Raw genomic sequence first — 57,671 nt, 5'->3', positions numbered from 1 at the left:
CTGCAGCTTGAACATGCCGTTGCTGAACTGGTGGCGAGTTTCGACGGCTATGATCATGCAAATGATACGCATGATCGGCTTTTGCAGCTGCATTGCGTTACCCTGTCTGGTCAGCGGGAGCTGAACCCTGTGATCAATCTGATTTTCAATGCGTCGACACGGTTCCTGGGAAGAATAAGCAAGGGCATCCTTGTGGATGTAGAGGAAAAATATGTATCCACTGACTGGCTGGCTTGGTCGTGCGACTACATGGAAGATGATTTATTCAAAGCTTATGGCTATGAAGCGTTGGCAAAGCGTTATCCTGGCCTGATGAAGAAACGCTGGTGGCAACTGTTCTGACAAGCCATGAATTATGTGAAAACAGGCAGCGTACTATTGCCGTTTATTAAAGAGGCAGGTTAAATGTGGCAATCTGCTGCGACCTGAATCTGCGGGTTTGAAGTAACTTCTAAGCCTTGAGGGTACTTCCAAAAACCCCTTTTCCCATAAAAAACCACTGATATAAATCAATAGGTTACATGCGCACGGCGGTTGAAAATCGAGGTTTTTGGAAGTCCCCTTGAGATTTCACTTCGGGAGCAAGCATGAAAGCGGGCGTATGCGCGTTTGGGGCCATTAAATTCTTTGGATGCGGATGCATTGCCGCACTCCTTTGGCTTGTGTTTTATTGGATCAGCATCAATTGGCATTCATTTCCCATGGGAGGCGGAGTCGTTATATTGGGTCTTCCCGGTGCGTTTGCCCTTATAGGACTTGCCGAACTCGCAACCGGCTTGCCTGCCAAACAACTGGGGGCCAAATTGAATCAACGTCAGCTCGCGCCATGGCAAGAAAACATCATCTGGCTGTTTGTTTTTCTGATCGGGATAGCCCTCTTGCTTGGCGCCATGGTGCTCTTTGCATAAAGCCGGGTGCCCTGCTGGCAAGACTCCTTGAACTTGCCCGCCGACTTCAGCCAATGTTTTCACTAGCCCAAGCCACTTGGCTAACGTTTGTTCAGACTGAAGCAAGCAGCGGCAGCAACACCATTGCTATCAATCCAATCAACACCAGCACCGCAACCTTGTTCACCCATGCCGGGCGGGCATCGTCCAGATCGTCAGCTGATTCCGGCCGCGTGTAATGCACGCCGCAATGCTGGCACCAGCTTGCTTCCTTTGCCAGTGCATGGCCGCAACGCACGCAAGTGCCCGGTGCATGCGTGGTCGTTGGCTGGCGGCGTGTGCGCCAGTTGCGCAGCCACGCCAGAGGGCCACGGCGTTGCTGTCGGGTGCGTCGCTTGCGGTAGGCCGCGAGGTTGATAGGTGGTTCGGTCATGGTAGCGAGGGCTTCTATCGATCTGCCCACAGAGAGCAGGGTGGGCAAGGAAGCTCACTGTAGGCGATTGCCGGGCGACTGCAAAGCGGGTGCGCGCTGCCGGTCAATGCGTTTGATCTGCTTCTTCCCACAATGGCAGGCTGGCGCTGGGCGGTCTTGGCTTGGCGTGGTTTTCCTCGAAGCGCACGCCGATGCCCAGCAAACGGGCGGGGATGCCTTTGCGCTGCCATGCTTCACCCAGCAACTGGGCGAATATCTCGGGCGTGGGGGCGCTGTGCACGCATTCCATGGTGGTTTGCGTGAAGTCGTTGAATTTGATTTTTACAAAGGTTTTATGCGGCACGGTATCGCAACGGGCAAAGCGGCGGCTGAAATCATCCCAGAGCGCAGGCAGCGCCGCATGGCAGGCAGCGAGGTCCGGCAGATCGTTGGAATAGGTGTTTTCCACCGATAACGATTTGCGAACCTGGTTGGGTTCCACCTTGCGGTGGTCGATGCCGCGGCATTGCCGGTATAGCGATAACCCCATCTTGCCGAATTCACGCGCCAGTTTTTCCTCCGGCCACTGCTGCAGGTCGGCACAGGTTTCAGCGCCGGCGGCATTGAGCCGCGCGGCGGTCACCTTGCCTACGCCCCACAGCTTTTTCACCGCTAGCGGCAGGATGAACGCATCGATCTCGTCTGGCAGTACCACGAACTGCCCGTTGGGCTTGTGCCAGTCACTGGCAATCTTGGCGATCAGCTTGTTGCTGGCAATGCCGGCGCTGGCGGTAATGCCCACCTCGGCTTCGATGCGGGCGCGGATTTCCTCGGCAATCAGCGTGGCGCTGCCATGGCAGCGCGTGGCATTGCTGACGTCCAGATAGGCTTCATCCAGCGACAACGGCTCGATCAGATCGGTGTAGTCGCGGAAGATGGCATGCACCGCACGCGATGCGGCGCGATAGCGTTCGAAATCCGGCGGCAGCAGCACCAGATCCGGGCAGCGCTTGAACGCGGTCACCGTGGGCATGGCGGAGTGGATGCCGAAGCGCCGTGCCGGGTAGTTGCAGGTGGCAATCACGCCGCGGTGCTCGGCCTTGCCACCTATGCCCAGCGGCACGTCGCGCAGCTCGGGCCGGTCACGCATTTCGACCGAGGCGTAAAAGCAATCGCAATCGATGTGGATGATCTTGCGCACGGGTGGCAGCTAGGCTGGAAGATGGCTGTATTGTACGATCGTTCTATATGCTTTGCTTGTGAATTGTGTGTCACCGGCAAGCATCGCGGTCAGTGGTAAACTCGCTACGCAATTGCCATGTCAGGCATCTGCAAACCGGGGAGAGAACAATAATGAAAGCACCGATGATTATCGGCATCATCCTGATCGTGCTGGGCGCGGGCATACTGGCGCTGGGTCATTTCAGCTACAAGACGGAAGAGAAAGTATTCGAGATCGGCCCGCTCAAGGCCACCGCGGAGACGGAAAAGCGCGTGCCGCTGCCGGCGCCGCTGGGCTGGGCATTGCTGGTGGGCGGCGTGGCCGTACTGGTGATCGGCTCACGCAAAAAGTAATGCATGCACTGCTTGCCATGCAGGCACCATGCAGCCGGCGCTGGCAGCGCAGGTGCATACCGTTGCGCCGGCTGGCTCGGGCCAGCCGGCCATGTACTGTCTACCAGCCATTGATATCGGGCATTGAATCATGATCATCGGGCACCTGCCCGCCGGCTACGTGCTGGCCAAGCTCAGTTACCGCAAGTTCAGCGGGCAGATCGGCCATTACCGCTGGTATATGTTCTGGGGGCTGTTCGGTGCCGTCGCGCCCGATCTGGACATGTTCTATTTTCACCTGATTGATCACCGCAGCACGCATCACCACCGCTATTTCTCGCATTTCCCGATTTTCTGGCTTGGGCTGCTGTCGGGTGCACTGCTGCTGTATGCCAACACACGCACCCGTTCCCGCTTGGGCATCTACGCAGTGCTGTTTACCGTGTCCGGCTTTATTCACCTGTTGCTCGATAGCATCGTTGGCGATATCTGGTGGCTGGCACCGTTTATAGACCGGCCATTTGCGCTGGCCACCGTGCCGGCGCTCTATCACCCCTGGTGGCTCAACTTCCTGCTGCACTGGTCGTTCGGGCTGGAGCTGCTGCTGGTGGCGTGGGCGGGCTATCTCTGGTTCAAGAAGCCGGCAGCCTCTCCTGTGGCAAACCCGCAGGCCAAGGTTGGTAACGCCTAATTGGCGGGCAAGGTCAGCAAGGGCGCATTACCCTGGTTGCCCGATTCCAGCAGCCGGTAAATCACCGCCATCGCCATCATGATGGTTTTGGAGCGCCGGTCGTCAGCAGCAATCCAGTACCAGTGACTGCGGTAACGCACGCTCACTGCCGCATCGGCGGGCTGGGTTTCACCGCTGTGGATATGCATGCGTTCCGGCACCTCGCCCGGCGCCCGCATGGGCACCAGCTTGCCGGCTACATGCGCAGGCGGCAGATCGATCTGCTCGGATTGGGAGATCAATACCTGCATCAGCGAATAGGTATAGATGGCAACTTCGCCGCGCTGCCCGGCCAGCAGGCCGGCGGTGATGGGCAGTTCCTGCATATCAGAGGGCAGGTCCAGCAACTGATGCAATGTAGCCAGATGGCTGGCCGCTGCTGCGGTGGCCGGTTTGCGCAGCATGATGAATAGCGATTGCGCTTGTTGCCCGCGCTTGTGGATGCGGAATTCGATTGCGCCTTCATCCTGCAACTGGCGCATCAGCGTTTTGAGTTCCGCGTAGCGCGGGTCTGCCGCCAGCGGGTGGTCCAGCCGCGGTAAGCGGTTCTGGATACCGTTGACCGAGCGCACCAGCATTTCCAATACCGCATCGGCCGCCCAGCCGGATTGGATCAGCGACAGCACTGCGTCGATGGGCACCGGGGCCATCACTGCGCGGGCAAAGTGCTCGCCACCCAGCGGCGAATAAGTGACGGTAGGGCGGTCAGCCAGCCTGGCGCTGCTGCCCAGGCTCATGAAGCCGGCGGTATCCTGCGGGTGGATTTCGCCGCCCACGCTCACTTCGCGCGTCAGCTCGTAGCTGCCCACGATCTGGCTGACTTCCACAAAGCTCGGTGCTTCCGCATGGCGTGCCCGCACGATATTGAGCAGCAGCTGTTCTTCCAGTGATTGCGCGGCAGACAGCGTATAGCGCAAGCGATCATCCACCAGCGTGGTGGGGCCGATGCTGGCGCACGCTGCCAGCAGCAGCACGCTGGAAAGCAGCAGGCAACGCTTGATGCGGGGCATGGGGTCGATACGTGGCATGGCATCCGGGAAACGAGCTGCAACAGCCTCGATTGTGCCCAAATCATGACCGGACGGCTGTTCCGGCTTGACGTGGTGTTGTGCACATGACAATTACCGCACCCGCTGAGGAATATCTGCTCCAGCCAGATACTCATGGGGATGTGTAGCGGAAAGTTCAGCTCGGATCTGCATGATTTACAACCGTGAGTGTCGCTAGAGGCTGACCGTTGGGCGAGGTGGTCGCCGATAGGTGGCGTTTATATCCAATAGGACCAGCCATTGTTGGCTATCGGGTCGTATCAGTTTACACGGCATCCTTGTTGCGCCGATCCACTGTGCCGCACGCAGCATCAGCTGTCCATCAGCGAGAGCTGGTTCTGAGGTGAGGCAAACATGCCCGCTAGCATCCATCACGAACGCGTAAAACCGCAATTCAGGACAAGTTTTTCTGGTAATTCTTTGGCATTGTTCATGTTCTGTTCCGGAAAAAATATTCAAATACGCCGGAAAATCTGATTAACCTTGTTGATTGGCTAGACCCACAGATATTGGAGGGATGCAAGTTATCGGTCCGGAGGCGTTATCAATCCGGGCTGATCAAAATGTTACCAAACGTGCTTTGGTAGAGAGATTTTGCGTGGGCTAAACCGGTGCAGATGCTAGATATTTTATCGCAAGATGCCAAAGATAATCTGCCCCAAGGGTTGAGTGGATGGTTTTTTGTACGCATTCATAACCTGGAATTGAAAATGGAAGACAATAACCCTCAAGGTTCCGAAGACGACCTTCCCTGGAGAGTTTTTCTTAGAATCGCGATCAGTCTTTATTTGATCAGCTTGCCCGCATGTACACGGGATGGTCAGCACTTTGGCCCTGGATTCATGGTTGCTATGGTTGCATTGATACTGGTGCCGCTTTTCGCTGTCCTATCAACAGTCGACATGATATTTGCATGGAGAGAAGTGCATAGAGATAGTTACAATACTTCTGCGCGTACAGGTGCGATTTTCAGCAGCATGATTACACTTGTATATTGTGGGGTCATTGCATTTGTTTTGTTTCAATAATGGGCGTGATTGCTATTTGTATCACCTTCTATATGTTGATTAATCTATGAGAATTGTTTGAATTTTTTGTTGCTCCAGTCTTGAAATGGTTTTGCATAAAATCGAATTGCATGCGTATCGCGAGAGCTGAAGTGCGCTTGTGTGACAGCCAGAGTTGCGAGGGGTTCGATTGGAGTTGCATATTGCGTGGCTATTGATCTGTTCGATTGAAGTGTATTCATGATAATTGTGAAATTGTCAGAGGGGGTAATCATCATGTTTGGGATATTCAAACGTAAACAATCGGAAATCGAATCATCTGGCCAAAGAGCATTGGCTTTCTTTCAGGGCAGTGATTATGAGCGTGCGCTCAGGGAAATAGATCGTTGTATTGAAATTGCACCAGAGCTGGGGATGAGTCATCGCTTCCGAGGGGAAGCGTTGTTTGCGCTGGAGCGTTTCGAAGAAAGCATCATGGCTTTCAGGCATGCCGAGCAACTCGGAGGGCAAGGTACTGAGGAGGTTTTTTTCTGGAGAGCACTAGCACATGCTAATTGTGGGCGTTTTGAAAAGGCAGAGGCGATTTTGCGGGAATTTATACGCTCTCCCAATGCTGCGCATCATATGGTGGAGAAATGCAATGATGCGATACAACATTTCAAAAAAACATATTGAATGATGTGTAAGAAATGCACCGCAGAGATTTGTTTGACAGAGGCTGCATATCTTAATGAATGCTTCGGCTCGTACGGACCTCTATGGTGATGAAAAGGATGCGGAAATATTCAAGTTGTCCCAAAATTGATTTGGCGTTTTTCTGATATTTTCCGATGCTGATAAGTGTGGCTTGAATTGAAGGTGAAATGGTGTGAGGTTGGGGATTTATAGCATAAGAATCGATTGAATGTGGGTGGGTTTTTCTGAAAAATATGATTGTTCGAAAATGTAATGTTTTGCCGATTTTATATATCCGGATCGGAGAGCGGCCAGATTTTTAATGGAATGATTTACGGTGCTGGAAAACTGATGGTTTCAAAGCTGATTGTGCTTGATCGAATTAGAAAAAGCCCCGGTTTCTTGCTCATCTAATAGCCACTGGGCTTGACCGGTAAAAGCAATTTTCCGCTATGCAGGTCATTTTTCACTTTGCCGATGGCCAAATAGGGCCTACTGGCGTCAAGTATATAGTTGCGCTGTCGATCCAGCCACAGATCGTGCATCCAGCGCCAATGCGGAATTGAGCCGGCATAAGGCATGCAAGCATACTCACCGCCAACGATGACGCCGGTTTGAAACCCCGGGGGCGGATTTTGGAACTGCTCGGGAACAACGTTAAGTATGCCAAAATCAAACATCAGCAATGCTGCGGGCACCAATCCATTATCCTCACGTACAACAGCGCAATATGAGACTACATCGGATAGTGTGGAAAATTCGGCATCATCGATGATTTCATGAACAAGATCACGTTTCAGTGTGTAACAAACTTCACCAATCCAGCGTTTGTAGATATAGGAAAAAGCGTGCAGTTTTTCAATATGGATCAAGTTAACCGGAGTAGGCTCCAGCGCTTCCGACCAATGTAGCCAAGTCGGTGCGGTTCCGCTCTTAGCCGGACTGGAAGATTGATAGCGGTTTGCGTCCATGAAACTACGCCAGGCACCGTGGCGCCAGTCGCGGGCGCAATAGCCAAACTGCTGACGAAAAGACTTGGCAAAGGATGCGCTATTGGCAAAGCCGCTTTCCAGTGCAATTTGTGTTATCGAACTGGATTCGTGACGCACGCGCATGCCTGCGATGAGCAACTTGCGCCGACGAAGATATTCAAAGGGCGATTGGCCGACTTGTTCGGAAAAAAGGCGTTCAAAGTGATACTTGGAGTAATTGGCACGACGGGCCAAGTCATCAAGATTGTAATCCTGATGCATCTTCCCTTCCAACCAATCCATTGTATTGAAAATGCGCTTGGCACTGAAGAGACTGTCCATCCTGAAAATTCCTGAGGCCCCAAAAAAATGACAGAAACATTTGGCGGTGCTGCACGTTCGGGTACAAGCCATCAACTGTGGACTACGAGCCGCTAAAAAACTATTTGCCACGTTGCCCGGGAGTGCCTGGTTTCAGTTGCCGTTTGTGCTGTACCTTCTGCGTTTCGCATCTCACTGTCATGCTTTATCAGCAGCACTTCGCCGGCCAAACCTCACCGGGTGTTGCTACCGGCTGCCCAATAGCCATCCCTGCCAAGTCTGCTTCAGGCAATGCGTGATGCGGGGAAGGCACCCTCAGGAAACAAGCTGCAACAGCCTCGATTGTGCCCTAATCATGACCGGACGGCTGTTCCGGCTTGACGTGGTGTTGTGCACATGACAATGTCGCACCCGCTCGGGGTGCCGGTAAGGAAGCACCCGTCAGCTTGCATACGCACCGCTTCGTCGGCCGCCTACGCAAAAAGCTGACGGATTTTCCACACCGGCTGAGAGGCGGCCACGCTGCCAACCCGTAGAACCTGATCTGGGTCGCGCCAGCGTAGGGAAGCATCTGTCCATCTTCCTGTCGCACCTGATCAATTTGTTGAACTCATCAGGAAGCGGCCATGTCCGGCAATATCGTCAATACCGCGCTCGAAGCGGTATCCCCCGCCGAGCGCAAGCTCGGGTTTTCCGATCATCTCGCCCTGTGGGGCAGCCTGGGCGTTGGCCTGCTGGTCATCCAGGCAGGCACCTTCCTGGTGCCGGCGCTGAGCGCCGCGCATGCCATGGCCGCCATCGTGCTGGGCTCGCTGATCGGCGTGTCGCTGCTGGCCTGGGTGGGCTGGCTGGGCGCGCAATCGGGGGTATCGAGCGCCGGGCTGATCTGGCCTGCACTGGGGCGCCGCTTTGCCACGCTGCCGGTGGCGGCCAACGTGCTGCAGCTGCTGGGCTGGTCGGTGTTTGAAATCATCGTGCTGCGTGATGGCTTGTCGGCCATTGCCCGGCAGCAACTGGGCATCGATAGCCCGGCAGTGTTCACCATCCTGACCGGCCTGTTGCTGCTGGGCTTGCTGCGCTTGTCCATGGTGGGCATCGTGCGCCAGTTCATCCGCCGTGCCGGCCTGATCCTGATGCTGGTGGCACTGGGCTGGCTCACCGTGCGTTTTGCCGGTGAAGTGGCTACGGCGGGCTGGGCGGCATTCTGGGGCCGCGCCGGCGATGGCAGCATGGGCTTTGGCGCTGCGGTCGATCTGGTGGTGGCCATGCCGATCTCGTGGTTGCCGCTGGTGGCCGATTACACCCGCTACAGCAAGAATAGCCGCAGCGTGGTGGCCGGCATCGGCATCGGCTACACCGTGGCCAATATCTGGTGCTTTGCGCTGGCCATCCTGATCGCTGCAGTACACCCGGGCGGCGACATGATCGCCACCATCATGCTGGCGGGCAGTGGCGCGCTGGCCCTGGGCTTGCTGTTGGTCGACGAAGTCGATAACGCCTATGGCGATTTGTATTCGGCCGCTGTTTCCAGCCATGGTTTGCTGCCTAAGCTGCCGGTAGGCGCCTATGGGCCGCTGCTGGCCATCGTGGCCACGGTAATTGCGCTTACGCTGCCCATCCAGGATTACCAGGGCTTCCTGTACCTGCTGGGCTCGGTCTTCGTGCCGCTGTTCGGCGTGGTGATTGCGCACCACGGCAAGCACCCGCTGGCGCCGTCCGCCACCACACCAGCCATCGTCTGGCCGGGCGCATTGGCGTGGCTTGCCGGTATTGCCGTCTACCAGCTGATCAGCCGCCTGGCGCCGGATTGGGGCGCATCGCTGCCAGCGCTGGCGGTGGCATTCGTGCTGTACCACGTGCTGGCCAGCGCGGGCTTGCGCCGTTTGCAGGCCGCCTGAGCGGCATTGCAATAAGTCGATGACGCTGCAAGGGAAAAGCCGCACGGTAGTGCGGCTTTTTCTTCAGTTGGCGCTTTGCAGTATGCGCATCGGTCGTGGTGCGTAACCGTGATTGAGCGGCCCATGGCCGCCGCCGGTGGTCACCTCCGCACCATGGGCAATCGCACCGCTGATGTATGCGCGGGCTGCGGTAATCGCCTCCAGCAGCGGCAGGCCCAGCGCACTATGCGCGGCAATGGCGGATGATAAGGTGCAGCCGGTGCCATGCAGGTTGTTCGATGCAATGCGTGGCGCCTCCAGCACGCTGCTGTGCCCGTCGGCCGCGACGAGGATATCGCATACCGTTTCACCCGCCAGATGCCCGCCCTTGGCCAGCACCGCCTGGCAGCCCATGCCCAGCAGGCGCAATGCTGCCGTTTGCAACTGTGCACGCTCGGTAATCGCCACAGCATCCACCAGCAGAGCCAGTTCATCCAGATTGGGCGTGACCAGCGTGGCCAGCGGGAACAAGGTATCCACCATGCGGCCTATGGTGGCATTCTCGATCAGCCTGGCACCACTGGTGGCCACCATCACCGGGTCCAGGATCACCGTGGCCGGCCGCCATTGCAGCAGCTTGGCGGCCACCACATCCACCACTTCCGGTGCGTGCAGCATGCCGATCTTCACCGCATCCACGCCGATATCGCTGAATACCGCATCCAGCTGCGCTGCCAGAAAATCCGCTGGTACCGCGTGTATGGCGGTGACGCCCAGCGTGTTCTGCGCGGTCAGCGCCGTAACGGCGGTCATGCCGTAGCAGCCGAGCGCGGCGAAGGTTTTCAGGTCGGCCTGTATACCGGCACCGCCGCCGCTATCCGATCCGGCAATGGTCAGTACGCGCGGGTAATGTTGCTTGGTCATGTTGTCCTGTTCCCGGGGAGGAGGGCTGCCAGCTCCGCGGCGGCTGCACGCGGCGATGGCGCGCTGCAAATGGCGCTGACCACCGCAATGGCATCCGCACCGGCAGCCAGCACGCTGGCGGCATTGCCGGCGTGGATGGCACCAATGCCGACCAGCGGCAGCCTGGTGATTTCACGTACCGCCGCCAGCCCGGCCAGCCCCCATGGCGCACCGGTATCTGGCTTGGTGGGGGTGGCAAAGATCGGGCTGATACCCAGGTAATCCACATCCAGCCGGTTGGCCAGCAGCAATTGCTCCGGCGTTTCCACTGAAAGGCCGACAATGGCATCGGGCATGGCGCGGCGCACTTCCGCCACGCTGATATCGCTCTGCCCGATATGCAAGCCATCTGCCTGCACCGCCAGCGCCACGTCCAGCCTGTCATTGATGATGAGCGGCACGCCCAGTGGCGCCAGCAGGGCCTTCAGCGCGTTGGCTTTTGCGATGAATGCGTCGGCCGGCAGATGTTTCTCGCGCAGCTGCACGCAGCGCACCCCACCCGCCACCGCCTGCATCACCACATCCAGCAGGTTGCGGCCCAGGCAGGCTGCTTCATCGGTCACCAGATAGAGCGCCAGTGCGCTGCGATCGATTCTGGGCGTACGGGTCATTGCGGATAACCTTCCACACGCAGGAACGATGCCAACTGGTCGCGGGTAAGCAGTTGCAATGCATCCAGCCACGCGGCCTGCAGGCTGCCCACACCCTGACCACGTTCGCGTACTTTTTCAGCGGCGATTTCACCGGCGATGGCCACCAGGCTCATTGCAGAAATGGTGGCGCGCCATGCATCGGGCTGTACTGCGCAAAACGCGCCGACCAGCGCACTGGCCGAGCAACCGGTGCCGGTCATCCGCGTCAGCCATTCGTCGCCATTTGCCAGCTCTGCCACACGGCCGGTGGCGTCGATCACGTAATCGATCTCGCCGCTCACGCACACCACGCTGCCGGTGCGCGCGGCCAATTGGCCGGCAGCTTCAATGGCATCGTGCGATGCATTCTGGCTATCCACACCCTTGGTGTTGGCGGCAAAGCCGGCCACCGCCATGATTTCGGATGCATTGCCGCGTATCACTGCCGGCGTGGCGGTTTCCAGCAGCACCGCCAGTGTTTCATTGCGATAGGCAGTGGCACCCGCGCCAACCGGATCGAGCACGATGGGTGTACCCACTGCCTTGGCCGCGCGCATGGCGGCGTGCATGGCATTCACCCAGTGATCGGACAGCGTGCCGATATTGATCACCACGGCACCGGCCATGCGGGCAAAGTCGGCCACTTCTTCGGCCGCGTGCGCCATCACCGGCGAGGCACCGGCAGCCAGCAGTGCGTTGGCACTTACGTTCATCACCACGTAATTGGTGATGTTGTGCACCAGCGGGGCGTTGTTGCGTACGGCTTCGATATCCTGCCAGATCAATTGGGCGGCCTGGCTGGGCGAGGACGAAGCGGAAGAGGGCATGGTGGTTCCTAAGCGGGAACCGGGCATGGGGCGGGGAACAGCTGATACAGCGGCTTCCCTACGCCGGCATGATCCGGGTCAGGTTCAACGGGTTGGTAGCAGCCTACCTCTCAGCCATGACAGGCACCCCGAGCAATGGCTGAAAATCGCATGTGCAACGCATGATGTCAATGCTGGTGCCATCCTGCCTTGATCAAAGGCAAAACCCTGTTGCCCGCGCGGTTGAATCCTGTGCGATCGCCTGCACGTAAACAGGATCGAATCAGGAGTGCGGGCAATGAAAACGCTGGCGGAAACGGCTTTCTCGGTACTGGATCTGGCAAGCATCAAGCGCGGTGGTTCCGCAGCAGAGGCGTTTGCGCGTACTGCAACCCTGGCACGGCATGCCGAGGCACTGGGTTACACACGCTATTGGCTGGCCGAACATCACAACCTGGCCGGGGTGGCCAGCTCCGCTACCAGCGTGCTGATCGGCTTCGTGGCCGCCAATACCCACAGCATAAGGGTCGGTTCGGGCGGAGTGATGCTGCCCAACCATGCGCCGCTGATCATTGCCGAGCATTTCGGTACGCTCGAATCGCTATATCCGGGGCGCATCGACCTGGGCCTGGGCCGTGCACCCGGCACCGACGGCCTGACCGCGCGCGCGTTGCGCCGCCACCTCAGCAGTGACGAAAACGAAATGGCCGAATTGCTGGCAGAACTGCGCGGCTACTTCAAGCCCGAGCGCCCCGGCGAGCATGTGCGGGCCATTCCCGGTGAGGGGCTGGATATTCCCGTATGGCTGCTGGGCTCCGGTGCATACAGTGCGCAGCTGGCCGGCATGCTTGGGCTGCCGTTCGGCTTTGCCAGCCACTTTGCACCGGATAACGTGGTGGCCGCGCTGGATCTGTACCGCCGCAGCTTCCGGCCCTCAGCTACCTTGCAACAACCGTACGTACAGGTGGGCATGAACGTGGTGGCTGCCGATACGCAGGCACATGCAGAGTTCCTGGCCACCTCGCTCAAGCAGCGCTGGCTGCGCATGATCCGCAACGAGCGTGCGCCGCTTGATCCACCGGTGGCAAGCATGCAGGGCATCTGGAACGAGCGCGAGGAAATCCTCGTCAATGCCCGGCTGGCAGCCACCGCCATCGGCGACGCTACAACGGTAGGCCGGCAGATGCAGGATTTCATCGACCAGACGCAAGCGGACGAAATCATCATCTGTACCGATACCTTCGACGAGGCTGATCGGTTGCGCTCGTACGAGATCGTGATGCAGGCGAAAGGGGCCTGATGCGCGGCTGGCAAACCCCAAAAAATGGCGCGGGGCCATGTGGAGGATGGCGCATGGCATGATGGCCACGGTTACAAAAAATACTGCGCTGGTGAACGGCTTACCCGGTTTGCTTTCCGGTAGATTTCGTCTCTCTTGTTTTAGCCTGCATTTTGTAATGCCCGATCAGGCAAATCAGGCGGTACCGCTGTCCATGCTTTGGAAACAAACCGATGAATGCCGATTTTGAAGTCCCGTCCCGTTTCTGCCTTGCCGCACTTCTGCTGCTCGGCCTGGCAAGCTGCGGTGGAGGCGGTAGTGGGTCGGCTACACCCAGCCCGGTGCCGACCGTCGCCCCTACGCCAACGCCACACCCCCTGCCGCTGGCAAGCGCCTGTTTCAATCCCGTCCTGTTCCAGGCTGGCAGTCATTGGGAGCTGAACTACGAAGAGCGCGATGCAACTGGCAAGCTGGTTGGCAGCCCGCCGGAAAATGAAACGGTTTCTGTCGGCAACCTCGACGGCAAGCCGGCGCTGGTCATGACCAGCCGGTCGGGTATCGAGACCGATTCCCGTTACTTTGCGCTGCGCGATGGCAACGTGATCGAAACCTTGGCTGATGAAATCTTCATTTTCGGGCCAATTCCGCTCGGCTCACATGCAACATATACGCCGGCAAAGCTGGATCGGCGCTGGACATTGGCAAGCGGACAGGCGGACAGCTTTGGCTATACGGCGGCTACGGTATCCGATGTTGCCGGCTCGCCAGGTGAACCAACGTCTTTGGCCGTTTCCGGCGTGATCAGCTATCTGGGTGAGGAGAAAATCACCGTGCCTGCAGGCACCTTCAATACCTGCAAATTCCAGACCATAACCGCCAGTACAACAGTGACCGAGTGGTTTACCACAGCCGGTATCGTCGCAAAAACCACGACGGTCGATGCCAGCGGCACCTTGCAGCGGAACCTGGTTTTTGGCGCGGTCAACGGTATCGCCATTCAGTAGCATAAGCGCTTCGATTCGTATCGTGCTGTGCAGATCGGGCTTGTATCCGGTATCTCTGCTTTCTATGTTTGTGGGGTCAGTCAGTACACTGAAGTCAGAATGTGTACGGCGACTCGTCAACCCGAGATACTGGAGCAAGAACAATGATCATTTCACCTGTACGGCTCGCTCATGGCCTGGCGTTGGGCACTCTGGCCTTGTTGGGCCTTGCCGCCTGCAACAGCACCGATGGCGATCCCTTCGCCCCGACGCCCACGCCAACCCCCGCGCCAGCGGCCACCCCGACACCCGCGCCGGGAGCTACCCCGACACCTACGCCAGGGGCTCCCACGCCGACTCCCGCTCCGGGCTCCTTCACACCTACACCCGCACCGGGTGCAGCCAACGACTGCGCCAACCTGGCACTGTTCCAGGTCGGCAGCAAATGGACGCTCAACTACCAGATCACCGGCCTGCAGACCGGCACGTCTGTATCCACAGCCGAAATCACGCAGAGCACCACCTTTGCCGGCCACAGCGCGCTGGAAACCAAGGTGGATACCACCACCACCTATACCGGCCTGCCAGCGGCCACCACATCGGTGAAGAGCTATTCGGCGCTGCAGAGCGGCAATGTGGTGGAAACCTATGGCAATGTCGCCGCGATCACCTCGCCGCTTGCCGGCACGATCACGTCCACCTACACGCCACCGTTCCTGAACCGCATATGGACGCTGGCCGTGGGCGAGAGCTACAGCTACCAGTACAACAGCGTATCCGTTACCCAACTGACCGGCTTGCCGGATACGACTGCCAGCAGCAATGTGGCCGGTACCGTCAAATACCTGGGCAAGGAATCGGTATCGGTGCCTGCCGGCACCTTCAATACCTGCAAGTTCGAGCTGGTATCGGGCACCACCACCACCACCGAGTGGTTTACCACTTCGGGTCTTGCCGCCAGAACCACCACGGTCGATCCGCAAGGCACGCTCACGTTGAGCCTGACCTCCGGCACCGTCAACGGCGCAGCACTGCAATAGCCGCACGCTTCAGCATTGCAACACAGGGCCCGCGCAATGCGGGCCTTGTTTTTGTTGGCCTCATTATTACAATGTGATCTTTAGTGCAACTAAATGGTTGCATTTTTGTGCGGCAAGTCGCATGATGAATTGCGCAACAATATGGTTGCATAAAGGAGCCAAGCCATGAGCCATTTCCAGCAGTCACTCACCATCGACGCCACCCCGGCAGCGGTCTATGCCGCGCTGACCACCCCCGCCGGCCTGCAGGGCTGGTGGACAAAGGATAGCGATGTCGATGCCGCCAACCAGCTCGGCGGCTTGTTGCAGTTCCGCTTTGGCCCGCACTACAAGCAGATGCGGGTGGAGCAACTCGAGCCCGGCCGTGAAGTGCGCTGGCTATGCACGGTGGCGCATCTCGATTTCGATCATCTCAAGCGCCAGGATGAATGGGTGGGCACGCAAGTGCATTTCCACCTTACCCCGCAGGGCGCCAACCACACCCGGCTGGATTTCGAACACATCGGCCTTGTACCGGCATTCGAGTGCTACGATTTGTGCCAGGGCGGCTGGCAGCATTTTCTGGCCAGCCTGCAGCAATACGCGCAGACCGGCCAGGGCACGCCTCATGAAAAAGCGCTGGCCACCGCACAGTGATCCCCCGGCAAGGAGAGACACCATCATGACTACAGTGACAGAAACCGATCGCATCGAACGCAGCATCGTCATCAACGCGCCGCGCACGCGGGTGTGGCAGGCGCTATCGCATGCGGAAACCTTTGGTACCTGGTTTGGTGCCCGGCTGGATGGTCAGGCCTTCGCGCCCGGCCAGCGCACGCGCGGGCAGATCTCCGCTTGCGGCTTTGAAAACGTGTTTTTCGACGTGGTGATCGAGCGCATCGAGCCCGAGCACCTGATGTCCTATCATTGGCACCCGTTCCCGGTAGACCCCACCGTGGATTACGAGCAGGAGCACCCCACGCATGTGGTGTTCACGCTGCGCGATGCCCCGGGTGAGGCCACCTTGCTCAAGGTGGTCGAATCCGGTTTCGACCGGGTGCCGCTGCACCGTCGCCAGGAAGCATTCCGCATGAACAATCATGGCTGGGTAGGCCAATTGGGCAACATCGATCGCTATGTCACCAGCCAGCAATAAGCCGCAACACTTGGGCCAGCGCAGTGCTGCCGCCATCGTGGAGTCGAGCGAGGCGCTGGCCCATGTGTTTGCCGCGCTGGGTGATCCCACCCGGCTTAAACTCGTCGCCGCGCTGTGTGCCGGTGGCGCGTTTTCCATTGCGCAGCTCACCGCCAATACGGATATCAGCCGGCAGGGCGTTACCAAGCACCTGCAGGTACTGGCCGAGGCGGGCGTGGTGCGCGATGTGAAAGTGGGGCGCGAACGCCTGTGGCAGCTCGACCCGGCTCAGGTGGAAGCCGCCCGGCAGACGCTGGAAGCCATCGGCCGCGAGTGGGAAGTGGCGCTCGGCAAGCTCAAGCTGTTTGTGGAAAGCAACTGAACGCTGTTGCCGGTACACGGACCTACGTATTGCCCCGGCTACGCCGGCCGGGGCCGATGCATCAATCCTTGCGGCCAGCCAGGTAATGCGCAACCAGCGCATTGGCATGCCCATGACCGAGCTGGTGTTCCGTTTTCAGCCACGCCACCATTTCCATATGCTTGCGCTCGCCCAGCGTTTCCAGCAAACCCAGCCAATAGGCGATGGGATGGCCGTATTTCTGCTCGATGGAAGGAAAGTAGGAGGCTGGGCCTTTTACCTTTTCGGTTTCGGTCATGTATTGTGATCTCCCGAGTGGGCTGGATGTTTTCTGGAAACACGTAAATTACACCAGCTTTGCGTATTTTTGTCTGCTTGTGCCGGTTCGTTGCAAGTACCGGTGGGCATGACCAGCGATCCGGGTGGTGCCCGGTACGCATGCCTATACCCCACGGCCCTGCTCTGATACGACTCGTGCGTTGTACTCAGGCCGGCCTGACGGCCAGCCCTGGATGGTCTAGCCTGTATCCAGCAACGCGATAATAACAACCTGCAGAACAGGTCGCGTCCAAGAGGAAACCATGCCACGCCCGTTCGGCTTAGCCCACAAGCCCACCATTCTGATTGTCGACGATACGCCGGACAATCTGTTGCTGATGTCCAACCTCCTCAGGGAGAGTGATCAGTACATCATCAAGGCTGCCAACAATGGCGAAAAAGCGCTGCGTATCGCCCAGGCCGATCCGCCGCCCGACCTGATCCTGCTCGACATCATGATGCCCGGCATCTCCGGGCACGAGGTGGCGCGGATACTGAAAGCGGCACCCGCCACGCGGGATATTCCCATCATCTTCCTGACCGCCATGGCCTCGACCGCCGACGAAACGCAGGGGCTGGAAATGGGTGCCGCAGACTACATCACCAAGCCGATCAGCCCGCCAGTGGTGCTGGCCCGCGTGGACACCCAGCTCAAGGTCAAGGCCGCGGCCGACTTCCTGCGGGACAAGAACGATTATCTGGAACAGGAAGTGGCCCGGCGCACGCTGGAAGTGATGGCCATCCAGGATGTCACTATCCACGCCATGGCCTCGCTGGCGGAAACACGCGACAACGAAACCGGCAACCATATCCGCCGCACCCAGCACTACATCAAGGTGCTGGCCGAACACCTGCGCGATCACCCGCGGTTCCGGCATTTTCTTGACGACGAAACCATCAAACTGCTGTTCAAATCCGCGCCGCTGCATGACATCGGCAAGATCGGCATTCCCGATCGCATCCTGCTCAAGCCGGGGCGGTTTACCCCGGAAGAATTCGAGATCATGAAAACCCATACCACGCTGGGCCGCGATGCCATCGCCCATGCCGAGCAACAACTGGGCATGGATGTCGGCTTCCTGCGCCTGGCCAAGGAGATCGCCTATGGCCACCAGGAAAAGTGGGATGGATCGGGCTACCCGGAAGGCAAGGCAGGCGACGACATCCCCATCTCGGCGCGGATGATGGCGGTGGCAGATGTTTACGATGCGCTGATCAGCCGGCGTGTCTACAAGGAAGGCATGTCGCACGATGAGGCATTGCACATCATCCGCGAAGGCCGTGCCACGCATTTCGATCCGGACATCTGCGATGCCTTCCTGGCCTGTGCCGAACAGTTCCAGCATATCGCCGCGCAATTTGCCGATTCCGACCACGATATCGCGCAGAAGGCTGCCGCCCTGCAGCACATCGCCGGTTCCCACTGATCCCTGCCCGCCGGCCGTCTGGAGCCCCCATGCGTTCACCTTTGCAGATGCTGGAGCGGCTGCCGCTTCGCCATAAACTGATCGTCGGTTTCGTTTCCCTGTTGCTGCTGTCGCTTGCGCTGGGCATCCAGAGCCTGAAAACCCAGGCTGACCTGAACCGGGATCTCAACAGACTGCATGAAGAGGGCGTGGTCGGCATTGCCCGGGTGCAGGAAGCCAGAATTCATTTCTCCCGCACGGTCTTGGCGGTGCATCGCGCCGTCGGCGCAGATTCGGTGGGCGAGCGCGATAGCGCATTGCAGGAAATGGATGATGCAACCGGGCGCGTCCGGCATGCCATCGAGCTCACCCGTCCCACCCTGTTCAAGCAGGCAAACATGGAGCGGCTGGCCCAGTTCGAAATATTGCTGGCCCGCATGCAGCGCACCACCTCCGCAGCACTGGATCTGTCCAGACAAGGCCTGCCCGAGGAAGCTGCATCGCTGATCGAGAGCAGCTCTTTCAAGGAACTGGACCGCAGTGCGGATCAGTTGCTGGGCGAGATCGTTACCGTCAAGGAAACCGGCGTCCTTGATACCACGCAGGCTGTCCAGCACTTCGCCAGCACCAGCAATGCACTCACCTATGCGCTGCTGCTGGGTGGCATCGGGCTGGCGCTGGCCTTTGCCTGGCTGATCAGCCTGTCGATCCGCCGCCCTATCGGCAGGGTCAGGAGCGCGGTCGAAGCGCTGGCGGCCGGCAAGCTCGATCTGGTGATTCCGCATACCGATTACCAGAACGAAACCGGGGATCTGGCGCGTGCCATTGCCTCGCTGCAGGCCGAATCGATCCAGCTGGAGGCCCAGCGCTGGATCAAATCGCAAGAGGCGATGATCCAGACCGAACTGCAGCAGGCCAATACCCAGGAAGAACTGGCGGCACAGTTCTTCCTGCACCTCGCACCTTTTCTCAACCTGGGCCAGGGGCTGCTCTACCGCTGGGAAGAAACCCGCCGGATGCTGGTACTGGCCGGCAGCTATGCCATCGGCGGCAACCATGCGCCAGAGCAGGAAATTGCAGCCGGCGTGGGCCTGCTGGGCCAATGCGCCAAGGACAAGCTGCCCAGATCGGTGCTGCAGGCGGCAGATGGCGATTGGCGCATCCATTGCACGCTGGGCGATATCGTTCCCAGTGAGATCATGGTGGTGCCCATCATCAATGGCGACAAGCTGACTGGCGCACTGGAGCTGGCCTATTTCGATTCGCCGGGCAGTACCGCCAGATCGTTGCTGGAGCAGATATTGCCCCGCCTGGCACTCAGCATGGAAATACTGGATCGCTCGCTGGCGGTGCAGCGCCTGCTGGAACAAACCCGGCAACAGGCCGATGCCATGGAGGCGCAAGCGGCGCTCATGGAAGAGCAGGCGGTCGAGCTGGAAGCGCAGCAGGCCGCGCTGAGGCAGACGGAAACCTGGTACCGCGGCATCGTCGAATCCGCCCCCGATGGCATGCTGGTGGTGGATGAAAGCGGCAGGATCATCCTTGCCAACACCCAGCTGGACAGCCTGTTCGGCTACGAAGCGGGCGAGCTGATCGGGCAGTCGATCGATCAACTGGTACCGGCATCGGTGCGGCCCCGCCACGGCGAGCTGCGCAAAGGCTTCATGGCCGACGGCGGCACGCGCCAGATGGGCAGCGACCTGATGGATCTGCAGGGCGTGCGCAAGGACGGCAGCCAGTTTGCGGTGGAGATCGGGCTGGCGCTGCTGCCCTCGCTGGGGGAGCGGGGGCGGTGCGCCTGTGCCTCCGTGCGCGACGCCAGCGAACGCAAGCGCGCCGAAGCCGAAGTGAAGCGCGCGCGCGAAGCCGCCGAAGACGCTACGCGCGCCAAGAGCGAATTCCTGGCCAACATGAGCCACGAAATCCGCACCCCGATGAACGCCATCATCGGCATGAGCCACCTGGCGCTGCGCACCGATCTGGACAAGAAACAGCGCAACTACATCGAGAAAGTGCACCGCTCGGCCGACAACCTGCTGGGCATCATCAACGACATCCTCGATTTCTCGAAGATCGAGGCGGGCAAGATGAACATCGAGCAAGTTGATTTCCGCCTTGAAGACGTGATGGACAACTTTGCCAGCATGATCGGCCTCAAGGCCGAAGACAAAGGGCTGGAACTGCTGTTCGACACCCCGTCTTCGCTGCCGACTGCGCTGGTGGGCGATGCGCTGCGCCTGGGCCAGATCCTGATCAACCTGGGCAACAATGCGGCCAAGTTCACCGAGCGCGGCGAGATCGTCATCGGCGTCGAAACCGTGGCACAGGCTGCCGATTCGGCCGAGCTGCATTTCTGGGTGCGCGATACCGGCATCGGCATGACGCCCGAACAGTGTGGCCGCATGTTCCAGTCGTTCAGCCAGGCCGACAGCTCCACCACCCGCAACTACGGCGGCACGGGTCTGGGGCTTGCCATCTCCAAGCGGCTGGTTGAATTGATGGACGGGCGCATCTGGGTGGAAAGCGAAGCCGGCAAAGGCTCCACCTTCCATTTCCACGCGCGCTTCGGCCTGCAGCAAAACGCGGCGCCACGGCGCATGTTCAAGGCAGATGAGCTGCTGGGCCTGCGCGTGCTGGTGGTTGACGACAACGCCAGCGCACGCGAGATCCTCTCTACCATGGCGCGCAGCTTCGGGCTGGAAGTGGATGTGGCGAACGACGGCGCCTATGCGCTGCATCTGTTGGCGGACGCGGAGCGCAAGGGCCTGCCTCACGACTTGGTGCTGATGGACTGGAAGATGCCCGGCATGGACGGGCTGGAAACCGTATCGCAAATGCATGCCGGCGTGGTCAGCGACGTACCGTCGGTGATCATGGTGACGGCATTCGGCCGGGACGAAGCGCAGGAAGAGGCCGCCCGCAGGCAAGTGCAGCTGTCATCGGTGCTGACCAAACCGGTCACGCCATCCACGCTGCTGGAAGCCATCGGCCAAGCACTGGGCAAGGGCCAGGTGACCGAAACGCGCTCGACCGAGCGCGATGACCAGAGTAGCGCCGACATGGCGCGGCTGGCCGGCGCCCGCGTATTGCTGGTGGAAGACAACGAAATGAACCAGGAACTGGCCGGTGAATTGCTGACACTGGCCGGCATGGATTTCACCATTGCCGGCAATGGCCAGATCGCGCTCGATCTTCTTGCTCGTGACGATGCCTACGATGGCGTACTGATGGATTGCCAGATGCCGGTGATGGATGGCTATGCGGCAACCCGCGCAATCCGCGCGCAACCGCGCTTTGCCCGCTTGCCCGTCATCGCCATGACGGCCAATGCCATGGCCGGCGATCGCGAGCAGGCCATCGAAAGCGGCATGAACGACCATATTTCCAAGCCGCTGCATGTGGCAACGATGTTTGCCACCATCGCAAAATGGATACAGCCTTCCTCCCCGCGCAGCAGCACCGCAGCAGCAGAAACCCCGCAGGCGGGCGCGCTCCCGCCGCTACCCGGTATCGACCAGATAGCAGGCCTTGCCACCAGCATGGGCAAGCCCGATCTGTATCAGCGCATGCTGCTCAAATTCCGGGATAGCCAGCAGGGCTTCCCGCAGGCATTTGCCCAGGCGCTGGCATCGGGCGATCAGCAAACCACCATCCGGGTAGCGCACACCTTGCGCGGCACCGCCGGCAATATCGGCGCCCTGGTGCTCGCAGCATCTGCGGCCGAACTGGAAGCCGCCTGCAAGCAGACCATGGCGCATGCGGTGCTGGCACCGCTGGCCGATGCGGCCGGCACAGCGCTGGCTACCGTACTGGACGGCATCGCCATGATCGAACCCGCCGGGCAAGCCATGCCGGCCAGCAAACCGGCCCTGCCACTACGGCAAGCCCGGCAAATCGAACCATGCCTGCAGGAACTCAAACGCATGCTGGCGGAAAGCAACACCGATGCGCTGGATCTGCTGGACGAACTGGAGGCGCTGGTGGCAGGCACCCCTGCAGCAGCGGCCTTGCGCAAGGTAGCCGGCAAGATCGAGGCTTTCGACTTTGATGAGGCGCTGGCACTGCTGGAGACGGTTCCGTTTGGCAGCTAAGTGCAAATAGCCTTCACGCACTCCCGCAGCCAGCGGTGGGCCGGATCGGCGTCGTGGCGCGGGTGCCACAACATCGATACCTTGATGTCCGGCACGGCAACCGGCAACACGAAGCTATGCATGCCATCGCGCAGGCAGCCAGTGTGGCGCTCCGGCACCGTGGCAATCAGGTCGGAAGCGCGCGCAACCGCCAGCGCGGTCGAAAACCCTGCCACTGCCGTGGCAATGTGCCGTTCAACCCCGCCCAGCAGCAATGCATCGTCGATGGCGCCCTTGTCAATGCCGCGCCGGCTTACCCCCACATGCCGCCCGGCCGCATAGCGCTCCGCAGTCACCGCACCCTGGCAAAGCGCATGCCCTTGCCGCACCACGCCGACAAAACGGTCCTGGAACAATACACGGGTGCGGATTTCCGGGCTGGTGCTGTCTGCCACCACGCCGGTTTCCAGGTCTACCGTGCCGTCCCGCAGCAGCATGCTGTCCCGGTCCAGCTTGGCCACAAAGCGCAGCAACACCCCGGGGGCCTGTGCATGGGCAAGGGCGATCAGCCGCGCGCCGAAGTTGTCCACGAAGCCATCACTGCTGCGGATTGCAAAGGTGCGCACCAGCCGCCCAAGATCAGGCTGTTCTGCAGGGCGCAGGATGGCTGTTGCATCCTCGACCACCAGCCGTACCCTTTCACGAAGTTCGAGCGCGCGCGGTGTCGGCACCAGGCCACGCCCGGCGCGCACCAGCAACGGGTCACCGGTTGTCTCGCGCAGCCGCGCCAGCGCACGGCTCATTGCCGACGGGCTCAGCTTCAGCCGCCGCGCGGCACGCGCCACGCTGCCTTCTGCCAGCAATACATCCAGCGTGATCAGCAGGTTGAAGTCGGGCGTCGTCATCTGCCCACCATAGCACGGCAGTGTCGATATATGGCGTTGCATGCAGGTATTTATTGCAACTGCTGCGTCTTCCGGTAGGTGTGGCGGCGGCGTAGGCTTTGCGCATTACATCGGCATGCAGGAGCAATCCGGAATGAAGCCAGTCAGCAATCCGCAACACGTACAGCCAGCCGGGCAGGGCGCCCGCCGCTGGGCACTGGCCAGCCTGTCGCTGGTCATGTTGCTATCGTCGCTCGGCACCAGTGTTGCCAATGTAGCGTTGCCGACACTGTCGCAGGTTTTTGCTGCCTCGTTCCAGCAGGTGCAGTGGGTGGTGCTGGCATATCTGCTGGCCATTACCACCGTTATCGTCAGCGTGGGGCGGCTCGGTGACCTCTTCGGCCGGCGGCGTTTGTTGCTGGTCGGTATCGGCCTCTTTACTGTGGCATCGCTGGGCAGCGCAGTACCCATGCTGGGCGTGATGATCGCCGCACGGGCGCTGCAGGGTGTGGGCGCTGCCATCATGATGGCGCTGAGCATGGCCTTCGTCGCGGATATCGTCCCCAGGGAGCGGACCGGCCGGGCAATGGGTTTGCTGGGTACGATGTCTGCAACGGGTACCGCACTCGGCCCGTCGCTGGGGGGCGTATTGATTGCCGTATCGGGCTGGCAAGCGATTTTCCTGATCAATGTGCCTTTGGGTGTGGCGGCTTTCTGGCTGGCATTTCGCAAGCTGCCTGCAGATGGCGCGCCAAAAGCGAACCGCGCCCGCTTCGATTACCCCGGCACGGTATTGCTGGCGCTCACTCTGGCTGCCTATGCGCTCGCCATGACGCTCGGGCGCGGCCAGTTCGGGCTACTCAATATGCTGTTGTTGCTGGCTGCCGCGCTGGGCATGGGCGCGTTCGTGTTTGCGCAGGCCAAGGCCGCTGCGCCATTGGTCCGCCTTGCCATGCTGCGCGAGCCCCGGTTGCGCGCTGGCTTGGCGATGAGCCTGCTGGTTTCCACGGTGTTGATGACCACGCTGGTGATCGGGCCGTTCTACCTGTCGCGGGCGTTGTCACTGGGCACTGCGCTGGTTGGTGCGGTGATGTCGGTCGGCCCCATCGTTGCCGCGCTGTGCGGCGTGCCGGCCGGCCGGATGGTCGATCATCTGGGCACGCGCAGCACCACCCTCATCGGCCTAGGTGGCATGCTGTGCGGCTATGCCGTGCTGTGCATGCTGCCCACGCGGTTTGGCGTACCGGCTTACCTGGCGCCGATGATCATCATTACCGCTGGCTATGCGCTGTTCCAGGCTGCCAACAACACCATGGTGATGACGGGCATCGCTGCGGATCAGCGGGGCGTGGTTTCCGGCTTGCTCAATCTCTCCCGCAATCTGGGCCTGATTACCGGTGCATCGGTGATGGGGGCGGTATTCATGCACGCCAGTGGCACTGTTGATATCGCATTGGCACCACCTGACGCGGTGGCATCGGGAATGCGTATCTCTTTCGGTATTGCCGGAGCGCTGGTGGCGGTCGGAGTAGTGATAGGCAGCCGCGCGGCGATGATTCGCACAGCGCTGGCCGCAGAGGCGCGGTGATGCCGCACGATGCTGTGATGCGGCGGCAAGCAGGCTCAATGGCGGCGGGCTGCTGCATCTGGATGGTTGCGGCCCGGGCGAGCGGCAAGGTGCCGTTTGCCCGGGCTGGGCATCATGCCAGGCTGCGCAGTCGTGCCAGCGAATCCGGCCGCAACATGCCGTAGTTGTAGAAGGAAAACGCCTCGATACCGAGCGCTTTCAGGCCATGGTAGGCGCCGCCCAGATCTGCACCATCGCCCAGGTCCGGCACGCCGGGGCGCAGGATGGCGCACACCTTGCCGGCATCACCCACGCGGCGGATGGTATCGACGGCATCGGCAATCACGCGGCCGGCATTGGGCTCGTAGAAGGGAATTTCCACCCCGTCCGATACCTTGGCCAGCGCGGCCAGATCGCTGCCTTCCAGCCAGGTTTGCGCAGTGGGGCGCTGCACGGTGGGGATCACGTAGAGCGCTACTTCCGGCTTCATTTCTGCCCGCACGGTGGAGACGAACTCGGTCACGCGGTTCTGGCGCAGCTTGATGAAGGCGGCGAGGTCGGCGTCCTCATACAGGTCTGCCGCCAGCCAGGCACCGGCCTGGTCCGGCGCGGCATCGATATTGGCCGCCAGGTAACCATCCACGCGGTTGCGCACGCGGCCAGCCAGGCCGGCGGCATCGATGCCGCGTTGCTGCGCTGCCTGGCTACAGGCGCCGCAGAAGCACAGGCCCAGCATGGTATCGAGCCACAGGTTGCTGCGTACCTGGGCAAATTCGTGGTGATAGCCATGGTTGAACGGCGCCCAGCCGGGGCTTTCCAGTGTCAGGCTCTGCCACGGCAGCGTTTGCGCGATATCGGTGGCCAGCGTCACACCGTAGTCGAACACCGCCGGCTGCATCGGGCACAGGCTATATACATAGCCATCGCCCCAGGCATTGCGTGCGGTCAATTCCGGGTGCATTTCACCCAGGCGCGAGTTGTGGAACAAGATCGTCCACGCCGACAGCGCCAAGCGGCCGTCGGCAGCCAGGTCATACGCCACGCGGCGTTGCGCCGGGTCTGAATGCGGGTGTGCAGGCAGTGCCTTGTAGCGCGATACCGTCGGTTCGAAGTACAGCGCGCCATCTTCCGGGAACACCACGCGGCCACCCACCTGGCCGGGGCGCGGCGGGCGGATGAATTTGCCGGCGTGGTAGCTGGCGGCCAGCTTGATGCCGTCCAGCCCCAGCTCCAGTACTTCGTCGACCACGCTTTCGACATCACGCCCGGCGATATCCCAGGCATAGGTGTAAAGCGAGCGTTGCGGATTGGTTTTGCTCATGGTTTTTTCCTGGCTTTGATTGTTTTCATTGTTTTGATTTTATGCGGGCATCTTGTCTGCAGGCATGATGGCGCCCGGGTACTGGATCACCGTGCCAGCCAGCCGGTGGCCGTGCTGCGCAGCGCTCTGCATATCCTGGCCGGCCAGCCGTGCGGCGAGATAGCCGGCGGCAAACGAATCGCCCGCCGCACAGGTGTCCACCACCTTTGCCACTGGCGTGGCTGCCACGCTGCCTTGTTCATCGCTGCTTGCCACCAGGCAAGGCTGGCTGCCGCGCTTGATCACCACTTCACCACTGCCGGCGCTGAGCGCGCGCGTGACCATTTCCTCCGGCGTGGCTGCACCGAAGACGGCGATTTCGTCATCCCCGGTCAGCAGCGCCACGTCGGCGATGGCATACAGCCTGGCGTAGGCCTCGCGCGCGGCGGCTGCAGACCACAGCGCGGGGCGGAAGTTGTTGTCAAACCAGATCTGCCCGCCCGATGCCTTGAATGCTTGCAGCGCGGCAATCAGGTGCGCGCGCTCGGATGCCGGGAACAGCGCCAGCGTGATGCCGGATAGATAAACCACATCCAGCCCGGCCAGCAGGGTAGAGAAATCGATACCGCTGGAGAAATACGCACGCGCCGCGCTGTCGCTGCGCCAGTAGTGGAAACGCCGCTCGCCGGCGGCATCGGTTTCCACCATGTAAAGCCCGGGCATCTTCGCGGGCAGCCGCGTCACGCGGTCAGTGGCGATACCTTCCTGCTGCCAGGCGGCCAGCAGGTCGTCCGACAGGCTGTCTGTTCCCAATGCGGTCAGGTAGCGCACCGTGTGCGATGTGCCGCGCAACAGCCGCGCCAGGTAAACGGCGGTATTGAGCGTATCGCCGCCATAGGTCTTGCGCAGCGGGTTGCCCGATAGCTCGATCATGCATTCGCCGATTGCTGCGATATTCATGGCGTGATCCATTCCGGTTGCAAGCGGGCCGGCAATGCCGCCGGCCTCGACGCTTATTTACGTTTGTAGGCGATACAGTCGACTTCAACCTTGCAATCGACCACCATGCTGGACACCACGCACGCGCGGGCCGGCGGGTTGGCGCCAAAATATGCCATGAACACGCGGTTGAACGACATGAAATCGCGCGGGTCATCCAGCCACACGCCGCAGCGCACCACATCTTCCGGGCCGTAGCCGGCTTCGGCCAGGATGGCCAGCACGTTCTTGATGGCCTGGTGCGATTGCGCAACGATGCCGCCGTCGATCACCTCGCCATTCACCATCGGCACCTGGCCGGATACATGCAGCCAGCCATCGGCCTCCACCGCGCGCGAGAACGGCAGGTGCTGGCCGCCAGTGCCCTTGCCGCCTTCCACGCCATAACGTTTGATATCGGACATCTGTTGCTCCTGATTGATGAATTGAATTGGGATTGATGGTCGGGTGATTGAATACGGCGTCAGTGAAAACCGGTGCGCAAATCGCGCGAGCGCGGCAGAAAGCGCCCGGCGCGCAGCCCGGTCAGCTGCTTGTGCTGGTAAGACAGCACGCCATTCACCCACACGGCTTCTATGCCGTCGGCCGCCTGCACCGGATCGCTGAAGCTGGCGGTGTCCTTGATGGTGGCCGGGTTGAACAACACCAGGTCGGCCGACAGCCCCACCTTGATGCGGCCCCGGTCATTCAGCCCGAAACGGTCTGCCGACAGCCCGGTCATCTTGCGTACTGCCTCTGCCAGCGGAAATAGCCCCACATCGCGACTGTAATGGCCCAGCACACGCGGGAACGCGCCCCACAGTCGCGGATGCGGCAGCGGATCGTTGGGCAGGCCGTCGGAGCCCACCATGGTGAGCGGGTTGCCCAGGATATGGCGCACGTCGTTTTCATCCATGCCGTAGTAAACGGCGCCGGCCGGCTGCAGCTGCCGGGCGGCTTCGATCAGACTGGTATTCCAGTCCGCCGCGATCTCGGCCAGCTTGCGCCCACCCATTTCCGGGTGCGGCGTGCTCCAGGTGATCACGATGTCGAAATCGCTGGTCACCTGCTTGAGGTCCAGCGTGGATGAGCTGGCCGAATACGGGTAGCAATCACAGCCGGCCGGGTGATTTTGGGCGGCGGCTTCCATTTTCTTGATCACTTCCACGCTGCGGCCCCAGTTGCCCGCGCCCGCGCATTTCAGGTGCGAGACGATCACCGGCGATCTGGCATGGCGGCCCACTTCGAAGGCCTCATCCATTGCTGCCAGGATGCCGTCGAACTCGGTACGCAGATGCGTGGTGTAGACGCCGCCGTATTCATCCAGCACCTCGGCTAGCGTCTTGATTTCCTCGGTATTGCAACTGTTGGCCGATGCATAGGCAAGGCCGGTGGAGAGCCCCAGCGCGCCGTTCTCCAGTGCATCACGCAGTTGCTCGCGCATGCTGTTGATCTCGCCGGGCGTGGCGGTGCGGTCCAGCCTGTCCATATGGTTGTTGCGCAATGCGGTGTGGCCGATCAGCGCCGCCACGTTGACCGACGGCTGTGCGGCATCCACCGCACGGCGGTAGTCGCCGAATGTGGGGTAGCTGAAATCCTGCGCCTGCCCCAGCAGGTTCATCGGGTCTGGCGGATCGCCCTTCAGCGATACCGGGCTGGCGCTGATGCCGCAATTGCCTACCACTACGGTGGTCACGCCTTGCGATATCTTGGGCAGCATGTCCGGCTGGCGGATCACGTTGGTGTCGTCGTGCGTATGCACGTCGATGAAGCCGGGGGCGAGCGCAAGGCCGGCAGCATCCACGTCTTGCGTGGCGGTGGCCTGCGCCAGCACGCTGCTTTCGCCCCTGCGGTTGATGGCGGCAATGCGCCCGGCATTCACCGCGATATCGGCGGTGTACTCGGCATTGCCGCTGCCGTCGAAAATGCGCGCGTTGCGGATGATCAGGTCGTAGTTCATGGCACTTCTCCAGCCCGGTGCAGGCTCAATCGCCCAGCGGCAGACGGTTGTCGCCACCCCGGTATTCGTCGAGCGCAAACTTCACGCGGCGCAGCATTTCCTTGCTCTGTTCCTTGTGGGTCAGCGCCAGTTCGGTCGCGAGGATATCGATCGCCAGCAGCATGCCGTAGCGTGATGCGGACGGTTTGTAGATGAAATCGGTTTCTTCGGTTTTTACCGGCAGCAATGCGTCGGCCCTGGCGGCCAGTGGCGAATCCGGATCGGTGATGATCACCACGCGCGCACCGTATTCACGCGCGATATCCGCCACCGCCAGCAGCTCCGGCGTGACACCGGTAACTGACAGCAGCAGCAGCGCATCGCGCTGCGTCATGGTGGCGGCCAGCATGCGCAGCAGCACCGGGTCGCTGTAGGCGGCCACTGCAAAGCCCAGCCGCGCCAGGCGGAACTGCACTTCTTCGGCCAGCATGGTCGAGCCGCCGCCCATGCCGGCCACGTAGATCATGCGTGCATCGGACAGCAGGCTAGCTGCCGCGCGGAACTGTGCCTCGCTGAAGCGTGCCAGGTTGCCGCGCAGCGTGTTTTCGATATCGCCGCAGATGCGCGCGTAGAACGAATTCTCGTCGCCGCCGGCCGGTACATCGGCCAGGAAGCGCGCGCCCACCGCGCTGGCCTGCGCCAGCTTGAGCTTGAGGTTGCGGATGTCATCGCAATCGACTGCCTTGGCAAAGCGCGAGATGGTGGCAATGCTCACTCCGGCCTTGGCCGCCAGCTGATCGATGCTGGCGGCTGCGGCAAACGCGATGTCGGCCAGAATGGCGTCCGCCACTTTCTGCTCGGTGCCGGACAGCCGGTCGCGGCAGCTGCGGATGTGATAAACGATATCGACCAGCGTATTCATGGCAGCCTAGATCACTGCGGCAATCAGCGAGACCAGGCCCAGCGCCACCACAGAGATGATGGTTTCCAGCACGGTCCAGGTCTTGAAGGTTTGCGCCACGGTCATGTTGAAGTACTCCTTGATCAGCCAGAAGCCGCCGTCATTCACATGCGACAGGATCAGCGAACCGGCGCCGGTGGCAATCACCAGCAGCTCCGGGTGCGGATAGCCGGACGCAAGCGCGATCGGCGCCACGATGCCGGCCGCGGTGCTCATCGCCACGGTGGCGGAACCCGTTGCCACGCGCATCAGTGCCGCCAGTATCCAGCCCAGCATCAGCGGCGACAGGTGAAACACCGCGGAGAGGCCAACGATTTCCTTGGCCACGCCCGAATCCACCAGGATGCGGTTGAGGCCGCCACCGGCACCTACCAGCAAGGTGATGCCGGCGGTGGGCGCCAGGCATTCCTGTGTGAACTTCAGGATGGTTTCCCGGCTGAAGCCGCGCGCCAGGCCCAGCGTATAGAAGCTGACCAGCGTGGCCACCAGCAGCGCCACCACCGAGTTGCCGATGAAGCGGAACAGGTTGTTCAGGTGCGAGCCCGGCGTGGCAAGTACATCTGCCCAGCCACCCAGCAGCATCAGGATCACCGGCAGCAGGATGGTCAGCAAGGTGATGCCGAAGCCGGGCAGTACGCGTGCTTCATCCTGCTGGATGAATTGCGCCTCCAGCGGGTTGACGGCCGGCAGCGTGATGCGCGGCGCGATGAACTTGGCAAACAGCGGGCCAGCGATGATGGCGGTAGGGATGCCCACCAGCAGCGCGTAGAAAATGGTGCGGCCCACGTCGGCATGGTATTCGCCCACCGCGATCATCGCCGCCGGGTGCGGCGGCACCAGGCCGTGCACCACGGACAGGCCGGCCACCATGGGCAAGCCCACCAGCAGCATGGAAGTACCCGTGCGGCGCGCCACGTTGAACGCGATCGGTACCAGCAGCACGAAGCCCACTTCGAAGAAGATGGGCAGGCCCACCAGGAAGGCGATACACACCATCGCCCAGTGCACGTTCTTTTCGCCAAAGCGGGCGATCAGCGTGCGGGCAATCTGCTCGGCGCCGCCCGATTCGGCCATCATCTTGCCCAGCATGGTGCCCAGCGCCACGATCAGCGCGATATGGCCCAGCGTTTTGCCCACGCCACCTTCGTACGAGGCAACGATATCCTTGGCCGGCATGCCCGCCACCAGCGCGAGCCCCAGCGAGACGATGGTGAGGGTGATGAACGGGTTGAGCTTGTAGCGGGCAATCAGCAGTACCAGCGCGATGATCGCGACGGCCGCATACACCAGCAGCAGGGTGCCTGGGGTCATGATTTCACTCCTCCGGGTTAACGGATTGGAACAGTTATCGGGGTGTTGCAAGGCCGCTGACCGGCTCTTTAATGGCTACTGCAGCCAAGGGCTGCGTTGGGCCTGCCCGTGCTTTTCTCGCGATGGTCGTTTTCGTAAAAGCCAGCTTCAAAAAAACGTTTCAACGATCTCGGTCACGTTGAACGACGGATCGATGATCAGCAGTTGCCGCCATTTGTCGAACGTCAGGCAGGGGTGAGAGATATCGAAGGCGATCATGTCGCCGATCTGCAAGTCGCTGCCGGCGTCGATATGCATGAATGCATGCTGGTCCATCATCGCGGTGACTTTCCACGCGGCAGGTGCCGCTGCAGGGGCAGCAGGGGCAGCGCTGCCCGGGCGGTAATGCAGCGCCGGGATAGGCAGGCCGGCATCGAACGCGGCATCGCGCTTGCCCAAGGCAATGATGGCCAGGCCCGGCTCGGGCAGCGATTGCACATACGCCCACACCTGCAGCGCGGGCAGCAGGCTGGCGTGCATGTCGCGCGCCACCGGGTTGTTGGCCTGGATGCGGGTTTCCGCCGCCTTGTAGATGCCTACATCGTGGGTGAGGTAGCAGCCCGGGCGCAGCACGATATCGAGCGGGCGGCCGATCTGCAGCCCGCTCCATGCTTCCGCCACCACGTCGAACCAGGCGGAACCCGCGCCAGTCAGGATCACGCTGTCGGTGGCAAAACGCCCGGCATCCTGCAGCACCTGCATCTGCTGCGCGGCGCGCTGCAGGAAGGCACGGATATCGGCTTCTTCCTTGAGTACGCCTTCGTATAGCTCGATACCGGCCAGCGCCAGCGATTGCGGCCAGCGCGCAATGGCGGCCAGCACGGCATCCTGTTCTTCCGCGTTGCGCACGCCGGTACGGCCACCGGGCACGCCCAGTTCGATCAGCACCTTGAGGCGCTGGCCGGCAGCGGCAAAGAAGCGGCCCAGTTGATCCACATTGCTGGGGGAGTCGACAATACAGCAGAAATCGAAACTGGGGTCCTGCTGCAGCCGGGCGATGATCGCCATATTGCCGCGCCCCACCAGCTGGTTGGCCAGGATCACCCGGCGTATGCCGTGGTGGTAGGCCGCCTGCGTTTGCGGCGCGTTGGCCAGCGTGATGCCCCAGGCACCGTGCGCCAGTTGCTTGTGGAACAGCGCCGGGCTCATGGTGGTTTTGCCGTGTGGCGCCAGCTTCACGTTATAGGTGGCGATGAAATCACGCATCCATGCCAGGTTGTGCGCAATGCGCTCGCTACGCAGCACCGCCACCGGCAGGCTCACGTCTTCCCGCAGGATATTCCAGCCCAGCGTCGCAGCTGCCGCAACGCGCTGCCCTGCGGCCAAGTCCCCCAAACCTTTGCCACAAGGGCTGAGGAGCGCATTCTGGAAAATGTTTTCAGGGTTCACGGCGGGGTCCTCGCGTTACGGTCGTTCAGGGCTGTAGTTGGCAAGATTACGACTACATCACCGTGATTTCAAGAAAATTATTTTCACAAACGGATGGGCGGCAAGCTGAAACTGAAAATGGATCAGCTGGCTGCCCAGGATGCATGGTTTGCCAGCGCAGCAACACACTGCGCCCAATCTGATCCAGGCAATGCCGTGCATTCGTCGGCTGGTGCTTGCCCGGTGGTGATGCAGGCCATATAGTCCGCGTCCGAATTCCCATAGAGGAATCTGCGGTTGGGCAGCGCAACACGCCTGCAGCAACCGATGTTTCAGCGAGGATGAACCTGCTCGCGTGCCGGAGCGCACGCATGAGGACGCATCCAGATGCATGTTTTTTTCCTGCGCGGCATTTCCGTGTTGCCGTTTTTCCTGCTGGTCGCCTGCGGGGGCGGCGGTGGCAGCGCAAGCGGTAACAGCCCCGCCATATCCAGCCAGACTGCGCCTGCCGCAACGCCTACCCCTTTGCCATCGCCATCGCAGATCGATTGCAGCGGCCCGGCGTGTGGCGCACTTGAAGGCGGCCAGTACGCCGGGCAAGGTGTTGCCAGCTGGCTTTACACCAATGCCGGCAACACCGCTGCGCCGGTTTCCGTGCAATTGAGCAATGTGGCAGGGCGCACCGCCACACTGGTGCTGAGCAACCCCTCCGGCGATGCCATGGCATTGCTGCCCGCCACGGCCAGCGCCAATATGCTGACGCCGCCTGCGCAGGCAGACCATATTGCCAGCTTCAATCGGGATGGCTTCCTCGCGTACATGAGCGCGCCCGCGCAGCGCGTCTTGCGCGCCACCCGCGGTAGCGCGGAGCAGCCCGGCGCAAGCCGCATGTGGGTGCACGAAGACGAAAGCGAGCGGCAAACCACGCTGGTGCGCCAGCTCACCGCGCAAGATGGCCGCATCGTGAACATCTGGCTGGAAAACGGTCAGCAGGGGGCGGGCAAGATCGACGATGCATTGCTCGATCGCCTGGCCAGCCGCGTTGCCGGCCGCTCCGACGCCGCATACGAACTGGTGACCGGTCTGGCCGGCCCGGTCTGGGGTACGCACGCCATTGCCAGCCTGATCGCTGCCGAGCAGCCGCTCAATGTGGTGCTGCTCGATTTCGATCATGATGCACAGCCTTGGGGGCTGGTCGGATATTTCTGGTCGCGCAACAATTTCACCCGTGCTGCCAATGCACGCAGCAACGCTGCGCTGGCGGTATTTCTGGATACCGAAACGCTGTATCTGGGCGGGCCGCAGGCATTCGATACCACCGTCAGTACGCTGGCACACGAGCTCACGCATGCCGCCAACTTCTACCGCCGCGGCGTGCAGCTGTACCAGCCACCGGCCAGCAGCCAGGCATTCGATATCTGGCTGGAGGAGATGACCGCCATGATGGCGGAAGACCTGCTGGCTGCGCGCCTCACGCCCGGCTTCAACGCGGTGCGCGATCTGCGCATGCGCGATTGGCTGACCGCCACCGCATACAACTGCGATTTCAGCGTTTACGCCGCCGCGGACAGCCGCTGCAACAGTTACAGCGTGGGCGGCAGTTTTTCGGCCTACCTGTTGCGCCAGTACGGCGTGGCGTTTTACCGCCAGTTGCTGGGCGCACAGGGGCAGGGCGACGATATCGCGCTGCTGGATGCGCAGTTGCGCGCGTACGGCAGCAATCTGGGCACCGCGCAGCGGCGCTGGCAGGCCAGCATGGCCGGCTTGCCGGCAGGCAGCCCGGCAGGGCTGGGTTTCCCGGAGCGTAACGATGCAGGTTATCTGTTATCTGCGATGGATGTGGTCAGCATCGGCGGCAACTTGCGCTGGCCGGCCAGCATGCCGCAAAAGCTGCAGGCACACGGCGCTTACCCGATGCAGCGCACGGGGCTGGGGGCCAGCTACAGCGAAACGGTGATGCTGCCGGCCGGCGCGCAACTGACGGTGCTGGTGCAGTAGCGGGTGGCGAAAAAAAGCCCCAACGATCTGCCGGGGCTGTAGTCCAGCACATCATTGCAGATGTGCTACCGGCATGACTCCCTACCCCAGCGAGGAAAGGGCGTAGCGGGATGCCAGCCGGTAGGGCCACTGTCCCATGCCGGCCGGGCGTGGCCTATCAGGGCTTTCTGAAAACCGCTGCGGATTTTTCTGTTCTGCGCTGTGCAGCCATCAAATCCTGGCCTCGGTCAGCATCAATGCGATGCTGAACGTGGTGCCCACGCCAGGCTGGCTGTGCAGCGTGATCGTGCCCTGCATCTGTTCCACCAGGCATTTGCACAGCGCCAGGCCCAGGCCGCTGCCGCCATGGCGGATACGCTGGCTGTCGAGCCGCTGGCTGAAGGGCTCGAACAGGTCTTGCTGCTGATCTTTGGGGATACCGATGCCCGTATCGGCCACCTCGAGCGTCACCGCCACCAGCCCCTGGCCCCGCCCCAGTGCGGCAAGCCGTACGGTAATTCCGCCTTGCTCGGTGAATTTCAGCGCGTTACTCAGCAAGCTGCTTACCAGTTGCTGCCAGTGTTGCGGGTCTACCCACACCATGGATTTGCGTGCCAGCGTGGTATCGAGCTGCAGTTGCAGGTTTTTATGCTGCGCTTCGTGCCGATAGGTATCCAGCTGTGCTGCAAGCTGCGTCACCAGGTCGACGGGTCGGGGTGCCAGCGGATGCTTGCCCGCTTCCAGCTGGCTGAGCTGCTGCAGGTCATCCAGCAGCGCGCGCAGGTTGATGGCTGCCGCGCGTGCTACCTGCAGCGGCTCCTGCTGCGGGGGCGACTGCGCCAATGCCAGATCCAGCATCGCCACGATGCTTTGCACCGGCACGCTGATTTCGGTGCCCATGGAGGCCAGGAAAGCGCTCTTGGCATGGCTGGCGCGCTCGGCTTTTTCGTTGGCGTTGCGCAAGTCGATCAGCGCCTGGTCGCGGTCAGTGACTTCAACGCTGCCGCAGATGAACCCCAGATAGCGCTGCTGCTCGTCAAGATAAGGCCGCCCCCAGTGGCGCAGGATGTGCTCGCTGCCCGCGATATTGAGTGTTACGTCGCGCGAATACGGCTTGCGCAATGCCGCGGCGGCCATCAACTGCTGGTGTACCAGCCTGGCGTTATCCGTTGCCAGCTCTTCGGTTTCGTACAGCCGCTTGCCCTTGATATCGGCCAGTTGCACGCGGAACTGCTGCAGGTAGTGCTGGTTGCAGGTAATCAGCCGGCCTTCCGGATCGCGCACGCACACTGCATGCGGCAGCGCATCCAGCATCTTGTGCAGCAGATCAAGCTCGCGTTGTTGCGCCGCATCGAGTGGCTGCGCCGGGGGTGTTGCATCGTCCGGGGTGCCCTCCACCAAGCCATGGCGGCGGGCGATATCGATCAATTCCAGCAATGATCCGGCGTTCAGCTTCTGCTTCAGGCGGATCTTGTAGGTGCTGATGGTTTTGTCGCTTAGCGCCAGTTGCCCGGCGATGGCGATATTGCTCATGCCCTTGGCCAGCAGTTGCAGCACCGAGAGCTCGCGGCTGGATAGTTCCTTCAGCGTGGCATCGGCGCCATCGCCCACCGCAATATGGTTGCCCGGCGTGAGCACATGGCTGGGAAAATAGCTGTGGCCATGCAGCACCGCATTGACGGCCACTTTCAATTCATCCAGGTCTTCTGCCTTGCTGACAAAGCCGGCGGCACCCGCTTCCAGGCAGCGCAGCGCAAAGTACTCGGTGTTCTGTGCGGTCAGCACCAGCACCTTGGGCCTGGTCGGCATCGCCTCCAGCCGTTCCATCACGGCCAGGCCGCCCAGCCGCGGGATGGCCAGGTCGAGGATCATCAGCGCGGCTTTGCCGTCGCGCGCCAGCTGCACCGCGTCGATGCCATTGTCGGCTTCGGCCAGCACCTGGTGGCCTTCGGCTTCCATCAGCAGCCGCAACGCATGCCGCGTCACCGGCTGCTCATCAACAATGACGATCCCGCTCATCTGCAATCACCCGCTGTACCGACACAGCTAAGGGTAGTGCCTGCCGGCGCAAAGCGAAATCCGGCAATCGCCGGGGGTACATCGATTTGCCGCTGACGCTGCACCGCCTGTCGTCGGGCGCGGCGCGTTTCGGAAATCCACTACAGCTGCTTCGGAGACCCACGGCATACGCATCCGGCATGCAAAAGCAGACTGGTCTCCATCGCAACGTATTGGAGAACAGCCATGAAAACCGCCAATCTGATCCAGGTATCCACGCTGGAAAAAATGCGCCGCAACGTGCTGGCGCAAGCCGTCGGCCTGGTGCTGGCAGGCTTGGGCGGCGGCTTCGCGGAGCGCGCCGATGCGGAAACCAATGTCACCGTTGCGGGCAGTGCGGGTATCAATACCGCTGGCGTGCACGACGACGAAAGCGTGAAGCTGAGTGCCACCAACACCACCGGTGTGCAGGCACAGAATGGCGTGATCGAATTCGAGCATGGCGCGGTAGTTTCGGGCGCGACCACTGCAGCCATCGCCAATGGCCAGAAGGGCCTTGTTGCCGGTGCCGGTGGCCAGATCAACGCCGATGAAGCCAGCGTGGTCATGGTGCCCAAGACCGCAGCCGGCGCGGCGGTTACCGCCAGCAACATGACCGGCGTGGTGGCGGAAAACGGCGGTACGGTGCTGCTCGATGACGCAGTCGTTACCATGGGGGGCGGTGCAGCGGGCCAGAACAACAACGGCCTGGTTGCCACTGGTGCGGCCAGCCGTATTGATTTCAATGGCAGTGCGGTCAATACCCAATCCAAGGGTTCGGTGGGTGCGTTGGTGCAGGATGGCGCGGCCATCCATTTTGGTAGTGGCAGCACAGTGACTACCACCGGGGCAAACAGCACCGCTACCGCCAGCCACGGCCTGAAAGCCACCGGGAATGCCAGCCGCATCAGCGGTAACGGTGTCACCGTGAATGTGGCCGGCGGCTATGCCAATGGCGTGCTTGCGGAAGACGGCGCCGGCATCAGCCTGGTGGATACCACCATCAACACCAACGTGGCTGGCTATGGGCATGGCGTGGTGGCCGCGGGTGCAAACAGCAAGGTCGAGCTTTCCGCCGGTTCCGTCACCACTGGCGGCAAGGGCGCGGTGGGCGTGTGGGCAAAGGACGGTGGCACGGTGCAGCTTGGCAATGGTGCCCGCGTCAACACCAGTGGCGCTGCGGTATCTGCAGCCACACCGCCGGCTGGCGAGAAAGCACTCAGCATCAGTCACGGTTTGCTGGCAACGGGTAGCGACAGCCGCATCGACGGCAGCGGCGTCACTATCAATATCGCCGCTACATCGGCCAGTGGTGCCCGAGCCGAGGATGGTGCGGTGATTACGCTGCAGGACAGTACATTCAACAGTACCGGTGCAGCCACCACCACCACGACCACCGCAGTGCTGCACGCCCAGAACGGCGGGCAGATTACCGGTAACGGCCTCGATGTGACTGCATCGGGTACCAATGTGGGCGGTGCACGGGCCGAGGGCACCGGCAGCAACGTCGCTTTGCAGGACAGTACCGTGCAGCTGAGCGGTGCTGGTGGCGTAGCCAACCCGGCCGCTGCGGTGCGGGCCATGAATGGCGCCAGCGTGAGCGTAGCCGCCAGCAAGCTCTCGGCCGAGGGCGCCTTTGGCCACGGGGTATCGGTGGAAGGTGCGGGCTCGCAGGCGCTGGTGACCGATAGCGCAATCGTGGCCAACGGCAATCGCGCCATGGGCGTGTATGTGACCGGCGGGGCCAATGCCCGCGTCAGCAACAGCAGCGTGCTGCTGGATTCGCCCGCTGGCGCAACCGGCCCCTTTGCACCGGGCGTGCAGGTAGAAGGTGCAGGCTCGACACTGGTGCTGACGGATACCGATGTGCACACCACGCAAAAAACCAGCTATGGCGTACGTGCGTTGGACGGCGCTGCGCTCGACATCACCAATGGCCGCATCAGTACCGAAGGCAATTATTCGACCGCAATCAGCGCGGCCAATGCCACGATCACTGCCAGCAACGTCACCGTGCATACCTCGGGCAACGACAACGCGATGGGCGTGATTGCCGATGCCGGCAGCACCGTCACCCTGAACGGTGGTTCGGTCACTACCACCGGCAATGGCTCGCCGGTAGCCTCCAACCTTACCTTCCCGCATGGGCTGGCATCGCGCAACGAAGGCGCACTGCTGGTTGCCAACGGCACCAGCGTGCTTACTACCGGTAGCCAGGCTTATGGCGTGGCTGTTGATGATGGCGGCACGATGATCCTCAACAACCTGTCGGTCAGGACAGAAGGCGATGCCTCCAGAGGCCTCTACGCCGGTATCGGTGCCGCCAAGCCGGGCAATGTCAGCCTGACCACAAATGGCGTGACGGTGGAAACCATGGGCGACAATGCTGCCGGCGCAATCACCAGCCGCAAGTTCAAGGATGAAACCGCACAGCTGAATCTCAACGACACCAGCATCCATACCCACGGTGCGCAATCGCATGGCTTGCAGGCTGAATCCGGTGCCGCGCTGGCCGCCACCAACACCGTGGTGGCTACCGAGGGTGCCGGTGCGCATGGTGCCATCGTCAACAGCGCACCCAGTACGATCACGCTGGACAAGGTCAGCATTGCCACCACAGGCGATGGCGCACACGGTACGTTTGCCAGGAATGGCGGCGCATTGCAGGCCGACAATACCAGCGTGAGCAGCACCGGTGCCGATGCCGCCGCCCTTTACCTGCAAGGCGACAATGGCAACGAGGCCACCGCGCAGTTCGACAACAGCGTGCTGGGCAACCACCATGGCGCCACCATCAACGTGGCCGGCGCTGCCAGCGTCAAGCTCGGCAACGTGCTGGCTGGCGGTAGCGGCCACTGGTTGAACGTGGACGGCTCTGCCGGCACCGCCGGCCTGGCCGATCTGGATCTGTCCGGCTCGGTGGTGAACGGTGCCGCCAGTACCGCTGCCGGCAGCAACGCCAATGTGGTGATGCGCGATACCAGCATCTGGAACATGACCGGCAATTCCAACCTCAGCACGCTGCACAACCGCTTCAGCCTGATCGACTTCGGCGCCCCCGCCGGCAACGCCTACAAGCAGCTGAGCGTGAACAACTACCACGGTGACAACGGCACCATTGCACTCAATACCTATCTGTTCGACGACAATTCGCCTTCCGACCAGTTGGTGATCGATGGCGGCAACGCAGACGGCAGTACCAATCTGCAGATCCGCAATGCCGGTGGTGCCGGTGCGCTCACCACCGGTAACGGCATCAAGGTGGTGGATGCGATCAACGGCGGCACCACCGGGCAGCAGTCGTTCCGCCTGCTCAGCCAGGTGAAGGCCGGCCCGTATGAATACAATCTGCATCGCGCCAGCCTGGATGACAGCAATGCCGAAGCCTGGTACCTGCGCTCGGGCCGGGACGTTGCACCGACGCCCACCCCGGTCAATCCGACTCCGACGCCGGTCAATCCGACACCCACCCCGGAACCTGCCAACCCGACGCCTGTTCCGGTCAACCCCACCCCGACACCGGTGAACCCGACGCCTGAACCAGCCAACCCCACCCCGGTGCCGCAGGATCCGGCCATCCCCAGCCAGCGGCCGCAGGATTCGGTATTGCCGGCACCCACACCGGTCCCGAGTGCACCGCAAGCACCGATGTATCGCCCGGAAACATCGCTTTACAGCGGCATCCCGGCGTTATCGCTGATCTACGGGCGTGTCATGGTCGATACCCTGCATGAACGGGTGGGGGAAGAGCGCCGCCTGTACAGTGATCCGCTGCCGGCAGAAGCAATCGATCGCCGTGAACCATCGCTGGGCTGGGGCCGGGTGATCTACCACGCTGGCGAGGATGCGTTGGGCAATGTCGATTCCACTTACGACCTGCGCGCCGTGCAGCTGGGCATGGATCTGTACCGCCGCGAAGATACCGATGGCAGTACCGACCAGGCCGGGCTGTCGGGCAGCCTGGGCCGGATCGAGGGTGACCTGATGCATACCGATGGGCGTCATGCCGGTACCGATGCACTGCGTGCGTTCGGCATTGGTGGCTATTGGACGCATTTCACCCCGGAAGGCGCTTATCTGGATAGCGTGCTGCAATACAACCGCTTCCATGTGGAGGCCCAGCCGGATGACATGGCTGCACTCAAGACCCGCGGCCATGGCCTGACCGCTTCGCTCGAAGCCGGCTACCCGTTCCAGATCAGTGAAAGCAGGCAGCTGTATCTGGAGCCGCAGGCGCAGGTGATCTATTCCAGGGTCAAGCTCGATGGCGCCAGCGACGGTGCCGCCGACGTGCGCTTCGATAACGTCGATTCGCTGACCGGCCGCCTTGGGGTACGCCTGTACAAGGACTGGCTGCGCACGGACGACAACGGCAAGACCTTCCGTACCAGCGCCTGGCTGCGCCCCAGCGTGTGGCACGAGTTCAGGGGCACGCCTGCCACCGCGTTCTCGTCGGCAGATGGCTACATCCCCTTCGTGGTCAACATGAAGGGCACGTGGGGCGAGGTCAACCTGGGTGTGGATCACCAGGCCAGCGAGGATACGACGCTGACCGGCTCGGTGGGTTACCAGCAGTCTTTTGAAAAGGACAGCCGCGGCTACGAAGCGATGATCGGCCTCAAGATCAAGTTCTGATCGCACCCGCTGACCGTTCTTGCACCCCGATGGCTTGCCATCGGGGTGTTTGCATTTGCGCTGCCATACGCGGTGAACCCAGGCAGTGAATTAGCCCGGTGGCAAGCAAAAGCCCCGCTCGAAGGCGGGGCTAGAAATTGGTGCAAGGCGTATCGGACTCAGCCTTGCCTAAGTCATCCACTGGGGATGGGCGAACGATAAGCAATGCATGTTACCGCAGCATGAAGCGTTACCGGGCATTGAAGGATCGGCCTGCCACGGGGCTGGATGGGCAAGGATGCTTGGGCGCAGCTGGCACTACGATTACAATTGCCGCTGGCTGGTGAGCGATGGATGCTGACCGGCCCGATTCAAATGTCGGTGGGATGAAGCAATGGCTTTCGATATACCCGATTCAGCGGAGTTACGTGCAGCGCTGGCCGATGCAGGCACCATGCGGCGCATTCGCACGGCCCTGCATGACACCCATCCGGGCAGCGCCAGCTGGGATGACATGCGCGTGTTGCGTGTGTACTTTGCCGAGCGCGAACGTTGGCCGGGCCTGCTATCGACCGGCTCGAAGAACGTACCGGCAACGGGGGCAACGCCGGCACCTGCGCCTGCGCCTGCCGCAGCGCGCAGCAGCAGTGCAGCGCCTTATTTAGAGGCAACGGCCACTACCATCGCCCCAACCCCGACGCCCGCGTCAACGCCCGTGGCCAAAACCTGGATAGAGATCCAGCTGCTGGGAGAGGACGACAAACCCATTCCCGGTGAAAAATACGAAATCACCTTGTCGAATGGCCTGGTATTGAGCGGTTACCTGAATGCAGAAGGTCTTGCCAGAGTGGATGGGCTGGACCCGGATACCTGCCAGATATCCTTCCCGGAGCTGGACAAGGATGCCTGGTCCCCGATTTGAGCGAGGCGAGGTGCGGCCGGCGAGGTGTGGCCGGCGAGGTGCGCACGATGCCGCCAGCAGCAGGGCGGCGCTCAGCAGCCATGCGCGGCGATGAGCGCATCCTGCGTCGCTTGGTCAAGCATGCCGCTTCTTTCCATGTCCTGGTCCCATTGGAAGCTCGCCAGTGCCAGGACCGTGGTCAGGTCCAGCATGCCGGCAGAGAATTCGCCTTGCAGATAGCCCAGGTTTTGCAGGCGGGCCTGCGCGCCGCTGGCGGTGTCCACCGGATCGAGCCGGCGTGGGGCCAGCGGGATATCCAGGATTTCGCCTGATGCCAGCGTGACTGACACCTGGCCATGGCCGGTGTCCGGCATCACCGGCAACGTCAGGCCCCCTTGCGCATCGGTGCTGGTTTCCAGCGGAGGGCGCCCCGCTATTTCGATGCGGCATGGCCGGTTGGCAAGGGCCTGCCCGTTGATGGCGAGCGTAAGCGCAAGCCGCGCAGGCACGCTGTGGCGCCGGAAACGGTGGCGTTGCCCGGTCTGGCCATCCAGCGTCTTGATGTCGATGGCAGGCACAAACAGCTTGTCGCCCTCCTGCAGCACGTGCATGGATGCCCGCGTATCGCGTAGCGGCTGGTTTTTGGCATGGCCCCACAAGGTCGCCGGCAAAAGGCCCGCGTTGTAGGCAAGATTGTCGACACTGTCTTCCTTGCCGAGCTGAACCCAGGCATTGCTCATGGCATCATTTCCGTACGCCTGGCGGGTAGCCTTTGCCAGCCAGATGGTGCTTGAGATCGTCGCTCGGCACCGCGCCATCGCTCTCCAGCCAGGTCTGCAAATCATCCAGCGCGGTTGCAAACAGCCGGCAACGATTGAGCCGCTCCGCACGCGAACCGCAATTTTCATAGCCGGTCTGCAGCTCGGTCAGGTCCTCGTTCATGCTGAAGATACGGGTATGGTAAGCATCAAGCGGGGCTTCAAGGTCAATAATCACCGTCAGCCGGTAGAGGTCTTTTTTCATCGCTTGCAGCAGCAAGGGATCCTTGGAAAATGCTTCTTCAGCCACCAGCAGTTCTCTGACCACGTTATCGAATTTGGGTTGCTCTGCCTGGCTGAAGTCCGCTCCGGCCAGCCTCAGGTTTTCCAGTCGCGTTTGCACCGGCATATCCAGCGGCACCTCATCTTCTTCCAGCAGGCCGGCTTTCAGCAGCAGATCCTGCAGCTGGCTTTTCAGCTCCTGGTAGCGGTCCTCTGCACCCGGCAGGGGGCCGGCGTCGCGCTCTTCCTGATGTTTGGCGCGTGCCGCGGCGACCTTGTCACGCAGTTGCGCGAGCTTTTTGGCTTTGGGGCCAATTTCCTTGGTCAGTTTGCGGTATGCATCAAGCAACTTGTTATAACTGATGTCCAGGTCACGGGTGTCCGGCTGCGATTCATCGGCACTGGATGCGGCGTTTTCGGCGCGTATCGTTTCCGCCAGATCCAGCTGGGGGCGAAAGCGCTCTTTGACTGCCAGCAGGGTGATATGGTTGACGCTATGCAAGGCAACCGGGGTCAGCGTGGTCTGGAAACGCAGCTGCTGGCTCCAGACAATCAGCGCATCCAGTGCCAGCGCAGAGTATTCGGCCCGCGGGTTGACTGCCTCCAGCAAGGCGGACAGTGCATCTTGCTCTGCAGTGCTTTCCTGCACGATGAAATCGAGAATGGCCGGGCGGGTATCGGTCAGGGCGGGTGCTGCATGCCCCTGGGGAAGCCCGCCGTGATTGGCCACCATGATGAAGAACGCACGCAGCTTGACCAGATGACGCGCGCGGGCTTCTTTCAGGCGTGGCCGGTTCAGCCCAACGGTGCCTATCGTGCGGGCGATGCGCGGTATGTGCCTGGCAACGTCATGTGCCAGCTCGCCAAATAGCTCGATCGGGTTGGCCAGGGCCTCTGCGGTACGCGGGTCGTAGCGGATCAACTGGCGCAGCAGTGCATCCGTGGATGCCGGGTCGAGCAGCAGGTGCTCCTCGGCCTGGGTGGGGTTGGCCGGGGTTGCACGGGGTGTATCCGGCCACACGTCGAACAGGTTGCGCTTGTACGCCTGGTTGCACTGTTTGCAACTGAGAAACAGATTGCCCCAATCGGCAGACAACCAGAAATAGCCGGGATGATCATCCAGCGTGATTTCGGCGCGGGCGTCGTCGGGGTCCACCCGCGTCACTTCTGCCTTGGGACGGAAGTGCTCCACGTCGCCCACATCCGTATCCATGATGAAGCTTTCGCAAAATGCACATTTGCCGTGGTGGGCCACGATCAGGCGCTGCTTGGCTGCCGGGTCGGAGTAATAGCTGTAGGTGCTGAAGAGCTTGCTGGCATAGCGCTGGAAAACCTTGCCGCGCCCCTTCCGGTAAAGGGCGTGTTTCTTCAGGTTGGCCTTGTAGGTGTCGTTGTCGGTGCGGCCTGTCAGTGCAAACTGGCGCGCGGCATTCTGGAATGCCGCTCCGTTGCCTGTCAGTACGCCCGGCGCGTCTGGCTTGATGATCTGGCGCATTGCTGGCCGTGCCTGTTCTTGAAGGTGAAAGAGTGGGTAGGGGGCAGGTTTTCCCTGTGCCCGTGCCGGGTGTTGCCTGCTGTGGCAGCCGGCGTTCAGCTCATTACGTAGCGGTTCTTGCCGCCGCGCTTGGCACGATACATGGCCTCATCCGCCTGGCCCAGCAGCGCATCGCCGTCGCTGCTGTCTTCTGCGTGCCGGATGGCAATGCCGATGCTGGTGGAAATGGTGACGTGCTGCCCCTCCAGCGGGAAGGGGTCGGCCATGGCAGCGATAATCTTGCCGGCAACCTGCGCGGCATCCTGCGGCGCATCGGTCAGTCCCTGCAGCAGGATGGTGAATTCGTCGCCGCCCAGCCGCGCCACGCTGTCCATCTCGCGCACGCAGGCCTTGAGCCGGCCGGCAAACTGCTTCAGGAGTTCGTCGCCCGCATCGTGACCCAGGCTGTCGTTGACGCTCTTGAAGCCATCCAGGTCGAGGAACAGCGCCGCCAGCGGGCGCTTGTGGCGCTTCTGGCGCAGGATGGCGCCTTTCAGTTCTTCCAGCATGGCGCGGCGGTTGGGCAGGCCGGTGAGCGTATCGGCAAACGCCTGGTCACGCAGTTGCGCCATCAACTGGTTGATCTGGCTGATGTCCTGCACCATCTGGTAGTAGCCGCGCACATGGTGGCTGGCGTCTTCATCCGGCACCATGGTGTAGCGCACATCGCGCACCAGCCCGTGAAAGCGCTGGGTGAGGTTGAACTTCACCGTCATGCCCTGCATCACCTTGTCGATATAGGGTTGCAGCTGCTCGCGGTCCGGCTGGCTTAGCAGCCGGTAGGCCTCCTTGCCGATCAGCGCCTTGTGATCGAGATCCAGCCATTCGCCATACAGCGCATTGACGAAGCGGTATTTGCGCTGGCGGTCGATATACGCAATCAGGATGGGCAGGTGATCGATGATGGTGATCAGCTCATGCCGCGCGTCCACCAGCTCGGCGGTGCGCTCGATCACGCGCTGTTCCAGGCTGCGCTGCATGGTTTCCAGCGCAGCGGTGGCCGCCTTGCGCAGCTCGATGTTCTCCACGATCAGGATGAAATGCTCGGCCACGCCCTGTTCGTTGCGGTGCAGCGCCACCGTGAGATTGCCCCAGAAGTGCTCGCGATGCCCGCGGTGAAAGCGCACTTCCTGCTGGAAATCCGTGATGTAGCCGGAAATCAGCCGGCTGGTCTGTGCGCTGAGTTTTTTCCAGTCCGCTGCATCGACCAGATCACTGAGCGAGCATTTGAACAGCGTATCGCGCCGGTAGCCCAGCAGGTCGATCAGGTAGGAGTTGGCAGTCAGCCACTGGCCATCCGGCGTAATGTGCGCAATACCCATCGGCGCCTGCTCGAAGGTTTCGCGGTATAGCGCTTCCTGCTGGTTCAGTGCCTGCTGGGTATCCACGTGCAGCTTGCGCGACAGCTTCACCAGCTCGCGCGCCTGCAGCGCCTGCTCGGCCACGTGGCCCAGGTCCTGCAGTGCCTGCAGGTCTGCGGCGTCGAGCTGGCGCGGTTGCTGGTCGATCACGCACAGCGTGCCCAGCGCCAGCCCGTCGCGTGATTTCAGCGGTTGCCCGGCGTAGAAGCGCACGTGCGGCTGGCCGGTAACCAGCGGGTTATCGACAAAGCGTGCATCGGCATGCGCATCGTTGACCACCATGGCGCCCTCGCCATTGATGGCGTGCGCGCAGAACGACAGCTCGCGCGCGGTTTCGCTCACATCCAGCCCGTAACGCGATTTGAACCATTGCCGGTCGGTATCGACCAGCGTGATCAGCGCCACCGGCATGCCCAGGATGCGTGCGGCCAAGCGCGTGATGCGGTCGAAGTCATCCTCGGCAGGCGTATCGAGGATATCGAGCCGGTGCAGCAGCGCGATGCGCGCTGCTTCGTTGGCCGGGAGGGAAGGGGCAATCACCGTGGTTTATCCTGGGTATGGCCACTGTTGTTCATCGATTCGGGTCGGGTTGCCGCATGCCGGGCTGATTGCGGTCAGGCGCGCTCCACACTGCCGGAATCCGCTTCGAAGATGCCTTCCAGTTCTTTCATGGCATCGCGCGTAGTCTGGATCAGCTGTGTTTCTTCATGATAGGTCGCATGCTGGCGTGTCAATAGCTGTTCATCCTGCAGCAGGAATTTTGCAGCGGTTTTTTCTGCATCCTCAGCCGGGGTGCCCAGCCGCTCCAGCACTTCACGGCCCAGTGCCACGCTCGACAGCAGGGTTTCGCGGTGGATCACGGTGATGCCCAGATCCATCAGCCGGTAGGCATGGAAGCGGTTGCGTGCCCGTGCGTACACCGGCAGCTCGGGAAAGTGCTCCCGCACCATCTCGGCGGTCTTCACCGAGGCCTCGATGTCATCGATGGCCAGCACGAAGATCTCGGCCTTGTCCGCTCCGGCGGCGCGCAGCAGATCCAGCCGCGATGCATCGCCGTAAAACACCTTGTTGCCGAACTTGCGGACGAAGTCCACCTGATCGGGGCTGATCTCCAGCGCGGTGAAGCGGATTTTGCGCATGCGCAGCAAACGCGCCACGATCTGGCCAAAGCGGCCGAAGCCCGCCACGATCACGCGGCTGGCTTCGTGCGGGGTGATTTCATCGAATTCGCGCTGCGGGCGTGCGGCCAGGCGCGGGGCAATCCAGCGCTCGTGCGCCAGTGCCACCAGCGGTGTGGCCGCCATCGACAGGGTGACCACCATCACCAGCATGTCGGCCTGGCGGCCATCCATCATCTGCTGCTGGGTGGCCAGGTTGAACAGCACGAAGGCAAATTCACCGCCCTGCGCCAGTGCGACACCCAGGTGGCGGGCGCTATGGTCGCCGGCGCCGGTAATGCGGCCGATGAAATACAGCACGCAGAACTTGGCCGCCATCAGCGCCAGCGTCAGCCCGATCAGCAGCAGCGGCTCTGCCGCCAGCAACGCCAGATTGGCCGACATGCCTACCGCAATGAAGAACAGCCCCAGCAGCAAGCCCTTGAAGGGCTCGATATCCGCTTCCAGCTCGTGCCGGTATTCGGAATCGGCCAGCAGCACACCGGCCAGGAAAGCCCCCAGCGACATCGACAGCCCGGCAGATTCCATCAATAGCGCGGTACCCAATACCAGCAGCAATGCGGCGGCGGTAAACGCTTCATTGCTGCCGCTTTTGGCCACCAGCCGCAATGCCGGCCGCAGCAGGTAATGGCCACCCACCACCACGCCCACCACCGCAGCGGCGGCAATGGCGATGTCCTGCCAGCCTATGGCTGCATCGGCCGAATTACCCAGCAGCGGCAAGATCACCAGCAGCGGAATCACCGCCAGATCCTGGAACAGCAGAATGGAAAAACTCTCGCGCCCGTGGCGGGTGGTCAGCTGGTTTTTTTCTGCCAGCATCTGCAACACAAAGGCGGTGGACGACAGCGCTAGCCCCAGGCCGGTAACGATGGCCGCAGCCGGCTTCAGCCCCAGCGCCCATCCAGCCAGCGCCAGCACCACGCCGGTAATGCCCACCTGCAGGCTACCCAGGCCAAATACCGAGCGGCGCAGCACCCACAGCCGCGACGGCTGCAGCTCCAGGCCGATCACGAACAGCAGTAGCACCACGCCCAGCTCGGCAAAGTGCAGCACCGCATCCACATTGGAAACCACTTTCAGTGCATACGGCCCCAGCAGCATGCCGGCGGCCAGGTAACCCAGGATGGCGCCCAGCCCGCCACGGCGGAACAGCGGCACCATGACAACGGCAGCGGCGAGGAAGGCGGCAATCTGGGTAGTGAGCGTCATGTTTGCGGTGGGGGATCGGTCAGCCCGCAAGCATAACGCGATTAATGCAGATTCAACGTGTCAAAGCCTGCCGAATCCCGTCAAAATGCTGTTGCCAGTGCGCCGGCACTGATCGTGGCCCTTCACGATCTGGCCAGCGACTGTTGCTGCACGCCCGTGCTGGCCGAGCGGAACAGGCTGAGCTGGTAGCGGAAGTAACGGCTGGCAACGCGCAAGGTCAGCCGGGCCAGCCACGCACATAGCAGCAGCGTCAGCGAGCCAAGGATCAGCATGCCCGCGCCCAAGCCCAGCAGCACCTGCTTGCCATGGCGCCCCATCAGCCCTTGCAACCTGAACTGCTGTTCGCCATCGCTCAGCAGCAACATGCTGCCATCCTGCCCGGTTTCGATATGCACGCTGCCATCGGGCGATTCGATGTGGATGCTGCCGGCACCGCTGGCATTGCTGATCAGTACCCGCTCCCCTTCGTCCCCCTGAATGTTGATAGCGAGGTTGCCACCTTCCTGGCTGACCGCCGCATGCCGTTGCCAGCCGGACAGCAGGTATTGATCACCGGGCCAGTCAAACAACGCATTGCCGGCCCACAACATGGTCAGCAGCAAACCGCCGAGCGCCACGCTGAAAGACAGCACGAGCGCCGCGGTGAGCAGGCTCAGGTAAATCAGGAAAGGCACGGCCAGCACGAAGTTGAGCAGCCCCAGGCCCGCAGTGGCGGCGATCACACCCCATAACGAGCCGAAGGATTTTTGCTGCTCCCAGCGCGTGATGCTGCTTCTGGCCCGCAGCTCGCGCGCCAGTTGCTGCGGATCACCCAGCGCACGGGCCACGTCTTCCTCGCTGCGGCCTTCGGCCAGCGCTTCGCGGAAGTATTCGCGGCAATCGGCCAGTGCTTCATCGATCACCGCGCGGGGCAGGCCGGCCAGCGCCTGTTCCAGTGCGTGCGTATAACTTTGCTCATTCATTGCTGATGCTCCATTGCAACGCTGCCCGGTACGAGCACGCTGTCTATTTCGGAAACGAATTCTCGCCACTCGCGCTGCATGGCAGCCAGCGCGGCATGGCCGGCGGGCGTGAGCTGGTAGTACTTGCGCGATGGCCCGGCGCTGGATTCAACCAGGTAAGTGGTCACCCAGGCCTCGTCCTGCAGGCGGCGCATCAGCGGGTACACGGTGCCTTCGCTGATGGCCATCGAGCGCGATAGCTGGTTGACAATGTCGTAGGCGTAGCTGTCGCCGCGCGCCAGTACCGCCAGCACGCACAGCTCCAGCGCACCTTTCTTCAGTTGGGTTTTCACCTGGCTCCGCCCTGTGGGCTGTTGCTTGAATGACTACACTCTATAACCATGTACTTTGTAATACAAGGTATATGCATGCCGCGACTGAAGCGCTTTGCAAAAACCGGTATTTGCTGGTTTTTTCCGTGCATTCTGTGTGTTTATGCAAAGTTTGGTTATATGGCGTTTATTCAAAATTATTTGTGGATATATAAAACGAGGTTTACATTTCCTGTCATTCGATTCAGTCGCCGCATCCAGGGCGACCTCAGGGGGATGAAATGAGCACCGAACAACCCACGCTGCTCTCGCTGCAAGGCGGGGAAGTACAACCCTTGTCGATACGCGCCAAGGCGCTGGTGTTTGCAGACCCGGCATCGCGCCAGCTGCTGCAATACCTGGAGCGCCTGGCGCCGTCCGAGGCACCGGTGCTGATCATCGGCGAAACCGGCACCGGCAAGGAGCTGGTGGCACGGCATGTGCACCACCTTTCCGGGCGCAAGGGGCCATTCGTGGCCGTCAATTGCGGCGCCATCAGCGAACACCTGGCAGAGAGCGAACTGTTTGGCCACGAATCCGGCGCGTTTACCGGTGCAGTGGGCCGGCGCGAAGGCTGGTTCGAGGCCGCGCATGGTGGCACGCTGTTCCTGGATGAAATCGGCGATCTGCCGCTGGCATTGCAGGTGAAGCTGCTGCGCGTGCTGCAAGAGCGCGAAGTGGTGCGCATCGGCTCACGCAAGCCCATCCCGGTGGATGTGCGCTTGGTGGCCGCCACCAACATCGATCTGGATCAGGCCGTGGCCGCCGGGCATTTCCGGCTGGATCTGCTGTACCGGCTGAACATTGCCCAGGTGCGGCTGCCGCCGCTGCGCGAGCGCACCGGCGACATTCTGCCGCTGGCCGAGTATTTCATGGGGGTATATGGCCAGCGCCTGGGCGTGCAGATACCGGCGCTGTCCGATGCCGCTTGCCAGGCGCTGATCCGCTACCCGTGGCCGGGCAATATCCGCGAGCTGGAAAACGTGATGCACTTTGCGCTGCTGGTATCCAGCGGCGAAACCATCCAGCCCGAACACCTGAAGTTTTCCGGCGGCCTGGGCCCATCGGCCCATGCTGCCGCCCCGAGCGACGAGGCGCCGCTAGCCGCGATAGCCCGCCAGCTCGACCGCCTGTTTGCTGCGCCGGGCGAGGCATTGTTCGACGATCTGGAAAACCTGATCGTCGAGCGGGCCTACAAGCACAGCCGCTACAACCAGGTACGTGCGGCCGAATTGCTGGGCATTACCCGCAACGTGCTGCGTACCTTGCTGAAACGCCACGGCCTGCTCAGCGACCCGGTTTCAGCCCCCGCCACGCCGGCCCACCCCTCCAACGAAGCAAGAGACAGCAGAACATGGAATACCGCAAACTCGGCACTACCGACCTAGACATCAGCCTGATCGGCCTTGGCACCATGACCTGGGGCGAGCAGAACAGCGAGGCCGATGCCCACGCACAGATCGATTACGCCCTCTCGCAGGGCGTGAACCTGCTGGATGCCGCCGAAATGTACCCGGTGCCACCCAAGCCGGAAACACAAGGCCGTACCGAAGAATACATCGGGACCTGGATCGCCAGGACCGGCCGCCGCCAGGACATCGTGCTGGCCACCAAGGCCGCCGGCCCGGTGCGCCAGGCGCATCAGCCGCGCCATCTGCGCAATGGCGAAACCCGCCACGATGCCAAGAACCTCAACGAGGCCGTGAACGCCAGCCTGAAGCGCCTGCAGACCGATTACATCGACCTGTACCAGCTGCACTGGCCGGACCGCAGCACCAATACCTTCGGCCGTCTGGCTTACCCGTGGATCGAAGGCGAAGAAAGCGTTGCCATCGAGGAAACGCTGGCTGCACTGGCTGACTTGGTGAAGGCTGGCAAGATTCGCCATATCGGTGTGTCCAACGAAACCCCGTGGGGTCTGGCGCAGTTCCTCAAGCATTCGGAAAACCTGGGCCTGCCGCGCATTGCGTCGATCCAGAACCCGTACAGCCTGCTGAACCGCACCTATGAAATCGGCCTGTCCGAATTCAGCCACCGCGAGCAAGTGGGCCTGCTGGCGTACTCGCCACTAGCGTTCGGCGTACTGACCGGCAAGTACCTGAACGGCGCTCGCCCGGAAGGTTCGCGCCTGGCCCTGTTCGACCGTTTCAGCCGCTACAACAAGCCGGAGGCCACGCAAGCGGTCACCGACTACGTGGCACTGGCACGCAAGCATGGCCTGTCGCCGGCGCAACTGGCACTGGCCTATGTGAACAGCCGCCCGTTCGTGACCAGCAACCTGATCGGTGCCACCACGCTGGATCAGTTGAAGGAAAACATCGACAGCGTGCAGGTGAAGCTGGGCGAGGAGATCGTGACGGAAATCGACGCGATTCATACCCGCATCCAGAACCCGGCCCCTTGAGAATCGCTAACAAACCCCTGCTGGCTGCGTTGTGCTCACTTGCCGTACGGCTTGTACTGTCTGCGTTTCGCACGCCTTGCCAGCACCGTTGCACTGGGCTTTGTTAACGACTCCAAGTGTCGTGTGGAAAACAAAAACCGGGCGCATGCCCGGTTTTTGTTTGCACCCCCGATGCATCGCGCATTGGCTGGCAGGCAAGCAGCTGCCGCAAAGGCATATGGGAAACGCTTTAGCTGCCAGATGCCGGTCAACGCTTTAGAATTGATTGCGTTTTTGATTATCTAACTTCATACAAAGCCTGCCCATGTCTGCCGATACCTTGTCGCTGCGCCATCATCGCCCGTTCGTGGCGTTCTGGCTGTCCCGCGTGTTTACTGCCGGCGCTTTCCAGGTAATGAGCGTGGCGATTGCATGGCAGATGTATACACTGACCGGCAGTGCGATGGACCTGGGCCTGGTGGGGCTGGCGGAGTTCTTGCCGAGGGTGCTGTTCATCCTGCAGATCGGCCACGTGGCAGACCGGTTTGACCGGCGCTATATCTCCGCGCTGACCAAGGTACTGCAACTGATTGCCGCCGTGGTGCTGGCAGTGGCCACCGCGCAGCACATGGTGACGCGTGAGCTGATCTTTGTGGTGGCCTTCCTGTTCGGCACTGCGCGCGCGTTCGAGATGCCTGCCATGCAGGCCATGCTGCCGGGCATCGTGCCGGCGGCCATTTTGCCGGCCGCCATTGCCGCATCGGCCTCCGCCATGCAGGCAGCCACCATCGTGGCGCCAGCGCTGGGTGGCTTCCTGTACGCCGTCGGCCCGGTGGAAACCTATGTGCTGTCCGCGCTGGTTTACGTAGTGGCCACTGTGCTGATGCTGCGCCTGCCACCGCAGAAGCCGCTGTACGTGCGCCAGGGCAGCGCGCTGCAGTCGCTGCTGGCCGGCATCCACTTCATCCGCTCGCGCCCGGACATCCTCGGCGCTATCTCGCTGGATCTGTTTGCGGTGCTGCTGGGCGGCGCCACGGCGCTGCTGCCGGTATTTGCCAAGGATATCCTGCATACCGGATCGTGGGGGCTGGGCCTGTTGCGCTCGGCACCTGCGGTGGGGGCGATTGCCATGTCGGTATGGCTGGCGCACCGGCCGATACAACGGCGGGTAGGGCACATCATGTTTTTGGCGGTGGCGGTGTTTGGCGTATCCACTATCGTATTCGGCCTGTCGCACTCGTTCTGGCTGTCCATGCTGGCGCTGGCGGTACTGGGTGCGTCGGACATGGTCAGCATGGTGATACGCGGCGCATTCGTGCAGCTGGAAACCCCGGATGAAATGCGCGGGCGCGTCAGCGCGGTCAATGGCTTGTTCATCGGCGCATCCAACCAGCTGGGCGAATTCGAATCGGGCGCAACCGCCGCCTGGTTCGGCCCGGTGGCCGCCGTGGTGCTGGGCGGGGTGGGCACGCTGGCGGTGGTGGCGCTATGGATGCGCTGGTTTCCGTCGTTGGCCAACCGCGATACCTTGCATTCAGATCGAATCGTTAAATAAGTTATATCAATCTGAAAATATATTATTTATAGGAATAATGAAGCGCTGCTAGTCTTGCTTTACCGGCCCAGTGCGGCCAAACCGGAAAGCTGCAGATGCAAGCGTATATCGTAGGCGCAGATGTGCTTGGCAATATCCCCGATGTGCTGGCTGGCTACGGCATCAAGGTGGGCCACCACGTTACCGGCCGCAATCCATCCCACCAGCGCAAGCCATCTGGCATCAAGGGCATGGATATCGTGATCCTGTTCACCGATTTCCTCGGCCACAACGTGATGCGCAACTACCGCCAGGCCGCGCAGGCCGCCAACGTGCGCTTCGTCGCCTGCCGCCGTTCCACTTGCGCACTGGCTACATCGCTGGACAAGATCGGCGCGCCCAAACAGTGTGCTGATTGCCCGGAGCGTACGCGGCACTAAGAGCCGCAAATAGCAGCGAGTATTTAAGATTGACCAGTGGCGTTGATAGTCATCGCCACTGGCTCTCGAGACGCACATCCCCTTCTGAAGCGCCGAGCAGCACAGCCAGGCCCGGATGAAGGGGAGGGATGTCTGAGCCCGTAGGGCGAGTTACCTCCCCGCCGGGCTTGGCGCGCAGCGCAGGGAACCACTTGGCATCGCCAAGTGGCGCTGAAGTAGGGGCGCCTTCTTTTGCTTCCTTTTCTTGGCGAAGCAAGAAAAGGGAGGCGGCAAGCGGGACGCTCTCCCGCCCTAAACCTCGCGCCGAAGGCGCTGAAACCCACAGCGGCATGCCATGCCCCTCACACCATCACCCGCCCCCCCGCCACATCCAGCACCACCCCCGTCGTCCACGCCGCTGCATCGCTCAGCAAGAACAGCGCCGCCGCCGCCACATCATCCGGCGTGCCCAGCCGGCCGAGCGGAAAACCGGCCAGCATCTGCGCCAGCCGCTCTGGCGGCATGGTGTTGCGGGTGCGTTCGGTCAGCACGGCAGAGGGCGAGATGCAGTTCACGCGGATGCCGGCCGGGCCGACCTCGTTGGCCAGATGGCGCGTGAGCATGATGATGCCGGCCTTGGCCGCGCCATAGCCGGCTGGCGCGCCCGATGCCACGCGTGCCCCGGCAGAGGCCATGGTGACGATGCTGCCCATGCCGCGTGCCAGCATACCGGGCAGAAAGCACTTGAGCGTGAAGAAAGTGGCCGTCAGGTTGTTGTCCAGGCTGGAGCGCCAATCCTGCTCGCTGATCTCGTGCAATGGCACGGGCTTGCCTGTGCCGCCGCCGGCAAAGGCCAGTACGAAATCCGGCACGCCATAGTGTGCTTCCACCTCATCGCGCAGCCGCTCCACCTGTGCCAGATCGGTGCAATCGGCCTGGACGGCAATCGCCTCGCCCCCCACTGCGCGCACCGCCGCCACGCTGGCAGCCAGCGCCTGCGGATCACGCCCGTTGATGACCAGCAGCACGCCGTTGCGCGCCAGCGCCAGGCAAGTGGCCGCGCCAATGCCGCGCGAACCGCCAGTCACTACCGCCACCTTGCCGCGCAAGTCTGCAAACATTGGTACGGTGGAAGAGGGCGTGCTGATGCGCTCAGAACCTGTTTGCGATCTGGCTGCGAGGGCCTGATCGGGGTTCATGCGCTGCTCTAAATCCTCATGTACTGCAGTACATTCCGGTTTTTGCGCTGCGCTTCGCCCCGCTGAGTCTCCTCTCGCCGGGATCGCAAGCAGGTTCTTAGACGTTGTCATGGGTGCGTACCTCGATATTGTGCTGGTCCAGGTCATAGAAATAGAGCGAATCGGCCCAGCCGTGCGCGCCCTGCTGTAGCGCAACGCGCCCATCCCGCGTGAACGGTTGGCCGCCATAGGCAATGCCGCGTGCCAGCAAGCGTGCCCGCACGCCCTCGAAGCTGGCACGGTCCAGCGTGAAGGCCAGGTGCATCGCGTCTTTGGGGGGCTCGCCCAGCAAATCCAGCGTGGTGGCTGCGTTCACCCGCACGATCTCGAATGGCCCGCCGTTGTGCTCATGGGCAAAGCCCAGCAACTGTTCGTAAAAGCGTGCCGAACGCAGCGGATCGCTGACGCGGACGATGAGATGGTCAAGTTGTGGCATGGCTGGCTCCTGTTTTCGCCGCGCTTGTGGCTTGCGGCACTGACTGGCAGTCTACGCAGCAAGGCTGACAGGGGCAGTCAACGAATCGGCATGCCCGCTCTGCAAAACGGTATGGGGTAAACACTGCCTATGGCACTGGATTGGGACGATCTGAAAATCGCGCTGGCGATTGCCCGTAGCGGCACGCTCAGCGCTGCGGCACGCGCGCTGGGCAGCACGCAGCCCACCGTCAGCCGCCGGCTGGATGCACTGGAGCAACGGCTGGGCGCGCAATTGTTCGAGCGCGAGGCCACCGGCCTACGGCTGACCGCGCTGGGTGATGCGTTGCTGGCTGGGCTGGCGCAGATGGAGACGGGCGCACTGGCGGTAGAGCGGCAGATTGCCGCGCGCGATACCGGCCTGCATGGCGAGATTGTGGTCACCAGCCTGGACTGGCTGGGCGACGAAGTGCTGGCCCCCATGCTGGCGCGCTTTGGCGCCCAGCACCCGGGCCTGACCATCGAGCTGATCAACGACGGCAAGGTGTACAACCTGGCGCGGCGTGAGGCCGACCTGGCCTTCCGCTTTGGCCCCTTCACGCAGGAAAACCTGATCGAGCGCCGCGTGGGCGAGGTGCAATACGCGCTCTACGCCAGCGACGCCTACTTGGCCCGCCACGGCCAGCCGCAGGCGGGCGACGGCCTGCGCGGCCACCAACTGGTGCTGCTGGACCGCGCCGCCGGCGACGTACCGCACGAAGCCTGGCTAAGCGCCATGGCCCCGCACGCCAACATCGCCCTGCACGCCAACGGCCTGCGCGCGCACCTAGCCGCCACCCACAGCGGCGCCACCATGGCTGTGCTGCCGTGCCTGCTGGGCGAACGCGAACCCACGCTGCGCCGCATCCCCCTCGGCCCACCCCAGCCCCCGCGTAGCGTACGCGTGGGCTATCACCCCGACCTGCGCGACACGCCACGTATCCGTGCACTGCTTGATTTTGTGGTGGCGGGGTTTGGGGAGATGGCGGGGGAGTTGATGCCTGCGCCTAGTTGTGAGACGGAAAATGTAATTGATGAATATGAAAAATAACGATGCAATACCGGCTGTCGAGATAGAACCGGTTTTTTACCTTGATGTACATTTGCCCAAGCCATTGTCTGTCAAGCAAGTGGCCACTTTGCGACTGATTGGGCCTGGCTTGGCGGCGCTCTCGCCCGCCATGCTGCTGCTTGAATGGCGGCAGCTAGATCGCATCCGGCTGGGACCTTATTACCGGAAATACACAGTGGAAAAGGCGAAAGTGGATTTGCAAGTAGCTGGAATTTACTCAGATATTCACGCTGAATAGGCCTGCGGAAAATGAATGAATTTCGGGGCCAGGTCTTATTTTTTGCAATGAACCAGGCCGCGCATAAAATGGCTGAACGGTTGATGAAAAATACAGACCTGACCTTGAGTTTGTGAATTTGCAGCAATTGATTGAATTTTGTTCCGCTACACTCAAGCCATAGGGAGATTGCTATGCTTAGGATCAAAGAAGATGACCTCGATTATTTCGACGAGCAAATGTGCTTATATAAAGGAGAGGCGTTTAGCTTTTGCATTTCACCCCAGCCTGACCAATGTTGAACCTCTGGTTTTTGTTGGGGTTTCAACATCATGGCTCGTCCGTTGCAAAATACAAGACCTGACCCAATACTGTTCGGTTAGATAG

At 61.7% G+C, this 57,671-nt stretch carries 51 protein-coding genes and 2 riboswitches (1 of these 53 running past the window's edge); of the genes, 26 read left to right on the top strand and 25 right to left on the bottom strand.

Going from position 1 to position 57,671, the window contains the following annotated elements:
* Together IGB42_RS17035 and IGB42_RS17030 are read left to right on the top strand one after the other, a co-directional pair.
* Nucleotides 1-342: the 3' portion of a hypothetical protein gene (locus tag IGB42_RS17035; RefSeq protein ID WP_159673892.1), read on the top strand. 231 nt of this gene lie to the left of the window's left edge; the window shows 342 of its 573 coding nt (coding positions 232-573); its start codon lies beyond the left edge, outside the window; its stop codon occupies nt 340-342.
* A 245-nt stretch (nt 343-587) separates the two neighbouring features.
* Complete coding sequence (locus IGB42_RS17030; RefSeq protein ID WP_159673890.1) at nt 588-908, top strand: hypothetical protein; 321 nt, start codon at nt 588-590, stop codon at nt 906-908.
* A gap of 91 nt (nt 909-999) precedes the next feature.
* On the opposite strand, the gene IGB42_RS17025 is transcribed toward IGB42_RS17030, so the two are convergent.
* Both IGB42_RS17025 and dinB read right to left on the bottom strand, forming a co-directional pair.
* Entirely contained in the window at nt 1,000-1,320 is a 321-nt protein-coding gene (locus IGB42_RS17025) for a hypothetical protein (RefSeq protein ID WP_159673888.1), read from the bottom strand.
* Nucleotides 1,321-1,423: 103 nt separating this feature from the next.
* Nucleotides 1,424-2,500: a DNA polymerase IV gene (gene dinB / locus IGB42_RS17020; protein WP_159673886.1), complete on the bottom strand. Its 1,077-nt coding sequence runs from the start codon at nt 2,498-2,500 to the stop codon at nt 1,424-1,426.
* Nucleotides 2,501-2,664: 164 nt separating this feature from the next.
* Here dinB and IGB42_RS17015 point away from each other — a divergent pair, with 164 nt between their 5' ends.
* Entirely contained in the window at nt 2,665-2,874 is a 210-nt protein-coding gene (locus IGB42_RS17015; RefSeq protein WP_159673884.1) for a hypothetical protein, read from the top strand.
* 130 nt (nt 2,875-3,004) lie between these two features.
* Nucleotides 3,005-3,544 (top strand): metal-dependent hydrolase, encoded by a 540-nt coding sequence (locus IGB42_RS17010; protein ID WP_159673882.1) that lies wholly within the window; start codon nt 3,005-3,007, stop codon nt 3,542-3,544.
* On the opposite strand, the gene IGB42_RS17005 is transcribed toward IGB42_RS17010, so the two are convergent.
* Nucleotides 3,541-4,611 carry a hypothetical protein gene (locus IGB42_RS17005; RefSeq protein WP_159673880.1) on the bottom strand — a complete coding sequence of 357 codons (1,071 nt, stop codon included), beginning with the start codon at nt 4,609-4,611 and terminating at the stop codon, nt 3,541-3,543. The two genes, IGB42_RS17010 and IGB42_RS17005, sit on opposite strands and share 4 nt — an antisense overlap.
* Nucleotides 4,612-5,249: 638 nt before the next feature.
* Between IGB42_RS17005 and IGB42_RS17000 the strand changes: the two genes are divergently transcribed.
* Both IGB42_RS17000 and IGB42_RS16995 read left to right on the top strand, forming a co-directional pair.
* Nucleotides 5,250-5,660, top strand: coding sequence for a hypothetical protein (locus IGB42_RS17000; protein ID WP_159673878.1), 411 nt, complete (start codon nt 5,250-5,252; stop codon nt 5,658-5,660).
* Between the two features lie 255 nt (nt 5,661-5,915).
* A complete protein-coding gene (locus IGB42_RS16995) occupies nt 5,916-6,314 on the top strand; it encodes a tetratricopeptide repeat protein (protein ID WP_159673876.1) in 399 nt (132 codons plus the stop codon).
* Nucleotides 6,315-6,724: 410 nt separating this feature from the next.
* On the opposite strand, the gene IGB42_RS16990 is transcribed toward IGB42_RS16995, so the two are convergent.
* Complete coding sequence (locus IGB42_RS16990; RefSeq protein ID WP_159673874.1) at nt 6,725-7,627, bottom strand: helix-turn-helix domain-containing protein; 903 nt, start codon at nt 7,625-7,627, stop codon at nt 6,725-6,727.
* Between the two features lie 385 nt (nt 7,628-8,012).
* A riboswitch (TPP riboswitch) is annotated at nt 8,013-8,189 on the top strand.
* Between the two features lie 43 nt (nt 8,190-8,232).
* Between IGB42_RS16990 and IGB42_RS16985 the strand changes: the two genes are divergently transcribed.
* A complete protein-coding gene (locus IGB42_RS16985) occupies nt 8,233-9,504 on the top strand; it encodes a cytosine permease (protein ID WP_159673872.1) in 1,272 nt (423 codons plus the stop codon).
* A 63-nt stretch (nt 9,505-9,567) separates the two neighbouring features.
* On the opposite strand, the gene thiD is transcribed toward IGB42_RS16985, so the two are convergent.
* Genes thiD through thiM form a run of 3 tightly spaced genes read right to left on the bottom strand, consistent with a single transcriptional unit; the run spans nt 9,568 to nt 11,905 of the window.
* Entirely contained in the window at nt 9,568-10,407 is an 840-nt protein-coding gene (gene thiD / locus IGB42_RS16980) for a bifunctional hydroxymethylpyrimidine kinase/phosphomethylpyrimidine kinase (protein WP_159673870.1), read from the bottom strand.
* Complete coding sequence (gene thiE / locus IGB42_RS16975; protein WP_159673868.1) at nt 10,404-11,057, bottom strand: thiamine phosphate synthase; 654 nt, start codon at nt 11,055-11,057, stop codon at nt 10,404-10,406. Before thiE ends, thiD begins: the two co-directional genes overlap by 4 nt.
* Nucleotides 11,054-11,905 carry a hydroxyethylthiazole kinase gene (gene thiM, locus IGB42_RS16970; RefSeq protein ID WP_159673866.1) on the bottom strand — a complete coding sequence of 284 codons (852 nt, stop codon included), beginning with the start codon at nt 11,903-11,905 and terminating at the stop codon, nt 11,054-11,056. The genes thiE and thiM overlap by 4 nt, the downstream gene beginning before the upstream one ends.
* A gap of 38 nt (nt 11,906-11,943) precedes the next feature.
* A riboswitch (TPP riboswitch) is annotated at nt 11,944-12,046 on the bottom strand.
* Between the two features lie 136 nt (nt 12,047-12,182).
* Between thiM and IGB42_RS16965 the strand changes: the two genes are divergently transcribed.
* The 7 genes from IGB42_RS16965 (at nt 12,183) to IGB42_RS16935 (ending at nt 16,682) form a co-directional block, all read left to right on the top strand.
* A complete protein-coding gene (locus tag IGB42_RS16965) occupies nt 12,183-13,184 on the top strand; it encodes an LLM class flavin-dependent oxidoreductase (RefSeq protein ID WP_159673864.1) in 1,002 nt (333 codons plus the stop codon).
* A gap of 58 nt (nt 13,185-13,242) precedes the next feature.
* Nucleotides 13,243-13,413, top strand: coding sequence for a hypothetical protein (locus tag IGB42_RS16960; protein ID WP_159673862.1), 171 nt, complete (start codon nt 13,243-13,245; stop codon nt 13,411-13,413).
* Complete coding sequence (locus IGB42_RS16955) at nt 13,397-14,167, top strand: hypothetical protein (protein WP_159673860.1); 771 nt, start codon at nt 13,397-13,399, stop codon at nt 14,165-14,167. Before IGB42_RS16960 ends, IGB42_RS16955 begins: the two co-directional genes overlap by 17 nt.
* Nucleotides 14,168-14,310: 143 nt before the next feature.
* A complete protein-coding gene (locus IGB42_RS22020) occupies nt 14,311-15,186 on the top strand; it encodes a hypothetical protein (RefSeq protein ID WP_159673858.1) in 876 nt (291 codons plus the stop codon).
* A 165-nt stretch (nt 15,187-15,351) separates the two neighbouring features.
* On the top strand, nt 15,352-15,822 hold the full coding sequence (locus IGB42_RS16945) for an SRPBCC domain-containing protein (protein ID WP_159673856.1): 471 nt from the start codon (nt 15,352-15,354) through the stop codon (nt 15,820-15,822).
* A 25-nt stretch (nt 15,823-15,847) separates the two neighbouring features.
* Entirely contained in the window at nt 15,848-16,321 is a 474-nt protein-coding gene (locus IGB42_RS16940; RefSeq protein ID WP_159673854.1) for an SRPBCC family protein, read from the top strand.
* 10 nt (nt 16,322-16,331) lie between these two features.
* A complete protein-coding gene (locus tag IGB42_RS16935; RefSeq protein ID WP_201799984.1) occupies nt 16,332-16,682 on the top strand; it encodes a helix-turn-helix transcriptional regulator in 351 nt (116 codons plus the stop codon).
* Between the two features lie 61 nt (nt 16,683-16,743).
* Here IGB42_RS16935 and IGB42_RS16930 read toward each other — a convergent pair whose 3' ends face one another.
* Nucleotides 16,744-16,959, bottom strand: coding sequence for a DUF4287 domain-containing protein (locus IGB42_RS16930; protein ID WP_159673850.1), 216 nt, complete (start codon nt 16,957-16,959; stop codon nt 16,744-16,746).
* 283 nt (nt 16,960-17,242) lie between these two features.
* On the opposite strand from IGB42_RS16930, the gene IGB42_RS16925 reads away from it, so the two are divergent.
* On the top strand, nt 17,243-18,406 hold the full coding sequence (locus tag IGB42_RS16925; protein WP_159673848.1) for a two-component system response regulator: 1,164 nt from the start codon (nt 17,243-17,245) through the stop codon (nt 18,404-18,406).
* Nucleotides 18,407-18,435: 29 nt separating this feature from the next.
* The gene (locus IGB42_RS16920) at nt 18,436-22,476 is read left to right on the top strand and encodes a response regulator (protein ID WP_159673846.1); all 4,041 of its coding nucleotides are present in this window, start codon (nt 18,436-18,438) and stop codon (nt 22,474-22,476) included.
* On the opposite strand, the gene IGB42_RS16915 is transcribed toward IGB42_RS16920, so the two are convergent.
* Complete coding sequence (locus tag IGB42_RS16915) at nt 22,473-23,360, bottom strand: LysR family transcriptional regulator (protein ID WP_159673844.1); 888 nt, start codon at nt 23,358-23,360, stop codon at nt 22,473-22,475. The two genes, IGB42_RS16920 and IGB42_RS16915, sit on opposite strands and share 4 nt — an antisense overlap.
* Before the next feature lie 133 nt (nt 23,361-23,493).
* On the opposite strand from IGB42_RS16915, the gene IGB42_RS16910 reads away from it, so the two are divergent.
* The gene (locus IGB42_RS16910) at nt 23,494-24,927 is read left to right on the top strand and encodes an MFS transporter (protein ID WP_159673842.1); all 1,434 of its coding nucleotides are present in this window, start codon (nt 23,494-23,496) and stop codon (nt 24,925-24,927) included.
* A gap of 112 nt (nt 24,928-25,039) precedes the next feature.
* Here IGB42_RS16910 and IGB42_RS16905 read toward each other — a convergent pair whose 3' ends face one another.
* The 7 genes from IGB42_RS16905 to IGB42_RS16875 all read right to left on the bottom strand — a co-directional run bounded on the left by IGB42_RS16905 (nt 25,040) and on the right by IGB42_RS16875 (nt 32,760).
* The gene (locus tag IGB42_RS16905) at nt 25,040-26,227 is read right to left on the bottom strand and encodes a hypothetical protein (protein WP_159673840.1); all 1,188 of its coding nucleotides are present in this window, start codon (nt 26,225-26,227) and stop codon (nt 25,040-25,042) included.
* A 39-nt stretch (nt 26,228-26,266) separates the two neighbouring features.
* Nucleotides 26,267-27,166: a sugar kinase gene (locus tag IGB42_RS16900; RefSeq protein WP_159673838.1), complete on the bottom strand. Its 900-nt coding sequence runs from the start codon at nt 27,164-27,166 to the stop codon at nt 26,267-26,269.
* 53 nt (nt 27,167-27,219) lie between these two features.
* Complete coding sequence (locus IGB42_RS16895; RefSeq protein ID WP_159673836.1) at nt 27,220-27,609, bottom strand: RidA family protein; 390 nt, start codon at nt 27,607-27,609, stop codon at nt 27,220-27,222.
* Between the two features lie 59 nt (nt 27,610-27,668).
* The gene (locus IGB42_RS16890; protein ID WP_159673834.1) at nt 27,669-29,144 is read right to left on the bottom strand and encodes an amidohydrolase family protein; all 1,476 of its coding nucleotides are present in this window, start codon (nt 29,142-29,144) and stop codon (nt 27,669-27,671) included.
* A 25-nt stretch (nt 29,145-29,169) separates the two neighbouring features.
* The gene (locus tag IGB42_RS16885) at nt 29,170-30,045 is read right to left on the bottom strand and encodes a MurR/RpiR family transcriptional regulator (protein WP_159673832.1); all 876 of its coding nucleotides are present in this window, start codon (nt 30,043-30,045) and stop codon (nt 29,170-29,172) included.
* Nucleotides 30,046-30,051: 6 nt separating this feature from the next.
* Nucleotides 30,052-31,395 carry a GntP family permease gene (locus IGB42_RS16880; protein WP_159673830.1) on the bottom strand — a complete coding sequence of 448 codons (1,344 nt, stop codon included), beginning with the start codon at nt 31,393-31,395 and terminating at the stop codon, nt 30,052-30,054.
* Nucleotides 31,396-31,542: 147 nt separating this feature from the next.
* Nucleotides 31,543-32,760, bottom strand: coding sequence for an amino acid deaminase (locus tag IGB42_RS16875; RefSeq protein WP_236822629.1), 1,218 nt, complete (start codon nt 32,758-32,760; stop codon nt 31,543-31,545).
* Nucleotides 32,761-33,189: 429 nt separating this feature from the next.
* Between IGB42_RS16875 and IGB42_RS16870 the strand changes: the two genes are divergently transcribed.
* Complete coding sequence (locus tag IGB42_RS16870) at nt 33,190-34,800, top strand: hypothetical protein (RefSeq protein ID WP_159673826.1); 1,611 nt, start codon at nt 33,190-33,192, stop codon at nt 34,798-34,800.
* A gap of 210 nt (nt 34,801-35,010) precedes the next feature.
* Here the strand turns inward: IGB42_RS16870 and IGB42_RS16865 are convergent, their stop codons facing one another.
* Nucleotides 35,011-36,798, bottom strand: coding sequence for an ATP-binding protein (locus IGB42_RS16865; RefSeq protein ID WP_159673824.1), 1,788 nt, complete (start codon nt 36,796-36,798; stop codon nt 35,011-35,013).
* 225 nt (nt 36,799-37,023) lie between these two features.
* On the opposite strand from IGB42_RS16865, the gene IGB42_RS16860 reads away from it, so the two are divergent.
* Complete coding sequence (locus IGB42_RS16860; RefSeq protein ID WP_159673822.1) at nt 37,024-41,451, top strand: autotransporter outer membrane beta-barrel domain-containing protein; 4,428 nt, start codon at nt 37,024-37,026, stop codon at nt 41,449-41,451.
* Nucleotides 41,452-41,824: 373 nt separating this feature from the next.
* The gene (locus IGB42_RS16855; protein ID WP_159673820.1) at nt 41,825-42,352 is read left to right on the top strand and encodes a hypothetical protein; all 528 of its coding nucleotides are present in this window, start codon (nt 41,825-41,827) and stop codon (nt 42,350-42,352) included.
* Nucleotides 42,353-42,423: 71 nt separating this feature from the next.
* Here the strand turns inward: IGB42_RS16855 and IGB42_RS16850 are convergent, their stop codons facing one another.
* From IGB42_RS16850 to IGB42_RS16825, 6 genes are all read right to left on the bottom strand, one after another.
* Complete coding sequence (locus IGB42_RS16850) at nt 42,424-43,071, bottom strand: peptidoglycan-binding protein (protein WP_159673818.1); 648 nt, start codon at nt 43,069-43,071, stop codon at nt 42,424-42,426.
* Between the two features lie 4 nt (nt 43,072-43,075).
* Nucleotides 43,076-44,866, bottom strand: a complete 1,791-nt coding sequence (locus IGB42_RS16845; protein ID WP_159673816.1) for a hypothetical protein — start codon at nt 44,864-44,866, stop codon at nt 43,076-43,078.
* A 95-nt stretch (nt 44,867-44,961) separates the two neighbouring features.
* A complete protein-coding gene (locus IGB42_RS16840) occupies nt 44,962-46,806 on the bottom strand; it encodes a diguanylate cyclase domain-containing protein (protein ID WP_159673814.1) in 1,845 nt (614 codons plus the stop codon).
* A gap of 74 nt (nt 46,807-46,880) precedes the next feature.
* Complete coding sequence (locus IGB42_RS16835) at nt 46,881-48,656, bottom strand: monovalent cation:proton antiporter-2 (CPA2) family protein (RefSeq protein WP_159673812.1); 1,776 nt, start codon at nt 48,654-48,656, stop codon at nt 46,881-46,883.
* Nucleotides 48,657-48,778: 122 nt separating this feature from the next.
* Complete coding sequence (locus IGB42_RS16830; RefSeq protein WP_159673810.1) at nt 48,779-49,618, bottom strand: DUF1700 domain-containing protein; 840 nt, start codon at nt 49,616-49,618, stop codon at nt 48,779-48,781.
* Complete coding sequence (locus tag IGB42_RS16825; protein WP_159673808.1) at nt 49,615-49,950, bottom strand: PadR family transcriptional regulator; 336 nt, start codon at nt 49,948-49,950, stop codon at nt 49,615-49,617. The genes IGB42_RS16830 and IGB42_RS16825 overlap by 4 nt, the downstream gene beginning before the upstream one ends.
* 260 nt (nt 49,951-50,210) lie before the next feature.
* On the opposite strand from IGB42_RS16825, the gene IGB42_RS16820 reads away from it, so the two are divergent.
* The 4 genes from IGB42_RS16820 (at nt 50,211) to IGB42_RS16805 (ending at nt 54,325) form a co-directional block, all read left to right on the top strand.
* The gene (locus IGB42_RS16820; protein ID WP_159673806.1) at nt 50,211-51,356 is read left to right on the top strand and encodes a sigma-54-dependent Fis family transcriptional regulator; all 1,146 of its coding nucleotides are present in this window, start codon (nt 50,211-50,213) and stop codon (nt 51,354-51,356) included.
* Nucleotides 51,323-52,372 (top strand): NADP(H)-dependent aldo-keto reductase, encoded by a 1,050-nt coding sequence (locus IGB42_RS16815; protein WP_159673804.1) that lies wholly within the window; start codon nt 51,323-51,325, stop codon nt 52,370-52,372. The genes IGB42_RS16820 and IGB42_RS16815 overlap by 34 nt, the downstream gene beginning before the upstream one ends.
* A gap of 304 nt (nt 52,373-52,676) precedes the next feature.
* Nucleotides 52,677-53,906, top strand: a complete 1,230-nt coding sequence (locus tag IGB42_RS16810) for an MFS transporter (protein ID WP_159673802.1) — start codon at nt 52,677-52,679, stop codon at nt 53,904-53,906.
* A 95-nt stretch (nt 53,907-54,001) separates the two neighbouring features.
* Nucleotides 54,002-54,325 (top strand): DUF2325 domain-containing protein, encoded by a 324-nt coding sequence (locus IGB42_RS16805; protein WP_159673800.1) that lies wholly within the window; start codon nt 54,002-54,004, stop codon nt 54,323-54,325.
* A 341-nt stretch (nt 54,326-54,666) separates the two neighbouring features.
* On the opposite strand, the gene IGB42_RS16800 is transcribed toward IGB42_RS16805, so the two are convergent.
* Both IGB42_RS16800 and IGB42_RS16795 read right to left on the bottom strand, forming a co-directional pair.
* Complete coding sequence (locus IGB42_RS16800; RefSeq protein WP_201799983.1) at nt 54,667-55,503, bottom strand: SDR family NAD(P)-dependent oxidoreductase; 837 nt, start codon at nt 55,501-55,503, stop codon at nt 54,667-54,669.
* 97 nt (nt 55,504-55,600) lie between these two features.
* A complete protein-coding gene (locus IGB42_RS16795) occupies nt 55,601-55,978 on the bottom strand; it encodes a VOC family protein (protein ID WP_159673798.1) in 378 nt (125 codons plus the stop codon).
* Nucleotides 55,979-56,107: 129 nt separating this feature from the next.
* On the opposite strand from IGB42_RS16795, the gene IGB42_RS16790 reads away from it, so the two are divergent.
* Nucleotides 56,108-57,046 (top strand): LysR family transcriptional regulator, encoded by a 939-nt coding sequence (locus IGB42_RS16790; RefSeq protein WP_159673796.1) that lies wholly within the window; start codon nt 56,108-56,110, stop codon nt 57,044-57,046.
* Complete coding sequence (locus IGB42_RS16785; protein WP_159673793.1) at nt 57,030-57,305, top strand: hypothetical protein; 276 nt, start codon at nt 57,030-57,032, stop codon at nt 57,303-57,305. Before IGB42_RS16790 ends, IGB42_RS16785 begins: the two co-directional genes overlap by 17 nt.
* The last annotated feature ends 366 nt before the right edge of the window (nt 57,306-57,671 follow it).

The organism is Andreprevotia sp. IGB-42, from assembly GCF_009848685.1.
Lineage (GTDB): Bacteria > Pseudomonadota > Gammaproteobacteria > Burkholderiales > Chitinibacteraceae > Andreprevotia.
This window is presented reverse-complemented; position numbering and strand designations above follow the sequence as displayed.

Coding starts and splice junctions, on each gene's coding strand:
- IGB42_RS16930 (WP_159673850.1), bottom strand. CDS start 16,959: ATGACCGAAACCGAAAAGGTAAAAGGCCCAGCCTCCTACTTTCCTTCC.
- IGB42_RS16785 (WP_159673793.1), top strand. CDS start 57,030: ATGAATATGAAAAATAACGATGCAATACCGGCTGTCGAGATAGAACCG.
- IGB42_RS16995 (WP_159673876.1), top strand. CDS start 5,916: ATGTTTGGGATATTCAAACGTAAACAATCGGAAATCGAATCATCTGGC.
- IGB42_RS16985 (WP_159673872.1), top strand. CDS start 8,233: ATGTCCGGCAATATCGTCAATACCGCGCTCGAAGCGGTATCCCCCGCC.
- IGB42_RS16910 (WP_159673842.1), top strand. CDS start 23,494: ATGAAGCCAGTCAGCAATCCGCAACACGTACAGCCAGCCGGGCAGGGC.
- IGB42_RS16845 (WP_159673816.1), bottom strand. CDS start 44,866: ATGCGCCAGATCATCAAGCCAGACGCGCCGGGCGTACTGACAGGCAAC.
- IGB42_RS17010 (WP_159673882.1), top strand. CDS start 3,005: ATGATCATCGGGCACCTGCCCGCCGGCTACGTGCTGGCCAAGCTCAGT.
- IGB42_RS17015 (WP_159673884.1), top strand. CDS start 2,665: ATGATTATCGGCATCATCCTGATCGTGCTGGGCGCGGGCATACTGGCG.
- IGB42_RS16880 (WP_159673830.1), bottom strand. CDS start 31,395: ATGACCCCAGGCACCCTGCTGCTGGTGTATGCGGCCGTCGCGATCATC.
- thiE (WP_159673868.1), bottom strand. CDS start 11,057: ATGACCCGTACGCCCAGAATCGATCGCAGCGCACTGGCGCTCTATCTG.
- thiM (WP_159673866.1), bottom strand. CDS start 11,905: ATGCCCTCTTCCGCTTCGTCCTCGCCCAGCCAGGCCGCCCAATTGATC.
- thiD (WP_159673870.1), bottom strand. CDS start 10,407: ATGACCAAGCAACATTACCCGCGCGTACTGACCATTGCCGGATCGGAT.
- IGB42_RS16885 (WP_159673832.1), bottom strand. CDS start 30,045: ATGAATACGCTGGTCGATATCGTTTATCACATCCGCAGCTGCCGCGAC.
- IGB42_RS16820 (WP_159673806.1), top strand. CDS start 50,211: ATGAGCACCGAACAACCCACGCTGCTCTCGCTGCAAGGCGGGGAAGTA.
- IGB42_RS16990 (WP_159673874.1), bottom strand. CDS start 7,627: ATGGACAGTCTCTTCAGTGCCAAGCGCATTTTCAATACAATGGATTGG.
- IGB42_RS16810 (WP_159673802.1), top strand. CDS start 52,677: ATGTCTGCCGATACCTTGTCGCTGCGCCATCATCGCCCGTTCGTGGCG.
- IGB42_RS16865 (WP_159673824.1), bottom strand. CDS start 36,798: ATGAGCGGGATCGTCATTGTTGATGAGCAGCCGGTGACGCGGCATGCG.
- IGB42_RS16800 (WP_201799983.1), bottom strand. CDS start 55,503: ATGAACCCCGATCAGGCCCTCGCAGCCAGATCGCAAACAGGTTCTGAG.
- IGB42_RS16920 (WP_159673846.1), top strand. CDS start 18,436: ATGCGTTCACCTTTGCAGATGCTGGAGCGGCTGCCGCTTCGCCATAAA.
- IGB42_RS16790 (WP_159673796.1), top strand. CDS start 56,108: ATGGCACTGGATTGGGACGATCTGAAAATCGCGCTGGCGATTGCCCGT.
- IGB42_RS16945 (WP_159673856.1), top strand. CDS start 15,352: ATGAGCCATTTCCAGCAGTCACTCACCATCGACGCCACCCCGGCAGCG.
- IGB42_RS16815 (WP_159673804.1), top strand. CDS start 51,323: ATGGAATACCGCAAACTCGGCACTACCGACCTAGACATCAGCCTGATC.
- IGB42_RS17000 (WP_159673878.1), top strand. CDS start 5,250: ATGCTAGATATTTTATCGCAAGATGCCAAAGATAATCTGCCCCAAGGG.
- IGB42_RS16905 (WP_159673840.1), bottom strand. CDS start 26,227: ATGAGCAAAACCAATCCGCAACGCTCGCTTTACACCTATGCCTGGGAT.
- IGB42_RS16805 (WP_159673800.1), top strand. CDS start 54,002: ATGCAAGCGTATATCGTAGGCGCAGATGTGCTTGGCAATATCCCCGAT.
- IGB42_RS17005 (WP_159673880.1), bottom strand. CDS start 4,611: ATGCCACGTATCGACCCCATGCCCCGCATCAAGCGTTGCCTGCTGCTT.
- IGB42_RS16830 (WP_159673810.1), bottom strand. CDS start 49,618: ATGAATGAGCAAAGTTATACGCACGCACTGGAACAGGCGCTGGCCGGC.
- IGB42_RS16960 (WP_159673862.1), top strand. CDS start 13,243: ATGATGGCCACGGTTACAAAAAATACTGCGCTGGTGAACGGCTTACCC.
- IGB42_RS16860 (WP_159673822.1), top strand. CDS start 37,024: ATGAAAACCGCCAATCTGATCCAGGTATCCACGCTGGAAAAAATGCGC.
- IGB42_RS17030 (WP_159673890.1), top strand. CDS start 588: ATGAAAGCGGGCGTATGCGCGTTTGGGGCCATTAAATTCTTTGGATGC.
- IGB42_RS16900 (WP_159673838.1), bottom strand. CDS start 27,166: ATGAATATCGCAGCAATCGGCGAATGCATGATCGAGCTATCGGGCAAC.
- IGB42_RS16915 (WP_159673844.1), bottom strand. CDS start 23,360: ATGACGACGCCCGACTTCAACCTGCTGATCACGCTGGATGTATTGCTG.
- IGB42_RS16965 (WP_159673864.1), top strand. CDS start 12,183: ATGAAAACGCTGGCGGAAACGGCTTTCTCGGTACTGGATCTGGCAAGC.
- IGB42_RS16940 (WP_159673854.1), top strand. CDS start 15,848: ATGACTACAGTGACAGAAACCGATCGCATCGAACGCAGCATCGTCATC.
- IGB42_RS16795 (WP_159673798.1), bottom strand. CDS start 55,978: ATGCCACAACTTGACCATCTCATCGTCCGCGTCAGCGATCCGCTGCGT.
- IGB42_RS16850 (WP_159673818.1), bottom strand. CDS start 43,071: ATGAGCAATGCCTGGGTTCAGCTCGGCAAGGAAGACAGTGTCGACAAT.
- IGB42_RS16870 (WP_159673826.1), top strand. CDS start 33,190: ATGCATGTTTTTTTCCTGCGCGGCATTTCCGTGTTGCCGTTTTTCCTG.
- IGB42_RS16895 (WP_159673836.1), bottom strand. CDS start 27,609: ATGTCCGATATCAAACGTTATGGCGTGGAAGGCGGCAAGGGCACTGGC.
- IGB42_RS16925 (WP_159673848.1), top strand. CDS start 17,243: ATGCCACGCCCGTTCGGCTTAGCCCACAAGCCCACCATTCTGATTGTC.
- IGB42_RS16855 (WP_159673820.1), top strand. CDS start 41,825: ATGGCTTTCGATATACCCGATTCAGCGGAGTTACGTGCAGCGCTGGCC.
- IGB42_RS22020 (WP_159673858.1), top strand. CDS start 14,311: ATGATCATTTCACCTGTACGGCTCGCTCATGGCCTGGCGTTGGGCACT.
- IGB42_RS16890 (WP_159673834.1), bottom strand. CDS start 29,144: ATGAACTACGACCTGATCATCCGCAACGCGCGCATTTTCGACGGCAGC.
- IGB42_RS16955 (WP_159673860.1), top strand. CDS start 13,397: ATGAATGCCGATTTTGAAGTCCCGTCCCGTTTCTGCCTTGCCGCACTT.
- IGB42_RS17025 (WP_159673888.1), bottom strand. CDS start 1,320: ATGACCGAACCACCTATCAACCTCGCGGCCTACCGCAAGCGACGCACC.
- IGB42_RS16835 (WP_159673812.1), bottom strand. CDS start 48,656: ATGACGCTCACTACCCAGATTGCCGCCTTCCTCGCCGCTGCCGTTGTC.